This is a genomic window from Streptomyces sp. NPDC026246, from assembly GCF_055567995.1.
Genome location: NZ_JBVHPJ010000003.1, coordinates 1 through 56,856, shown reverse-complemented (window position 1 = coordinate 56,856; position 56,856 = coordinate 1). Strand labels below are relative to the sequence as shown.

General features: G+C 70.5%; 50 protein-coding genes, 4 tRNA genes and 1 pseudogene. 13 read left to right on the top strand and 42 right to left on the bottom strand.

Annotated features, from left to right (window positions below; genetic code table 11):
- Positions 1–263 precede the first annotated feature (263 nt).
- Both ACZ4M5_RS08390 and ACZ4M5_RS08385 read right to left on the bottom strand, forming a co-directional pair.
- Entirely contained in the window at positions 264–470 is a 207-nt protein-coding gene (locus ACZ4M5_RS08390) for a DUF397 domain-containing protein (protein ID WP_467734378.1), read from the bottom strand.
- Positions 467–1,345: a helix-turn-helix domain-containing protein gene (locus ACZ4M5_RS08385; protein WP_467734376.1), complete on the bottom strand. Its 879-nt coding sequence runs from the start codon at positions 1,343–1,345 to the stop codon at positions 467–469. The genes ACZ4M5_RS08390 and ACZ4M5_RS08385 overlap by 4 nt, the downstream gene beginning before the upstream one ends.
- A gap of 154 nt (positions 1,346–1,499) precedes the next feature.
- Here ACZ4M5_RS08385 and ACZ4M5_RS08380 point away from each other — a divergent pair, with 154 nt between their 5' ends.
- Together ACZ4M5_RS08380 and ACZ4M5_RS08375 are read left to right on the top strand one after the other, a co-directional pair.
- The gene (locus ACZ4M5_RS08380; protein ID WP_467734374.1) at positions 1,500–1,916 is read left to right on the top strand and encodes an ATP-binding protein; all 417 of its coding nucleotides are present in this window, start codon (positions 1,500–1,502) and stop codon (positions 1,914–1,916) included.
- 206 nt (positions 1,917–2,122) lie between these two features.
- Complete coding sequence (locus ACZ4M5_RS08375) at positions 2,123–3,397, top strand: family 16 glycosylhydrolase (protein WP_467734372.1); 1,275 nt, start codon at positions 2,123–2,125, stop codon at positions 3,395–3,397.
- A gap of 113 nt (positions 3,398–3,510) precedes the next feature.
- Here the strand turns inward: ACZ4M5_RS08375 and tuf are convergent, their stop codons facing one another.
- The 15 genes from tuf to ACZ4M5_RS08300 form a co-directional block, all read right to left on the bottom strand.
- Complete coding sequence (gene tuf, locus ACZ4M5_RS08370) at positions 3,511–4,704, bottom strand: elongation factor Tu (RefSeq protein WP_030839706.1); 1,194 nt, start codon at positions 4,702–4,704, stop codon at positions 3,511–3,513.
- A 156-nt stretch (positions 4,705–4,860) separates the two neighbouring features.
- Entirely contained in the window at positions 4,861–6,987 is a 2,127-nt protein-coding gene (gene fusA / locus ACZ4M5_RS08365; RefSeq protein ID WP_467734370.1) for an elongation factor G, read from the bottom strand.
- Positions 6,988–7,026: 39 nt separating this feature from the next.
- The gene (gene rpsG / locus ACZ4M5_RS08360; protein WP_003998848.1) at positions 7,027–7,497 is read right to left on the bottom strand and encodes a 30S ribosomal protein S7; all 471 of its coding nucleotides are present in this window, start codon (positions 7,495–7,497) and stop codon (positions 7,027–7,029) included.
- 2 nt (positions 7,498–7,499) lie between these two features.
- Positions 7,500–7,871: a 30S ribosomal protein S12 gene (gene rpsL, locus ACZ4M5_RS08355; RefSeq protein ID WP_003948652.1), complete on the bottom strand. Its 372-nt coding sequence runs from the start codon at positions 7,869–7,871 to the stop codon at positions 7,500–7,502.
- 322 nt (positions 7,872–8,193) lie between these two features.
- Entirely contained in the window at positions 8,194–8,715 is a 522-nt protein-coding gene (locus ACZ4M5_RS08350; RefSeq protein ID WP_467734368.1) for a DUF1707 and DUF4190 domain-containing protein, read from the bottom strand.
- A gap of 307 nt (positions 8,716–9,022) precedes the next feature.
- Positions 9,023–12,922, bottom strand: coding sequence for a DNA-directed RNA polymerase subunit beta' (locus ACZ4M5_RS08345; RefSeq protein ID WP_467734366.1), 3,900 nt, complete (start codon positions 12,920–12,922; stop codon positions 9,023–9,025).
- A gap of 94 nt (positions 12,923–13,016) precedes the next feature.
- On the bottom strand, positions 13,017–16,502 hold the full coding sequence (rpoB, locus tag ACZ4M5_RS08340; RefSeq protein WP_467734364.1) for a DNA-directed RNA polymerase subunit beta: 3,486 nt from the start codon (positions 16,500–16,502) through the stop codon (positions 13,017–13,019).
- 574 nt (positions 16,503–17,076) lie between these two features.
- The gene (rplL, locus tag ACZ4M5_RS08335; protein ID WP_398107050.1) at positions 17,077–17,466 is read right to left on the bottom strand and encodes a 50S ribosomal protein L7/L12; all 390 of its coding nucleotides are present in this window, start codon (positions 17,464–17,466) and stop codon (positions 17,077–17,079) included.
- A 114-nt stretch (positions 17,467–17,580) separates the two neighbouring features.
- Entirely contained in the window at positions 17,581–18,111 is a 531-nt protein-coding gene (rplJ, locus tag ACZ4M5_RS08330; protein ID WP_094054440.1) for a 50S ribosomal protein L10, read from the bottom strand.
- Positions 18,112–18,395: 284 nt separating this feature from the next.
- Positions 18,396–19,253, bottom strand: a complete 858-nt coding sequence (locus ACZ4M5_RS08325) for an SCO4651 family lipoprotein (RefSeq protein WP_467734361.1) — start codon at positions 19,251–19,253, stop codon at positions 18,396–18,398.
- Positions 19,254–19,380: 127 nt separating this feature from the next.
- Positions 19,381–20,106: a 50S ribosomal protein L1 gene (gene rplA, locus ACZ4M5_RS08320; protein ID WP_234849665.1), complete on the bottom strand. Its 726-nt coding sequence runs from the start codon at positions 20,104–20,106 to the stop codon at positions 19,381–19,383.
- 77 nt (positions 20,107–20,183) lie between these two features.
- Positions 20,184–20,618: a 50S ribosomal protein L11 gene (rplK, locus tag ACZ4M5_RS08315; protein WP_104785534.1), complete on the bottom strand. Its 435-nt coding sequence runs from the start codon at positions 20,616–20,618 to the stop codon at positions 20,184–20,186.
- Positions 20,619–20,788: 170 nt separating this feature from the next.
- Complete coding sequence (nusG, locus tag ACZ4M5_RS08310) at positions 20,789–21,640, bottom strand: transcription termination/antitermination protein NusG (RefSeq protein ID WP_467734358.1); 852 nt, start codon at positions 21,638–21,640, stop codon at positions 20,789–20,791.
- Between the two features lie 80 nt (positions 21,641–21,720).
- Positions 21,721–22,005, bottom strand: coding sequence for a preprotein translocase subunit SecE (gene secE, locus ACZ4M5_RS08305; protein ID WP_467734356.1), 285 nt, complete (start codon positions 22,003–22,005; stop codon positions 21,721–21,723).
- A 108-nt stretch (positions 22,006–22,113) separates the two neighbouring features.
- Positions 22,114–22,186: transfer RNA gene (locus ACZ4M5_RS08300), tRNA-Trp, on the bottom strand.
- Between the two features lie 306 nt (positions 22,187–22,492).
- Here ACZ4M5_RS08300 and ACZ4M5_RS08295 point away from each other — a divergent pair.
- A complete protein-coding gene (locus ACZ4M5_RS08295) occupies positions 22,493–23,719 on the top strand; it encodes a pyridoxal phosphate-dependent aminotransferase (protein WP_467734354.1) in 1,227 nt (408 codons plus the stop codon).
- Positions 23,720–23,850: 131 nt separating this feature from the next.
- Positions 23,851–24,882 carry an adenosine deaminase gene (locus ACZ4M5_RS08290; protein ID WP_467734352.1) on the top strand — a complete coding sequence of 344 codons (1,032 nt, stop codon included), beginning with the start codon at positions 23,851–23,853 and terminating at the stop codon, positions 24,880–24,882.
- Between the two features lie 303 nt (positions 24,883–25,185).
- On the opposite strand, the gene ACZ4M5_RS08285 is transcribed toward ACZ4M5_RS08290, so the two are convergent.
- The 9 genes from ACZ4M5_RS08285 to ACZ4M5_RS08245 form a co-directional block, all read right to left on the bottom strand.
- Entirely contained in the window at positions 25,186–26,241 is a 1,056-nt protein-coding gene (locus tag ACZ4M5_RS08285) for a UDP-N-acetylmuramate dehydrogenase (RefSeq protein ID WP_467734350.1), read from the bottom strand.
- A 96-nt stretch (positions 26,242–26,337) separates the two neighbouring features.
- Complete coding sequence (locus tag ACZ4M5_RS08280) at positions 26,338–26,718, bottom strand: DUF3291 domain-containing protein (protein WP_467734348.1); 381 nt, start codon at positions 26,716–26,718, stop codon at positions 26,338–26,340.
- 31 nt (positions 26,719–26,749) lie between these two features.
- The gene (locus ACZ4M5_RS08275) at positions 26,750–28,186 is read right to left on the bottom strand and encodes an MFS transporter (RefSeq protein WP_467734346.1); all 1,437 of its coding nucleotides are present in this window, start codon (positions 28,184–28,186) and stop codon (positions 26,750–26,752) included.
- A 95-nt stretch (positions 28,187–28,281) separates the two neighbouring features.
- Entirely contained in the window at positions 28,282–28,851 is a 570-nt protein-coding gene (locus ACZ4M5_RS08270) for a TetR/AcrR family transcriptional regulator (protein ID WP_467734344.1), read from the bottom strand.
- A gap of 114 nt (positions 28,852–28,965) precedes the next feature.
- The gene (locus tag ACZ4M5_RS08265; RefSeq protein ID WP_467735520.1) at positions 28,966–29,394 is read right to left on the bottom strand and encodes a MaoC family dehydratase; all 429 of its coding nucleotides are present in this window, start codon (positions 29,392–29,394) and stop codon (positions 28,966–28,968) included.
- 8 nt (positions 29,395–29,402) lie between these two features.
- Positions 29,403–29,855 carry an FAS1-like dehydratase domain-containing protein gene (locus ACZ4M5_RS08260; RefSeq protein ID WP_369195954.1) on the bottom strand — a complete coding sequence of 151 codons (453 nt, stop codon included), beginning with the start codon at positions 29,853–29,855 and terminating at the stop codon, positions 29,403–29,405.
- 100 nt (positions 29,856–29,955) lie between these two features.
- On the bottom strand, positions 29,956–30,120 hold the full coding sequence (gene rpmG / locus ACZ4M5_RS08255) for a 50S ribosomal protein L33 (protein ID WP_003948671.1): 165 nt from the start codon (positions 30,118–30,120) through the stop codon (positions 29,956–29,958).
- A 90-nt stretch (positions 30,121–30,210) separates the two neighbouring features.
- Positions 30,211–30,283: transfer RNA gene (locus tag ACZ4M5_RS08250), tRNA-Met, on the bottom strand.
- Positions 30,284–30,329: 46 nt separating this feature from the next.
- Positions 30,330–30,402, bottom strand: a tRNA-Thr gene (locus tag ACZ4M5_RS08245).
- A gap of 270 nt (positions 30,403–30,672) precedes the next feature.
- On the opposite strand from ACZ4M5_RS08245, the gene ACZ4M5_RS08240 reads away from it, so the two are divergent.
- Positions 30,673–31,935 carry an amidohydrolase family protein gene (locus tag ACZ4M5_RS08240; RefSeq protein WP_467734341.1) on the top strand — a complete coding sequence of 421 codons (1,263 nt, stop codon included), beginning with the start codon at positions 30,673–30,675 and terminating at the stop codon, positions 31,933–31,935.
- Positions 31,936–32,059: 124 nt separating this feature from the next.
- Positions 32,060–32,716, top strand: a complete 657-nt coding sequence (locus tag ACZ4M5_RS08235) for an SDR family oxidoreductase (protein WP_467734339.1) — start codon at positions 32,060–32,062, stop codon at positions 32,714–32,716.
- 88 nt (positions 32,717–32,804) lie between these two features.
- Here ACZ4M5_RS08235 and ACZ4M5_RS08230 read toward each other — a convergent pair whose 3' ends face one another.
- Positions 32,805–33,017: a hypothetical protein gene (locus ACZ4M5_RS08230; RefSeq protein ID WP_333932871.1), complete on the bottom strand. Its 213-nt coding sequence runs from the start codon at positions 33,015–33,017 to the stop codon at positions 32,805–32,807.
- Between the two features lie 180 nt (positions 33,018–33,197).
- Between ACZ4M5_RS08230 and ACZ4M5_RS08225 the strand changes: the two genes are divergently transcribed.
- On the top strand, positions 33,198–34,706 hold the full coding sequence (locus tag ACZ4M5_RS08225; protein ID WP_467734337.1) for an MFS transporter: 1,509 nt from the start codon (positions 33,198–33,200) through the stop codon (positions 34,704–34,706).
- 148 nt (positions 34,707–34,854) lie between these two features.
- On the opposite strand, the gene rox is transcribed toward ACZ4M5_RS08225, so the two are convergent.
- Positions 34,855–36,297, bottom strand: a complete 1,443-nt coding sequence (gene rox / locus ACZ4M5_RS08220; protein WP_467734335.1) for a rifampin monooxygenase — start codon at positions 36,295–36,297, stop codon at positions 34,855–34,857.
- 237 nt (positions 36,298–36,534) lie between these two features.
- Positions 36,535–36,616 (bottom strand) — tRNA-Tyr (locus ACZ4M5_RS08215).
- A gap of 221 nt (positions 36,617–36,837) precedes the next feature.
- On the opposite strand from ACZ4M5_RS08215, the gene ACZ4M5_RS08210 reads away from it, so the two are divergent.
- Positions 36,838–37,326, top strand: a complete 489-nt coding sequence (locus tag ACZ4M5_RS08210; protein ID WP_369195949.1) for a YajQ family cyclic di-GMP-binding protein — start codon at positions 36,838–36,840, stop codon at positions 37,324–37,326.
- A 132-nt stretch (positions 37,327–37,458) separates the two neighbouring features.
- Here the strand turns inward: ACZ4M5_RS08210 and ACZ4M5_RS08205 are convergent, their stop codons facing one another.
- The gene (locus ACZ4M5_RS08205; protein ID WP_467734333.1) at positions 37,459–37,725 is read right to left on the bottom strand and encodes a GlsB/YeaQ/YmgE family stress response membrane protein; all 267 of its coding nucleotides are present in this window, start codon (positions 37,723–37,725) and stop codon (positions 37,459–37,461) included.
- A 185-nt stretch (positions 37,726–37,910) separates the two neighbouring features.
- On the opposite strand from ACZ4M5_RS08205, the gene ACZ4M5_RS08200 reads away from it, so the two are divergent.
- Positions 37,911–39,191, top strand: coding sequence for an APC family permease (locus ACZ4M5_RS08200; protein ID WP_467734331.1), 1,281 nt, complete (start codon positions 37,911–37,913; stop codon positions 39,189–39,191).
- A gap of 386 nt (positions 39,192–39,577) precedes the next feature.
- Here ACZ4M5_RS08200 and ACZ4M5_RS08195 read toward each other — a convergent pair whose 3' ends face one another.
- The 12 genes and pseudogenes from ACZ4M5_RS08195 to ACZ4M5_RS08140 all read right to left on the bottom strand — a co-directional run bounded on the left by ACZ4M5_RS08195 (position 39,578) and on the right by ACZ4M5_RS08140 (position 52,010).
- Positions 39,578–39,970 (bottom strand): YccF domain-containing protein, encoded by a 393-nt coding sequence (locus ACZ4M5_RS08195; protein WP_467734329.1) that lies wholly within the window; start codon positions 39,968–39,970, stop codon positions 39,578–39,580.
- Positions 39,967–40,830: a zinc metalloprotease HtpX gene (htpX, locus tag ACZ4M5_RS08190; protein ID WP_467734327.1), complete on the bottom strand. Its 864-nt coding sequence runs from the start codon at positions 40,828–40,830 to the stop codon at positions 39,967–39,969. The genes ACZ4M5_RS08195 and htpX overlap by 4 nt, the downstream gene beginning before the upstream one ends.
- Positions 40,831–41,080: 250 nt before the next feature.
- Positions 41,081–42,604 carry an NADH-quinone oxidoreductase subunit N gene (locus ACZ4M5_RS08185; RefSeq protein ID WP_467734325.1) on the bottom strand — a complete coding sequence of 508 codons (1,524 nt, stop codon included), beginning with the start codon at positions 42,602–42,604 and terminating at the stop codon, positions 41,081–41,083.
- Positions 42,601–44,175, bottom strand: a complete 1,575-nt coding sequence (locus tag ACZ4M5_RS08180) for an NADH-quinone oxidoreductase subunit M (protein WP_467734323.1) — start codon at positions 44,173–44,175, stop codon at positions 42,601–42,603. The genes ACZ4M5_RS08185 and ACZ4M5_RS08180 overlap by 4 nt, the downstream gene beginning before the upstream one ends.
- A gap of 6 nt (positions 44,176–44,181) precedes the next feature.
- Positions 44,182–46,176, bottom strand: a complete 1,995-nt coding sequence (locus ACZ4M5_RS08175) for an NADH-quinone oxidoreductase subunit 5 family protein (RefSeq protein ID WP_467734321.1) — start codon at positions 46,174–46,176, stop codon at positions 44,182–44,184.
- Complete coding sequence (gene nuoK, locus ACZ4M5_RS08170; protein ID WP_467734319.1) at positions 46,173–46,580, bottom strand: NADH-quinone oxidoreductase subunit NuoK; 408 nt, start codon at positions 46,578–46,580, stop codon at positions 46,173–46,175. The genes ACZ4M5_RS08175 and nuoK overlap by 4 nt, the downstream gene beginning before the upstream one ends.
- Before the next feature lie 328 nt (positions 46,581–46,908).
- A pseudogene (locus ACZ4M5_RS08165) lies at positions 46,909–47,488 on the bottom strand (NADH-quinone oxidoreductase subunit J family protein); the annotation flags it as partial.
- On the bottom strand, positions 47,485–48,156 hold the full coding sequence (locus tag ACZ4M5_RS08160; protein ID WP_467734317.1) for a NuoI/complex I 23 kDa subunit family protein: 672 nt from the start codon (positions 48,154–48,156) through the stop codon (positions 47,485–47,487). The pseudogene ACZ4M5_RS08165 and the gene ACZ4M5_RS08160, both read right to left, overlap by 4 nt.
- Positions 48,157–48,158: 2 nt before the next feature.
- Positions 48,159–49,127: a complex I subunit 1/NuoH family protein gene (locus ACZ4M5_RS08155; protein WP_467734315.1), complete on the bottom strand. Its 969-nt coding sequence runs from the start codon at positions 49,125–49,127 to the stop codon at positions 48,159–48,161.
- Complete coding sequence (locus ACZ4M5_RS08150; RefSeq protein WP_467734313.1) at positions 49,124–50,875, bottom strand: NADH-quinone oxidoreductase subunit C; 1,752 nt, start codon at positions 50,873–50,875, stop codon at positions 49,124–49,126. The genes ACZ4M5_RS08155 and ACZ4M5_RS08150 overlap by 4 nt, the downstream gene beginning before the upstream one ends.
- Entirely contained in the window at positions 50,872–51,612 is a 741-nt protein-coding gene (locus ACZ4M5_RS08145) for an NADH-quinone oxidoreductase subunit B (RefSeq protein WP_467734311.1), read from the bottom strand. Before ACZ4M5_RS08145 ends, ACZ4M5_RS08150 begins: the two co-directional genes overlap by 4 nt.
- Positions 51,603–52,010, bottom strand: a complete 408-nt coding sequence (locus ACZ4M5_RS08140; RefSeq protein ID WP_376329150.1) for an NADH-quinone oxidoreductase subunit A — start codon at positions 52,008–52,010, stop codon at positions 51,603–51,605. The genes ACZ4M5_RS08145 and ACZ4M5_RS08140 overlap by 10 nt, the downstream gene beginning before the upstream one ends.
- 257 nt (positions 52,011–52,267) lie before the next feature.
- Between ACZ4M5_RS08140 and ACZ4M5_RS08135 the strand changes: the two genes are divergently transcribed.
- The 4 genes from ACZ4M5_RS08135 to ACZ4M5_RS08120 form a co-directional block, all read left to right on the top strand.
- The gene (locus ACZ4M5_RS08135; RefSeq protein ID WP_467734308.1) at positions 52,268–53,494 is read left to right on the top strand and encodes a sensor histidine kinase; all 1,227 of its coding nucleotides are present in this window, start codon (positions 52,268–52,270) and stop codon (positions 53,492–53,494) included.
- A 192-nt stretch (positions 53,495–53,686) separates the two neighbouring features.
- Positions 53,687–55,048, top strand: coding sequence for a sensor histidine kinase (locus tag ACZ4M5_RS08130; RefSeq protein WP_467734306.1), 1,362 nt, complete (start codon positions 53,687–53,689; stop codon positions 55,046–55,048).
- Positions 55,049–55,451: 403 nt separating this feature from the next.
- Positions 55,452–56,111, top strand: a complete 660-nt coding sequence (locus tag ACZ4M5_RS08125; RefSeq protein ID WP_467735518.1) for a LuxR C-terminal-related transcriptional regulator — start codon at positions 55,452–55,454, stop codon at positions 56,109–56,111.
- Positions 56,112–56,268: 157 nt separating this feature from the next.
- Positions 56,269–56,856: 2-oxoacid:acceptor oxidoreductase family protein (locus tag ACZ4M5_RS08120; RefSeq protein WP_467734304.1), on the top strand; the 588-nt coding region annotated here is incomplete at its 3' end.

Genomic DNA, 56,856 nt, shown 5'->3' with positions numbered 1-56,856 from the left:
GGGGCGAAGGCCCACCGGGTGCCTGGCCGGTGCCGCGCATACACTTCCCGGAAGATTCCCGTACGTCCGCCCCAGCGCTGCCGTGAGGCAGTTAGGGCGACGAGTACTGTGGGACTCGCTTCCGGTCCCCCCGGCGGGAGGCGCGCAGCATCAACACTCGACCGAGCAACTCGGACAGTCTGCCATATGGGGCAGGCCCGACGCTAATCGAGCCGGAGAGAGTACCCCGGGAGTGACGTAACTCAAACCGGCGGGCCGGGGCGTCAGCGCCCCGGACGCTCCAGGTGCGGGACGCCGGCCAGGAATCCGGCCCAGGCCGCGGCGGACAGGCCCAGCCGATCCCCCTGCGCGTGCTTGGAGTCCCGGACCTGGACGGTACCGGGGGCTATCGCGATCTCGACGCAGGAGTCGCCGTCGGGGCCACTGCTGTAGCTGCTCTTGAACCACGCCGGTTCAGCGGTGCCGATCATGTCTCTCCCAGCAGTTGCTCGATGAAGGCCAGCGACTCGCATGGCGGAAGGGCCTGCGCCCGGATGGTGCCATAGCGCAGCTCCAGGATGCGGACCTGCTTCGCTTCCGTGCTCGGCCGGCCGCTGAAAGCGCCGTCGGAGCGTCCGACCGCTGTGCCGTCCGCGAACTTCAGCACCTCGATCCTGCCGTTCAGACCCGGGTGCGCCTCGCTGCTCGTCGGCATCACCTGGAGCCTGACATGGCGCAACCGCCCCACCTCCAGCAGACGTTCGAGCTGCCCACGCCAGACCATTGTGCCCCCGACCGGGCGCCTCAGCGTGGCCTCCTCCTGGACGAAGCTGAGTGACGGAGCCGGCGATCGTTCGAGCACGGACTGCCGAGCCATACGGGCGGCCACCAGGCGCTCCACCTCGTCGGGAGAGTACGCCGGCTGCCACGACTCGAACAGGGCCCGCGCGTGCTCCGGGGTCTGCAACAGCCCGGCCACGCTGATGCACTCGTACACCCCGATCTCCACGGCCTGCTCCTCCAGCTTGGCCAGTTCCCGCACCCTCTTGGGGTAGCGGACCCGCTTCACGTCCTCCCAGGTCGCCGCGATGAGCCCACCGGCCCCCAGCACCTCGTCCGCCCTGGCCAGATAGTCCTGCCGGGGGATCCGCTTGCCGCCCTCGACCTTGTAGACCATGTCCTCGCCGTACCCGACCGCCGTGCCGAACTCGGCGGCCCGCATCCCCGCCCCCTCCCGGCGCAGCTTCAGCTGCCGCCCCACCGTGGCGATCACCGCGACACCCCACTCGTCGTCGGGGTCGACCTCCCACCCGGGCTCCTCCCCCTCGGTGCTCAGCCGCCCCGTGTCCGCCGCCTCGGCCGTCATCGCCCACCCTTCCGTCGTACGACCCCCGCCTCGGCGCCCTACCCGTGCGCCCGGTGCCGACAGCCCGGACACCGCCGGACAAGCTCCGGACAGTGACCGTACGCACCCGCTGAGTCACTGTTCACGGTACGTGAGGACGGCCACGCTGAGGGCCGTGAAGCACAACTCCACCGAAGCCCAACCCGGCACGCCGCTGCGGCACTTCGACCTCCGGCTCTCCCCCACTCCGCGCGGCGCCCGCCTCGCCCGCCTCCTCGCGACCGAGCAGCTGCGCACCTGGGGACTGCCGCCGGACCGGGCGGCGCAGATCGTCGCGGAGCTGGCCGCCAACGCCGCCACGCACGGCCGGGTCGCGGGTCGTGACTTCGGCCTGCTGCTCTACGTCGTCGGCCGCACCCTGCGCGTCGAGGTGACGGACACACGCGGCGACCGGCTGCCGCAGAGCCCGTCCGTGGACGGCGAGTCCGAGTCGGGCCGCGGTCTGCTCCTGGTCGACGCTCTGGCCGACCGCTGGGGCGTCACCCGCGGGCTTCCGCCCCGCAAGACGGTCTGGGCCGAACTCGACCTCTGAGCGGCCCCCGCACCCTTAACGCAGCCTTAAGCAGGCATTAAGCCAAGCGGAGGGCTATCGACCGGCGTCAACTCGGCCCAGTTCAGGCGGTGTTGCCGGACCAAACGGGCAGTTGGTTGTGCGGTGAACCGTTCGTAGCATCCCTGCACGGCCGACACCGTCGGCCCACTCCCCCCCCATCCCCCACAGACAAGGTGTGTTCAGCCATGGCTGCTCATCGCGCACGCCGTTGGACGCTCGGCGGGCTCGTCCCGCTGGTCTGCGCCTCCGTCGCCGCCGCCTTCACCCTGACCACGGTCGGCCCCTCCGCCGGCCGGGCCGATGCCGCCACCACGGCGGCGACCTGGTCGGACGAGTTCGACGGCGCCGCCGGGAGCGCTCCGGACCCGGCCAAGTGGACCGTGGAGACCGGTGGCTCGGGCAACGGCAACAACGAGCTGCAGTACTACACGAACAGCCGCGACAACGTTGCCCTGGACGGCCAGGGCAACCTGGTCATCACCGCCCGCAAGAACACCGACCCCGGACTCCCGTGCTGGTACGGCAGCTGTCAGTACACGTCGGCCCGCCTCAACACGGCCCGGACCTTCACGCAGGCGTACGGTCACTTCGAGGCCCGGATCAAGGTGCCCCGCGGCCAGGGCATGTGGCCGGCGTTCTGGATGCTGGGCAACGACCTGGGCAGCGTCGGATGGCCGAACAGCGGCGAGATCGACATCATGGAGAACGTCGGCTACGAGCCCGGCTCCGTCCACGGCACGCTGCACGGCCCGGGCTACTCCGGGGGCGACAGCATCGGCGCGGCGTACACGCTCCCCGGCGGCCGGGCCTTCGCCGACGACTTCCACGTCTTCGCCGTCGACTGGACCCCGGGGAAGATCACCTGGTCCGTCGACGGACAGACGTACCAGACCCGGACGCCGGCCGACCTGGGCGGCAAGAAGTGGGTCTACGACCACCCGTTCTTCCTGATCCTCAACCTCGCCGTCGGCGGCAACTGGCCCGGCAGCCCGGACGCGAACACCCGCTTCCCGCAGACGATGACCGTGGACTACGTCCGCGTCTCGACGTCCGACGGGGCGCAGGGCGGCTCCGACGGCGCGACCGGTGCCCTCAAGGGCATCGGCGGCATGTGCGCCGACGTCGCCGGCGCCTCGACGGCCGACGGGACGCCCGTCCAGCTGCACGACTGCACCGGGGTCGACGCCCAGAAGTGGACCCTCGGCGGCGACGGCACCGTCCGCGCCCTCGGCAAGTGCCTCGACGTGCGCGGCGGCTCCACCACCGACGGGGCGCCGGTCCAGCTCTACACCTGCAACGGCACCAAGGCCCAGCAGTGGGTCCACACCGCCGCACGGGACCTCGTCAACGTCGGCGCGGACAAGTGCCTGGACGCCAAGGGCAACTCCGCGGCCGACGGCACCCCGCTGCAGATCTGGACGTGCACCGGCGCCGCCAACCAGAAGTGGACGCGCGGCTGACCTCCTGACCCGCACCAGCACCGCCGGACACGGCAAAGGGGCCCGTACGGCCGAAGTCGTACGGGCCCCTTCGAGCCACTCAGGTCAGTGGACCCTCAAGTCAGTCCGGGGACTTACTTGTTGATCTTGGTGACCTGGCCGGCGCCCACGGTCCGGCCACCCTCACGGATGGCGAACTTCAGGCCCTCTTCCATGGCGACGGGCTGGATGAGCTCCACCTTCATCTCGGTGTTGTCACCCGGCATGACCATCTCGGTGCCCTCGGGGAGGGTCACCACGCCGGTCACGTCCGTCGTGCGGAAGTAGAACTGCGGGCGGTAGTTGTTGAAGAACGGCGTGTGGCGGCCACCCTCGTCCTTGGACAGGATGTAGGCCTGCGCCTCGAACTCGGTGTGCGGGGTGACCGAGCCCGGCTTGATGATGACCTGGCCGCGCTCGACGTCCTCGCGCTTGATGCCACGGAGGAGCAGACCGACGTTCTCACCGGCCTGGCCCTCGTCGAGGAGCTTGCGGAACATCTCGATGCCGGTGACCGTGGTGGTGGTCTTCTCCTGCTTGATGCCCACGATGTCGACGGTCTCGTTGACCTTCAGGACACCACGCTCGATACGGCCGGTGACGACCGTACCGCGACCGGTGATCGTGAAGACGTCCTCGATCGGCATGAGGAACGGCTTGTCGACGTCACGCTCGGGCTGCGGGATGTTCTCGTCCACGGCCTTCATGAGCTCGAGGACGGAGTTGCCCCACTCCTTGTCGCCCTCGAGGGCCTTGAGCGCCGAGACCTTGACGACCGGCAGGTCGTCGCCCGGGAACTCGTACTCGGAGAGGAGCTCACGGACCTCGAGCTCGACGAGCTCCAGGATCTCCTCGTCGTCCACCATGTCGGCCTTGTTCAGGGCGACGACGATGTACGGGACGCCGACCTGGCGGGCCAGGAGCACGTGCTCCTTGGTCTGCGGCATCGGGCCGTCGGTGGCGGCGACCACGAGGATGGCGCCGTCCATCTGCGCGGCACCCGTGATCATGTTCTTGATGTAGTCCGCGTGACCGGGGCAGTCGACGTGGGCGTAGTGACGCGTCTCGGTCTGGTACTCGACGTGCGCGATCGAGATGGTGATACCGCGCTGGCGCTCCTCAGGAGCCTTGTCGATCTGGTCGAAGGCCGAGGCCTCGTTCAGGTCCGGGTACGCGTCGTGCAGCACCTTGGTAATGGCGGCCGTGAGGGTCGTCTTACCGTGGTCGATGTGACCGATGGTGCCGATGTTGACGTGCGGCTTAGTCCGCTCGAACTTCGCCTTCGCCACTGGGGTCCTCCTGGGAGTGGTTCTGGTACGCCTTACTTCATCGGCGCCAGGTGATCTTTGCTGGAAAGCCCGGGCCTCGGGGCATTCTCACCACGATTGCGGCGGAATGCCCCTCAAGGCTCCGGAGTCAAGCCTACGGCGTGTAGACGCGGTGCGTTACTCGCCCTTGGCCTTCGCGATGATCTCCTCGGCGACGTTCCGGGGAACCTCGGCGTAGGAGTCGAACTGCATGGAGTAGCTCGCACGGCCGGACGTCTTGCTGCGCAGGTCGCCGACGTAACCGAACATCTCCGAGAGGGGCACGAGGCCCTTCACGACGCGGGCACCGGCCCGCTCCTCCATGGCCTGGATCTGGCCACGGCGGGAGTTGATGTCGCCGATGACCTCACCCATGTAGTCCTCGGGCGTGGTGACCTCGACGGCCATCATCGGCTCGAGCAGTACGGGGCTGGCCTTGCGCGCGGCCTCCTTGAAGGCCTGCGAACCGGCGATCTTGAACGCGAGCTCGGAGGAGTCCACCTCGTGGTAGGCGCCGTCGAGCAGCGTCACGCGGACGCCGGTCATCTCGTAGCCGGCGAGGATGCCGAACTGCATGGCCTCCTGCGCACCGGCGTCCACCGAAGGGATGTACTCCTTCGGCACACGGCCACCGGTCACCTTGTTGATGAACTCGTACGAGGCGTCGCCGCCCTCGATCGGCTCGATCGCGATGATGACGCGAGCGAACTGGCCGGTACCACCCGTCTGCTTCTTGTGGGTGAACTCGACCTTCTCGACGGCCTTGCGGATCGTCTCGCGGTACGCGACCTGCGGCTTGCCGACGTTGGCCTCGACCTTGAACTCACGGCGCATGCGGTCGACCAGCACCTCGAGGTGCAGCTCGCCCATACCGCCGATGATGGTCTGGCCGGTCTCCTCGTCCGAGTGGACCTGGAAGGACGGGTCCTCCTCGGCCAGGCGCTGGATCGCGACGCCGAGCTTCTCCTGGTCGCCCTTCGACTTGGGCTCGATGGCGACCTGGATGACCGGCGCCGGGAAGTCCATGGACTCCAGGATGACCGGGTTCTTGTCGTCGGACAGCGTCTCACCGGTGGTGGTCTGCTTCAGGCCCATGACGGCGACGATGTCGCCGGCGCCCACCGACTCGATCTCCTCACGCTTGTTGGCGTGCATGCGGTAGATCTTGCCGATGCGCTCCTTCTTGCCCTTGACGGAGTTCAGCACCGCGGTGCCGGACTCCAGGCGGCCCGAGTAGACCCGGACGAAGGTGAGCTTGCCGAGGTGCGGGTCGCTCATGATCTTGAACGCCAGCGCGGCGAGGGGCTCGTCCTCGGACGGCTTGCGGGCGATGACCTGCTCCGGGTCCTTGACGTCGTGACCCTCGATGGCCTCGACGTCGAGCGGGGTGGGCAGGTAGCGCACGACCGCGTCGAGCAGGGGCTGGACGCCCTTGTTCTTGAACGCGGTGCCGCAGAAGACGGGGGTGACGGTGACGCCGTCGCCCTTGCCGGACGCGATGGTGATGCGACGGATCGCGGCGTAGAGCTGCTCCACGGTGGGCTCGGTGCCCTCCAGGTACAGCTCCATCAGCTCTTCGTCGTTCTCGGCGACGGCCTCGAGCAGCTTGCCGCGGTACTCCTCGGCAGCCTCGGCGTGGGTGTCCGGGATGTCGACGGTGTCGTACATCTCGCCCTTGGTCGCCTCGGCCGACCAGACCAGGGCCTTCATCGTCACGAGGTCGATGACGCCCTTGAAGTCCGCCTCCGCACCGATCGGCAGCTGCATGACCAGCGGCTGCGCGCCCAGGCGGTCCGAGATCATGTCCACGCAGCGGTGGAACTCGGCGCCGGTACGGTCCAGCTTGTTGACGAAGCAGATGCGCGGCACGCCGTAACGGTCGGCCTGACGCCACACCGTCTCGGACTGCGGCTCGACACCGGCGACACCGTCGAACACCGTCACGGCACCGTCGAGCACGCGCAGGGAGCGCTCCACCTCGACGGTGAAGTCGACGTGACCCGGGGTGTCGATGATGTTGATGGTGTAGTCGTCGCCCTCGAGCGGCCAGTGACAGGTGGTGGCAGCAGAGGTGATCGTGATGCCACGCTCCTGCTCCTGCTCCATCCAGTCCATGGTGGCAGCGCCGTCGTGGACCTCACCGATCTTGTACGAAACGCCGGTGTAGAACAGGATCCGCTCGGTGGTGGTCGTCTTGCCCGCGTCGATGTGGGCCATGATCCCGATGTTGCGGACCCTGGCCAGGTCAAGCGAAGTGGTAGCCATAAGGCTTCAGTCTTCTCTCGGTCTCGATGGGGTCTGCGACTACCAGCGGTAGTGCGCGAAGGCCTTGTTGGACTCGGCCATCTTGTGCGTGTCCTCGCGCTTCTTCACAGCGGCGCCCAGGCCGTTGCTGGCGTCGAGGAGCTCGTTGAGCAGACGCTCGGTCATGGTCTTCTCGCGACGGGCGCGGGAGTAACCGACCAGCCAGCGCAGCGCCAGGGTGTTGGCACGGCCGGGCTTGACCTCGACCGGGACCTGGTAGGTGGCGCCACCGACACGGCGGGACTTGACCTCGAGGGTCGGCTTGATGTTCTCGAGAGCGCGCTTCAGCGTGATGACCGGGTCGTTGCCGGTCTTCTCGCGCAGACCCTCCATGGCGCCGTAGACGATGCGCTCGGCGGTGGAGCGCTTGCCGTTCAGCAGCACCTTGTTGATCAGGGAGGTCACCAGAGGAGAACCGTAGACCGGGTCGATGATGACCGGGCGCTTCGGGGCGGGGCCCTTACGAGGCATTCTTACTTCTCCTTCTTGGCGCCGTAGCGGCTGCGGGCCTGCTTGCGGTTCTTGACACCCTGGGTGTCGAGCGAGCCGCGGATGATCTTGTAGCGAACACCCGGCAGGTCCTTCACACGGCCGCCGCGCACGAGCACGATGGAGTGCTCCTGCAGGTTGTGTCCCTCACCCGGAATGTAAGCGGTGACCTCGATCCCGCTGGTCAGACGCACACGCGCGACCTTACGCAGGGCCGAGTTCGGCTTCTTCGGGGTGGTCGTGAACACACGCGTGCAGACGCCGCGACGCTGAGGGGAACCCTCGAGTGCGGGCGTCTTGTTCTTCTCGACCTTGTCCTGCCGGCCCTTACGGACCAGCTGCTGGATCGTAGGCACTACTTCTCCGGTTTCTGTGTGCCGATTGGTGAAGCTAACCTGGAACGTCGCCGACCCACGCGGTCGGGTGTGTCGAATCCCGCGGAATCCCGCCGCCAGGCAGAATCAAGCGCGGATTGCGGTGGCCGGTGTCAGCTCGCTGTGCGGTTGATGGCACGCACGAGAGCCAGGGCACACCCCAGGCACAAGGTCTGAGCGTACCTACCGCATTCGCTGCGGTCAAAACAAATGGGCACCGCCCGCATCGTCATGCGGAGCATGTCAAGACCCTCAGCCCTGGACGATCTTCATTTCGACGGCGGAGCCGACTCCGCGGACCCGCTCAGGACGCCAGGGCGGACACCACCGTCAGCAGTACCAGGACGAGTGCCCAGCCTGCCGTGGACAACCACCCGAGCACGATCCCGGTCAGCGCCAGACCGTCCCCCAGCTCCCCGCGGCTGCGGATCTCGGCCCGCGCCACGTGCCCCAGCACGACCGCCGGGATGCCGGTCAGGCCCATGGTGGGCACGCACAGCAGCCCGCACACACCTGCCGCGACCGCCTTCCCGTTCGTCCGCGGCCGCGGCGCGGACACGAACGTGCGCGGCACGGGCATCACACCGGCCGGCTGCGCCACAGGCCCCTGCGGCAGGTCGGCGACGAGCAGCGCCAGCTCCCCCACCGTGCGGGCCCCGTAGGCCCGTGCGACGCGCTTCTCGAACTCCTCGCGCTCCATCCGCCCCTCGCCGTACCCGGCTCTGAGCACGTCCACGGCCCGCTCCCGGTCGGCGTGCGAGGCGAGCATGGACGGTCCGCCGGCGCCCTGCCAGGGCTGCCAGGCCGGATAGTGCGGCTGCGACACGGAGCACCTCCCCGGGGCCCAAGTCCTTCCATGATGCGCCGAACACCCCGTTCCGGCACCGGTGCGTCCCCCTCCACGACGGCGTGTCGGCCAGGGGCCCCGGCGCAGCGCCGGGGGCGCACCGCCGAACACCCCGTTCCGGCACCGGTGCGTCCCCCTCCACGACGGCGTGTCGGCCAGGGGCCCCGGCGCAGCGCCGGGGGCGCACGCGGTCAGCGGGAGGCTCTCACGGGGCCGCGTGCGCCGTCCGGGAACGCCGCAGGGCGGCCACCCCGGAGGGTGACCGCCCTTGGCTCAAGCGACTCGCTTACTGGTTGTACGGACCGTAGTCGTAGTCCTCCAGCGGAACGGCCTGGCCGGAGCCCGTACCGAACGGCGAGTAGTCGATGTCGTCGTAGCCGACGGCCGAGTACATCGCGGCCTTGGCCTCCTCGGTCGGCTCGACCCGGATGTTGCGGTAGCGGGACAGACCCGTACCGGCCGGGATGAGCTTACCGATGATGACGTTCTCCTTGAGGCCGATGAGGCTGTCGGACTTGGCGTTGATCGCCGCGTCCGTCAGGACTCGGGTCGTCTCCTGGAAGGAGGCGGCCGACAGCCAGGATTCCGTCGCCAGCGAGGCCTTGGTGATACCCATCAGCTGCGGACGACCGGAGGCCGGGTGACCGCCCTCCTGGACCACACGACGGTTCTCGTGCTCGAACTTCGAGCGCTCGACCAGCTCGCCGGGCAGCAGCTCGGCGTCGCCGGACTCGATGATCGTCACGCGGCGGAGCATCTGCCGGATGATGATCTCGATGTGCTTGTCGTGGATCGACACACCCTGCGAGTTGTAGACCTTCTGGACCTCGCCGACCAGGTGGACCTGGACGGCACGCTGGCCCAGGATGCGCAGCACGTCGTGCGGGTTGGTGGCACCCACGGTGAGCTTCTGGCCCACCTCGACGTGCTCGCCCTCGCTGACCAGGAGACGGGCGCGCTTCGAGATCGGGTAGGCCGTCTCGTCGCTGCCGTCGTCCGGCGTGATGACGATCTTCTTGGTCTTCTCGGTCTCCTCGATCCGCACGCGGCCGGAGGCCTCGGAGATCGGGGCGACACCCTTCGGGGTACGGGCCTCGAAGAGCTCGACGACACGCGGCAGACCCTGGGTGATGTCGTCACCGGCCACACCACCGGTGTGGAAGGTACGCATCGTCAGCTGGGTGCCGGGCTCACCGATGGACTGGGCGGCGATGATGCCGACCGCCTCACCGATGTCGACCAGCTTGCCGGTGGCCAGCGAACGGCCGTAGCACATCGCGCAGGTGCCGACGGCGGACTCGCAGGTCAGGACCGAGCGGGTCTTGACCTCCTCGACGCCGCGCTGCACAAGCTCCTCGATGAGGACGTCGCCCAGGTCGGTGCCGGCCGGGGCCAGGACCTGACCGTCGACCACGATGTCCTCGGCGAGGCAGCGCGCGTACACGGAGGTCTCGACGTCCTCCGTCTTGACCAGCGCGCCCTCGGCGTTCCGGTCGGCGATCTTCAGACGCAGACCGCGCTCGGTGCCGCAGTCCTCCTCGCGGATGATGACGTCCTGGGAGACGTCGACCAGACGACGCGTGAGGTAACCCGAGTCGGCGGTACGCAGAGCGGTGTCCGCCAGACCCTTACGGGCACCGTGCGTGGAGATGAAGTACTCCAGCACGGACAGGCCCTCACGGAACGACGCCTTGATCGGACGCGGGATCGTCTCGTTCTTCGCGTTCGACACCAGACCACGCATACCGGCGATCTGACGCATCTGCATCATGTTGCCTCGTGCACCCGAGTTCACCATCATGAAGATCGGGTTGGTCTTCGGGAAGTTGTCGTTCATCGCCTCGGCGACCTCGTTGGTCGCCTTGGTCCAGATCGCGATGAGTTCCTGCGTGCGCTCGTCCTTGGTGATCAGACCACGCTCGTACTGCTTCTGGACCTTCTCGTCCTGCGCCTCGTAGCCCTTGACGATCTCCTTCTTCGCCTCGGGAACGACGACGTCGGAGATGGCCACGGTGACGCCGGAGCGGGTCGCCCAGAAGAAGCCGGCCGCCTTCAGGTTGTCGAGCGTCGCCGCCACGATGACCTTCGGGTAGCGCTCGGCGAGGTCGTTGACGATCTCGGAGAGCTGCTTCTTGCCGACCTCGTAGTCGACGAACGGGTAGTCCTCGGGCAGCAGCTCGTTGAAGAGCGCGCGGCCCAGGGTGGTGTTCAGCCGGAAGCTGTCACCCTGCTGCCACTCGGGCTCGCCCTCCTCGCGCGCCGGCGGGGTCCAGCCGCGCGGCGGGATGGTGCCGACCGGGAAGCGGACGTCGATCTTCGACTGGAGCGAGAGCTCGCCCGCGTCGAAGGCCATGATCGCCTCGGCGACCGAGGCGAAGGAACGGCCCTCGCCCTTGAGGTCGCGCATCTCGCCGTCGGTGGTGAGGAAGAACAGACCGAGGACCATGTCCTGGGTCGGCATCGTCACCGGGCGGCCGTCGGCCGGCTTGAGGATGTTGTTCGAGGACAGCATCAGGATGCGGGCCTCGGCCTGCGCCTCCGCGGACAGCGGCAGGTGCACGGCCATCTGGTCACCGTCGAAGTCCGCGTTGAACGCGGTGCAGACGAGCGGGTGGATCTGGATGGCCTTGCCCTCGACCAGCTGCGGCTCGAAGGCCTGGATGCCGAGGCGGTGCAGCGTGGGCGCACGGTTCAGCAGAACCGGGTGCTCCGCGATGACCTCTTCCAGCACGTCGTACACGACCGTGCGGCCGCGCTCGACCATGCGCTTGGCGCTCTTGATGTTCTGCGCGTGGTTCAGGTCGACCAGGCGCTTCATCACGAACGGCTTGAACAGCTCCAGCGCCATCGCCTTCGGCAGACCGCACTGGTGCAGCTTCAGCTGCGGACCGACGACGATCACGGAACGCGCGGAGTAGTCCACACGCTTGCCGAGCAGGTTCTGACGGAAGCGGCCCTGCTTGCCCTTCAGCATGTCGCTGAGGGACTTCAGCGGGCGGTTGCCGGGACCGGTGACCGGGCGGCCACGACGGCCGTTGTCGAACAGCGCGTCCACGGCCTCCTGGAGCATGCGCTTCTCGTTGTTCACGATGATCTCGGGCGCACCGAGGTCGAGAAGGCGCTTCAGGCGGTTGTTCCGGTTGATCACACGGCGGTACAGGTCGTTCAGGTCGGAGGTCGCGAAGCGGCCACCGTCCAGCTGCACCATCGGGCGGAGGTCCGGCGGGATGACCGGCACGCAGTCGAGCACCATGCCCTTGGGGCTGTTGCTGGTCTGCAGGAACGCGGAGACGACCTTCAGGCGCTTGAGCGCACGGGTCTTCTTCTGGCCCTTGCCGGTGCGGATGATCTCGCGGAGCTTCTCGGCCTCCTCGTCGAGGTCGAAGGACTCCAGGCGCTTCTGCAGCGCCGCGGCACCCATCGAGCCGTCGAAGTACGTGCCGAAGCGGTCACGCAGCTCGCGGTAGAGCAGCTCGTCGCCCTCGAGGTCCTGGACCTTGAGGTTCTTGAACCGGTTCCACACCTCGTCGAGGCGGTCGATCTCGCGCTGCGCGCGGTCGCGCAGCTGCTTCATCTCGCGCTCGGCACCCTCGCGCACCTTGCGGCGCACGTCGGCCTTGGCGCCCTCGGCCTCCAGCTCGGCCAGGTCGGTCTCGAGCTTCTTGGCGCGGGCCTCGAGGTCGGCGTCGCGGCGCTGCTCGATCTGCTGGCGCTCGACGGAGACGTGGGCCTCCAGCGAGGGCAGGTCGCGCGTGCGGCGCTCCTCGTCGACGTACGTGATCATGTACGCCGCGAAGTAGATGACCTTCTCGAGGTCCTTGGGAGCCAGGTCGAGCAGGTAGCCCAGCCGGCTCGGGACACCCTTGAAGTACCAGATGTGCGTGACGGGGGCGGCGAGCTCGATGTGGCCCATCCGCTCACGGCGCACCTTGGCGCGGGTGACCTCTACGCCACAGCGCTCACAGATGATGCCCTTGAAGCGGACGCGCTTGTACTTGCCGCAGTAGCACTCCCAGTCCCGGGTCGGACCGAAGATCTTCTCGCAGAAGAGTCCGTCCTTTTCGGGCTTGAGCGTGCGGTAGTTGATCGTCTCGGGCTTCTTGACCTCGCCGTGGCTCCACTGACGGATGTCGTCAGCGGTGGCCAGACCGATCCGGAGCTCGTCGAAGAAGTTGACGTCGAGCACTATGCGTCAATCCCTCTCAGGGTTGTAAGTCATGGGGTCTGATACGGGGGTCCTGGGGCCGGCGGCCTTCGTGACGAAGGCCGCCGGACTCCCGTCAGACCTCTTCGACGCTGCTCGGCTCGCGCCGGGACAGGTCGATGCCAAGCTCCTCCGCAGCGCGGAAGACGTCCTCGTCGGTGTCGCGCATCTCGATGGACATGCCGTCCGAGGACAGCACCTCCACGTTGAGGCACAGGGACTGCATCTCCTTGATGAGCACCTTGAAGGACTCGGGGATGCCGGGCTCGGGGATGTTCTCGCCCTTGACGATGGCCTCGTAGACCTTCACGCGGCCGGTGACGTCGTCGGACTTGATGGTCAGCAGCTCCTGGAGGGCGTACGCGGCGCCGTAGGCCTCGAGGGCCCACACCTCCATCTCACCGAAGCGCTGGCCACCGAACTGGGCCTTACCACCCAGCGGCTGCTGGGTGATCATCGAGTACGGACCGGTCGAACGGGCATGCAGCTTGTCGTCGACCAGGTGGTGCAGCTTGAGGATGTACATGTACCCGACGGAGATCGGGTCCGGGAACGGCTCGCCGGAGCGGCCGTCGAACAGCCGGGCCTTGCCGGTCGGGAGCACCATGCGCTCGCCGTCCCGGTTCGGGATGGTGTGGTTGAGCAGACCGGCCAGCTCGTCCTCGCGGGCACCGTCGAAGACCGGGGTCGCGACGTTGGTGCCGGGGGCGACCTGGTCGGCGCCGATGGCCTGCAGGCGCTGGGCCCACTCCTCCGCGAGACCGGAGACGTCCCAGCCGCGGCTGGCGAGCCAGCCGAGGTGGATCTCCAGCACCTGTCCCGGGTTCATTCGGGACGGCACACCCAGCGGGTTGAGGATGATGTCGACCGGGGTGCCGTCCTCCAGGAACGGCATGTCCTCGATCGGCAGGATCTTCGAGATGACGCCCTTGTTGCCGTGACGGCCGGCGAGCTTGTCACCGTCGGTGATCTTGCGCTTCTGCGCGACGTAGACGCGCACCAGCTGGTTCACACCGGGGGGAAGCTCGTCGCCCTCCTCGCGGTCGAAGACGCGGACGCCGATGACCTTGCCGATCTCGCCGTGCGGCACCTTCAGCGAGGTGTCACGGACCTCACGGGCCTTCTCACCGAAGATGGCGCGCAGCAGGCGCTCCTCCGGCGTCAGCTCGGTCTCGCCCTTGGGGGTCACCTTGCCGACGAGGATGTCGCCGGCGACGACCTCGGCACCGATGCGGATGATGCCGCGCTCGTCGAGGTCGGCGAGGACCTCCTCGGAGACGTTCGGGATGTCCCGGGTGATCTCCTCGGGGCCGAGCTTGGTGTCACGGGCGTCGACCTCGTGCTCCTCGATGTGGATCGAGGAGAGGACGTCGTCCTGCACGAGGCGCTGCGACAGGATGATCGCGTCCTCGTAGTTGTGACCCTCCCACGGCATGAACGCCACGAGCAGGTTCTTGCCCAGCGCCATCTCGCCGTTCTCGGTGGCCGGACCATCGGCGAGGACCTGGCCCTCGATGATGTGGTCGCCCTCGTTGACGATGACCTTCTGGTTGACCGAGGTGCCCTGGTTGGAGCGGGCGAACTTGGCCAGGCGGTACGTGATGTACGTGCCGTCGTCGTTGGCGGTGGTGATGTAGTCCGCGGAGACCTCCTGGACCACACCGGGCTTCTCGGCCTTGACCACGTCGCCGGCGTCGACCGCGGAGCGGTACTCCATGCCGGTGCCGACGAGCGGGGACTCGGACTTAATCAGCGGCACGGCCTGACGCATCATGTTCGCGCCCATGAGGGCACGGTTGGCGTCGTCGTGCTCGAGGAAGGGGATCATGGCGGTCGCGACCGACACCATCTGGCGCGGCGAGACGTCCATGTAGTCCACGTCCTCGCCGGTGACGTAGTCGACCTCGCCGCCCTTACGGCGGACGAGCACCCGGGCCTCGGCGAAGCGGAGGTCGTCCGTCAGCTGCGCGTTGGCCTGCGCGATGACGAAGCGGTCCTCCTCGTCGGCGGTCAGGTAGTCGACGTCGTCGGTGACCTGGCCGTCGATGACCTTGCGGTACGGGGTCTCGACGAAACCGAACGCGTTGACCCGGCCGTAGGAGGCGAGCGAGCCGATCAGACCGATGTTCGGGCCTTCGGGCGTCTCGATCGGGCACATGCGGCCGTAGTGCGAGGGGTGCACGTCACGGACCTCGAAGCCGGCCCGCTCACGGGAGAGACCACCCGGGCCAAGAGCCGACAGGCGGCGCTTGTGGGTGAGACCCGACAGCGGGTTGTTCTGGTCCATGAACTGCGACAGCTGGCTGGTGCCGAAGAACTCCTTGATGGAGGCGACGACCGGCCGGATGTTGATCAGGGTCTGCGGCGTGATCGCCTCGACGTCCTGGGTCGTCATCCGCTCGCGGACGACACGCTCCATACGCGCCAGGCCCGTGCGGACCTGGTTCTGGATGAGCTCGCCGACGCTGCGCAGGCGGCGGTTGCCGAAGTGGTCGATGTCGTCGGTCTCGACGACGATGTTCGTACCGCTGTCGCCGACCGTCTCGGTCTCGCCCGCGTGCAGCTTCACCAGGTACTTGATCGTCGAGATGATGTCCTCGACGGTCAGGATGCCCGCGTCCAGCGGGGCGTCCGCACCCAGCTTCTTGTTGACCTTGTAGCGGCCGACCTTGGCCAGGTCGTAGCGCTTGGGGTTGAAGTAGAGGTTCTCGAGCAGCGTCTGCGCGGCCTCACGCGTGGGGGGCTCGCCCGGACGCAGCTTGCGGTAGATGTCGAGCAGCGCGTCGTCCTGGCCCTGGGTGTGGTCCTTCTCCAGGGTGGCGCGCATGGACTCGTACTCGCCGAACTCCTCGAGGATCTGCTCGGTGGTCCAGCCGAGCGCCTTGAGCAGGACGGTGACGGACTGCTTGCGCTTGCGGTCGATGCGCACACCGACCATGTCGCGCTTGTCGATCTCCATCTCCAGCCAGGCACCCCGGGACGGGATGATCTTGGCGGAGAAGATGTCCTTGTCGGACGTCTTGTCGATGGAGGAGTCGAAGTAGACACCGGGCGAACGGACGAGCTGCGACACCACGACACGCTCGGTGCCGTTGATGACGAAGGTGCCCTTGTTCGTCATGAGCGGGAAGTCGCCCATGAAGACCGTCTGGGACTTGATCTCGCCGGTCTCGTTGTTGGTGAACTCAGCGGTGACGAAGAGCGGGGCCGCGTACGTGAAGTCGCGCTCCTTGCACTCGTCGATGGAGTTCTTCGGCGGCTCGAAGCGGTGGTCGCGGAAGGTCAGCGACATCGACCCGCTGAAGTCCTCGATCGGGGAGATCTCCTCGAAGATCTCCTCGAGCCCGGACTTGGTGGGGACGTCCTGACCGTTCTCGAGAGCCTCCTCGACCCGACTCTGCCAGGCGGTGTTGCCGAGCAGCCAGTCGAAGCTCTCGGTCTGCAGCGCGAGCAGGTTCGGAACCTCGAGAGGCTCCTTGATCTTTGCAAAAGAGATGCGCAGCGGGGCAGTGCTGGCGGCGTTGTTCGTATTCGCGGTCGAGGCGTTGCGCGAGGCGGCCAAGAGGGGGTCCTTCCGAGGGCTCGGACTCACTACGCGCGTACCGGCCCCTCTCCCGTACACGGAGACAAGCTGTGCCCACAGGGCCGAAAGGCCAGGTCAGGCATGTCTTGTCATCGATGCTCGGGCGAGGGCAGACCCCTGGTGACGGGCAGGGGGCAGCTAACAGGCAGCGCAAAGGGTCAGTGTAGCCACTTGGCACACTGATGTCCAGTCCGGGTTGTCAGACCCGTGTTCACCCTCGTTGTTCCACTCCTGCGACAAGGTCCTGCTCTCAACGCACGTTGATACTGCCCTCTTCGTCGTCGATCCATGCCTCGGATTCGGATCCTTGTGACGACGCGTCCTGAGAATTGCGCGCTGCGTGCGGTTCGTCAAGGCCCCCTGGCCCCCGACCGGGGCCGCCCGGAGACACGACGAAGATCACCATACCCCCCGCCACAGAGGCTGCAAGGCAACCGTGGCCGCACCCCTGGAACGCCGAAGAGCGACCACCCGGATGGATGATCGCTCTTCCGCGCTTGCGCGTTACACGCCCAGCGGGACGTGTCGGGGATCCTGGCGGATCCGGAAGGTCTTACTTGACCTCGACGGAGGCGCCGGCGCCCTTGAGGGACTCGGCGGCCTTCTCGGCGGCGTCCTTGGCGACCTTCTCGAGAACGGGCTTCGGGGCGCCGTCCACGAGGTCCTTGGCCTCCTTCAGACCCAGGGAGGTCAGCTCACGCACGACCTTGATGACCTGGATCTTCTTGTCGCCGGCGCCGGTGAGGATGACGTCGAACTCGTCCTTCTCCTCGGCGGTCTCGGCGGCGGCGCCACCAGCGGCACCACCGGCGACGACGACCGGGGCGGCCGCGGCGGCGGTGACGTCGAACTTCTCCTCGAACGCCTTCACGAACTCGGAGAGCTCGATGAGGGTCATCTCCTCGAACTGCGCGAGCAGGTCTTCCTGAGACAGCTTCGCCATGATGGCGGTCCTTCCACTAATTCGGCTGGTGCCGGATGTACATGTGAGGCGGGCGTACTACTGGCCCGCGACGGCCTCCGCGTTCAGGCAGCGGGGGCCGGGATGCGAGCCGAGTTACTCGGCACCGCCCTGCTCGTCCTGCTTGGCACGGAGCGCGTCCACGGTGCGGACGAGCTTCGACGGCAGCGCCTGGAAGACAGAGGCAGCCTGCGACTGCTTGCCCTTCATGGCACCGGCCAGCTTGGAGAGCAGAACCTCGCGGGACTCGAGGTCCGCAAGCTTCTTGATCTCATCGGCGGACAGCGCCTTGCCGTCAAGGACACCGCCCTTGATGATGAGATTCGGGTTGTCCTTGGCGAAGTCACGAAGACCCTTCGCCGACTCCACCGGGTCACCGGTGACGAAGGCGACGGCCGTCGGGCCAGCGAAGAGCTGGTCCTCGAGCGTGATCCCGGCCTCGTTGGCCGCAATCTTGGTCAGCGTGTTCTTCACCACGGCGTACTGGGCGTTCTCACCGAGCGAACGACGCAGCGTCTTGAGCTGCGCCACGGTGAGACCGCGGTACTCGGTCAGCACGGCGGCGTTGGAGCTGCGGAACTTGTCCGTCAGCTCGGCAACCGCGGCAGCCTTGTCGGGCCTCGCCATAGAGCCTCGGCCTCCTTCCGGGTGATTCGGACCGCGCGGACCCGAAGGAGGACTGGGGAAAACGAAACGCCCCGGCGCAAGCGCACGGGGCGTAGCTCGACCGGATCTCCACACGCACGGGGCGGCGGACTCTGGGAGCTTCTCCAGTGTCACCTGCGCGGGTCGTCCGCCGTTCAGCGGATCCTTCGGCCACCACGCCCTCGTGCGAGCGCGCGGTAACGACCAGCGGTCTTTGGCTTCTGTAGGAGCGTACGGGAACGGGTCGCTGTCAAGCAAATCCGCCCTCACGGGGCCGAGGGAGGCCGCTCGCTCAGCAGGTCCTCGAAGTCACCGGTGTCGGCACGCGGGGGGCGCTGGGCCCGGACCGGCACGCCGTAGTCGGTGTAGTACGCGGTCTGGGTCGTCACGCCCGTGGCCGTCCGTGCCTTCTCCACCTTCTTGACCAGCAGGTCCCGCTCGTCGACCCAGACGTCCAGGGTCTCACTGGTGACCCCCGCTGCGGTGAGCTGCTCGCGCAGGCGGGCGTCGGTGACGTCGGCGGCGCCGACGGTGCCCGACCAGTGGGTGGCGGCCCGGCCCCGGACGGTCTCCCGGCCGACCTTCCTGACGTCCCCGGAGGTCAGCAGGAGCTTCACCGACTGGTTGGGGGTCGTGCTGCGCATCTGGTCGCCGAAGTGCGCCCCGGAGCCGCCGGTGAGGGCTTCGAGGTCCTCGTAGGCGTACCGGATCCAGCGTTTGCCGCCGGTCCTCTCGGCGAACTTCTCGCTCATGCGCGCGTAGTAGGCGTCGGGCAGGTAGCGGGCCTGGATCGAGGTGCTGCCGAGCCGGCGCATGGTGTCGGCGGCGATGCCGCCGGTGTAGGTGATGGTGAGGGTGCCGGTCATGCCGCCGTCCCAGCCGAGGGCGCCGTCGGCCCGCATGGACATCAGCGAGCCCATGGCCGTGGTGGACTCCACCCGGGCGGACCCGGCGCGCTCGGTGGCGCGCTCGGCGGAGCGCAGGGCCGTCAGGGACCTGCCCCGGGCGGGTCCCTCCTCACCGGGTCCGTCGGAGGGCGCCGGGGACGTGCAGGCGGCCAGCCCCGTCAGCGCGGTCGCCACCGCGAGCCCCAGTCCCGTACGGCGCGCGGTCGTGCCCTGCATACGTTCCCCCGTTCGCATCCGGTTCCCGCACGTTAACCCAGGCCACCGGCGTACGTACCGGAAAAGGGAACGGGCCCCGCACCTGTGAGAGGTGCGGGGCCCGTGACCGGTTGGGTGAGCCTCAGGCTCAGACCGCGGCCGGGTCCTCCTCGACGAGGAGGTTGCGGGTGCGGTTGGAGTCGACCGGAATGCCGGGGCCCATCGTGGTGCTGATGGCGGCCTTCTTGATGTAGCGACCCTTGGCGGCGGACGGCTTCAGACGGAGGATCTCCTCCAGCGCCGCGCCGTAGTTCTCCACCAGCTTGGTGTCGTCGAACGACGTCTTGCCGATGATGAAGTGCAGGTTCGCGTGCTTGTCGACACGGAACTCGATCTTGCCGCCCTTGATCTCGGTGACGGCCTTGGCGACGTCGGGGGTGACGGTGCCGGTCTTCGGGTTCGGCATCAGACCACGCGGACCGAGCACGCGGCCGAGGCGGCCGACCTTGCCCATGAGGTCCGGGGTGGCGACGACGGCGTCGAAGTCCAGACGGCCCTTCGACACCTCGTCGATGAGCTCGTCGGCGCCGACGATGTCGGCGCCCGCGGCACGCGCGGCCTCGGCACGGTCACCGGTCGCGAAGACCAGGACCCGGGCGGTCTTGCCGGTGCCGTGCGGGAGGTTCACGGTGCCACGGACCATCTGGTCGGCCTTGCGCGGGTCGACACCCAGACGGAAGGCGACCTCGACGGTGCCGTCGAACTTGGTCGTGGAGGTCTCCTTGGCGAGACGGACGGCCTCGAGCGGGGCGTAGAGCTTCTCCCGGTCGACCTTGGCGTCCGCAGCGCGAAGGGACTTGCTGCGCTTGCTCACTACTGCTCCTGTGGATGCTGAGGAGTCGTGGTCCGGGCCGAGCAGGCCCTGCCACTTCTGCTGATGGAGGTGGGGGCTCAGCCCTCGACCGTGACGCCCATGGAACGGGCGGTGCCGGCGATGATCTTCTCGGCGGCGTCCAGGTCGTTGGCGTTGAGGTCGGGCATCTTGGTCGTGGCGATCTCGCGGACCTGGTCACGCGTGATCTTCGCGACCTTGGTCTTGTGCGGCTCGCCGGAGCCCTTGTCGATGCCCGCGGCCTTCAGGATCATCTTGGCGGCCGGCGGGGTCTTGGTGATGAAGGTGAAGGAACGGTCCTCGTAGACCGTGATCTCCACCGGGATGACCCAGCCACGCTGCGACTCGGTCGCGGCGTTGTAGGCCTTGCAGAACTCCATGATGTTGACGCCGTGCTGACCCAGCGCGGGGCCGACCGGCGGGGCCGGGTTGGCGGCACCGGCCTGGATCTGGAGCTTGATGAGCCCCGTGACCTTCTTCTTCTTGGGAGGCATAGCTCTCCGGGTCCTTTCGATTCGGGTCCTGCCCGCACTCGGGGACCACCCGGATGCAGGCATACCGCACAACGATAGCGGGTATAGATGCGCGGCCAAAAACCGAGCAGGTCAGGCAAGCGCCGGAGCGTTCGCCTGACCTGCGCGGAAGCGGTGGTGTCCGGAAGAAACTAGTTCTTCTGGATCTGGTCGAAGGAGAGCTCGACCGGCGTCTCGCGGCCGAAGATCTCGACGAGGCCCTTGACCTTCTTCGAGTCCGGGTTGATCTCGTTGATGGTCGCCTGCAGCGTGGCGAACGGGCCGTCGGTGACGGTGACCGAGTCGCCGACCTCGAAGTCCAGCACCTGGACCTCGACCTTGCGCTGCGGGGCCGGCTTGCCCTCGGCCTCGGCGGCCTCGCGGGCGGCCTTCTCCTCGGCCTCGGGGGCGAGCATCTTGACGATCTCGTCCAGGGTCAGCGGGTACGGGTCGTAGGCGTTGCCCACGAAGCCGGTGACGCCGGGGGTGTTGCGGACGACGCCCCAGGACTCGTTCGTCAGGTCCATGCGGACCAGGACGTAGCCCGGGAGCTTGTTCTGCTTGATCGTCTTGCGGTCGCCGTTCTTGATCTGGACGACCTCTTCCTGCGGCACCTCGGCCTGGAAGATGTAGTCCTCGACGTTCAGCGAGACGGCGCGCTGCTCGAGGTTGGTCTTCACGCGGTTCTCGTAGCCGGCGTAGGTGTGGATGACGTACCACTCGCCGGGCAGGACGCGCAGTTCCTCGCGGAGCTTCTCGATCGGGTCGCGGTCGTCCTCGGGCTCTTCCTCGGCCTCGGCCGCGGCCTCCTCCTCGGTCTCGGCCTCGACCTCTTCACCGGTCTCGGTCTCCGCCTCGGCGGCGTCGTCGTCCGCGACGGCGTCGGCAGCCTCGACCTCGGCAGAGGCCTCGGTGTCCTCGCTGTCCGCGCCCTCGACGGTGTCGAGCTCGTCCTCGACGGACTCGACAGGCTCGATGGCGTCGTTCACGTTCGGGTCAGACACGGTGGCTGCTTCTTCCTGGATACATAGGGGTGGAACATGCGAAAGGAGCGCCGGGTACCTCGGCGCTCTTCGCTGGCTGCTCAGCCGAACACGTACTTGGCGGCGTTGCTGAGCCCGTAGTCGATCACGGTGACCAGCCCGATCATGATGACGACGAAGATGATCACCACGGTCGTGTACGTCGTCAGCTGGTTGCGCGTCGGCCAGACGACCTTGCGCAGCTCTGCGACGATCTGGCGGTAGAAGAGGGCCAGGCGCTTCAGCGGGCCCTTCTTGCCGCGCTTGCCGCCCTTGCGGGTCCTCTTGGACTCCGGCGCCTCGTCCTGGGCATCAGGCATGTCGATGGAGCCCACGGCGTCCGTCACTCGTCCTCACCTGATTCCGGGTCGTGGCCGTGCCGCGCCCGGTCTGAGCCGCACGGCGGTGCATTGCTGTACGTACATGCGCACACATCCTGGCGATGGAGTGTGTAGCAGGGCCGGAGGGACTTGAACCCCCAACCGCTGGTTTTGGAGACCAGTGCTCTACCAATTGAGCTACGACCCTTTGTGTGTCCCCCAACGTACCGCATCCGTCCGGATGCCTGGTGTGCACCGGACGAGCGCAGCCTGCGGGAGGCCAACGAGGTGAGAGTGTACGTGGTCCGCGGCCGGGCGTCGAACAGAAAGGACGCGGGGCAGGGGTCGTTGGCGGAAGATCGCCCGGGAAACGGGGGTCCGGACCGGGGACGTCGGCCGAAGATCGCCCCTGGCGGCGCGGCCGATCCGGACTGGTGTTCAGGCGTGTCCCCGGGTTGTTCAGTCTGTGAAACCCCTGTGCCGCGCGCGTTTCCTGTCTGAAACGATGGGGCGCATGAGCGCTGCAACCCCTCCCACCGAGCGCCGGGTCTCCGCCCGAGTCGGCGCGATCTCCGAGTCCGCCACCCTCGCCGTGGACGCCAAGGCCAAGGCCCTCAAGGCCGCCGGGCGGCCGGTGATCGGCTTCGGCGCCGGTGAGCCCGACTTCCCGACCCCGGACTACATCGTCGAGGCCGCGATCGAGGCCTGCAAGAACCCGAAGTTCCACCGCTACACGCCGGCCGGTGGCCTGCCCGAGCTGAAGGCCGCGATCGCCGCGAAGACGCTGCGCGACTCGGGCTACGAGGTCGACCCGTCGCAGATCCTCGTCACCAACGGCGGCAAGCAGGCCATCTACGAGGCCTTCGCCGCGATCCTCGACCCGGGCGACGAGGTCATCGTGCCCGCGCCGTACTGGACGACCTATCCGGAGTCGATCCGGCTGGCCGGGGGCGTCCCGGTGGAGGTCGTCGCCGACGAGACGACCGGCTACCGGGTGACCGTGGAGCAGCTGGAGGCGGCCCGTACGGAGAAGACGAAGGTCGTGCTCTTCGTCTCGCCGTCGAACCCGACCGGCGCGGTCTACAGCGAGCACGAGACAGAGGCCATCGGCCGCTGGGCCGTGGAGCACGGCCTGTGGGTGCTGACCGACGAGATCTACGAGCACCTCGTCTACGGCGACGCCTCCGCCGTGTCGCTGCCGGCGGTCCTGCCCGAGCTGCGCGACAAGTGCATCGTGGTCAACGGTGTCGCCAAGACGTACGCGATGACCGGCTGGCGCGTGGGGTGGATCATCGGCCCGAAGGACGTCGTCAAGGCCGCGACCAACCTGCAGTCGCACGCCACGTCCAACGTGTCCAACGTGGCCCAGGCCGCCGCGCTCGCCGCCGTCTCCGGTGACCTGGTCGCCGTGGCGAAGATGCGGGAGGCGTTCGACCGCCGCCGCAAGACCATCGTGCGGATGCTCAACGAGATCGACGGCGTGCTGTGCCCGGAGCCGGAGGGCGCGTTCTACGCCTACCCCTCGGTGAAGGCCCTGGTCGGCAAGGAGATCCGCGGCAAGCGCCCGAAGGACACGGTCGAGCTGGCCGCGCTGATCCTGGAGGAGGCCGAGGTCGCGGTCGTCCCGGGTGAGGCGTTCGGCACGCCGGGGTATCTGCGGCTGTCGTACGCGCTGGGTGACGAGGATCTCGTCGAGGGCGTCAGCCGGATCCAGAAGCTGCTGGCCGAGGCGCGGGACTGACGTTCCGCCCGCCGCGCCCGGCTCACGGGGCACACACCGGTTCCGGTGTGTGCCCCGTTTGTTTGTGCGAGCAAGACCACGAAAGGGGAAACGGCTACCGGGACGGCTGAGGTGTACGGCAGGATCTTTGGATGGAGCGTGTACGTGATGTCTCTGAGCTGCCGAAAGCCCACCTGCACCTGCACTTCACCGGGTCCATGCGCCCCTCGACCGTGCTGGAACTGGCCGACAAGTACGGGGTGCGGCTGCCCGACGCGCTGAGCGAGGCGCTGACCAGCGGGGAACCGCCGAGCCTGCGGGCGACGGACGAGCGGGGCTGGTTCCGCTTCCAGCGGCTGTACGACGCGGCGCGCTCGTGCCTGCGGGAGCCGGAGGACATCCGGCGGCTGGTGCGCGAGGCCGCGGAGGAGGACCTGCGGGACGGATCGGGGTGGCTGGAGATCCAGGTCGACCCGACGTCCTACGCGCCGCGGCTGGGCGGGCTGATCCCGGCGCTGGAGATCATCCTGGACGCGGTGGAGACGACCTCGCGGGAGACCGGGCTGGGGATGCGGGTACTGGTCGCCGCGAACCGGATGAAGCACCCGCTGGACGCGCGCACGCTGGCCCGGCTGGCGGTGCGCTACGCGGACCAGGGCGTCGTCGGGTTCGGGCTCTCCAACGACGAGCGGCGCGGGATGGCCCGGGACTTCGACCGGGCCTTCGCGATCGCGCGGGAGGCCGGGCTGCTGTCCGCCCCGCACGGCGGCGAGCTGGCCGGTCCGTCGTCCGTACGGGACTGCCTGGACGACCTGGGGGCGAGCCGGGTCGGGCACGGGGTCCGGGCTGCGGAGGATCCCCGGCTGCTGAAGCGGCTGGCCGACCGGGGGGTGACGTGCGAGGTGTGCCCGGCGTCGAACGTGGCGCTGGGGGTGTACGAGAAGCCGGAGGACGTGCCGCTGCGGACGCTCTTCGAGGCGGGCGTGCCGTTGGCGCTGGGCGCGGACGATCCGCTGCTGTTCGGTTCGCGCCTGGCGGCGCAGTACGAGATCGCGCGGCAGCACCACGGGTTCTCCGACGCGGAGCTGGCGGAGGTGGCCCGGCAGTCGGTGCGGGGGTCGGCGGCGCCGGAGGATGTGAAGACGAAACTGCTGGCGGGTGTGGACGACTGGCTGACCGGCTGACGGTGGCTTCCCGGCTGACGGTGGCTTCCCGGCTGACTGTGGCGTCGCCTTGCGGCGGGGGTGGGTCGGGGCCGCGCCGGGGGGTGTCCGTCCTCGGAACGGCGCGATGGGGTGTCGTACCGACTCACTGTCCGTCGACGCGCCAACCAGCTGCGGGCGGACACCCCCCGACACGGCCCCTTGCGTACGACGGCGGCCCTAGCTGCGGGCATGCGTGCCGCTAGGGGCGGCACGGGTGGGCGCAGCGGCACCACGCTACGCCGGGCTGCGGACCCACCCGGCCCCAGCCGCAGCACCGGGTGTCTACAGGCTGACCCCGATCGTCACCGGCTCGTTGACCAGGGTGATTCCGAAGGCCTCGCGGACTCCGGCCACGACCTCGCGGGCCAGGGCGAGGAGGTCCTCGGTGGTCGCGTCGCCCCGGTTGGTGAGGGCCAGGGTGTGCTTCGTGGAGATGCGGGCCGGGCCCTCGCCGTAGCCCTTCGTGAAGCCGGCCTTGTCGATCAGCCAGGCGGCGGAGGTCTTCGTACGGCCCTCGCCGGCCGGGTAGGCGGGCGGCTCCACCCCGTCGCCGAGCCGGTCGCGCACCCGGGCGCGGAACGTCTCGAAGTCGGCGTCCGTGAGGATCGGGTTGGTGAAGAAGGATCCGGCCGACCAGGTGTCGTGGTCCTCGGGGTCGAGGACCATGCCCTTGCCGGCGCGCAGCTTGAGCACCGTCTCACGGGCCTGCGCGAGGGGCACGCGGTCGCCCGGTTCCACACCGAGGGCGCGGGCCGTCTCGGCGTAGCGGAGGGGGGCGGAGAGGCCGTCGGCGTCCTCCAGGGCGAAGCGGACGCGCAGGACGACGTAGCGCTCGGGGTCGGACTTGAAGCGGCTGTGGCGGTAGGAGAAGGCGCACTCCTCGTTGGGGAGAGTGACGGTCTCGCCGGTGCGGCGGTCGTAGGCGACGACCTCGGTGATCGTGGCGGAGACCTCCTGGCCGTACGCCCCCACGTTCTGGATGGGCGTCGCGCCGGCCGAGCCGGGGATGCCGGCCAGGCACTCGATGCCGGCCAGGCCCGCCTCGACCGTGCGGGCGACCGCGTCGGTCCATACCTCGCCGGCGGCCAGTTCCAGGGTGGTGCCGTCGAGGGAGAAGCCCTTGGTGGCGATGACCAGGGCGGTGCCGTCGAAGCCCTTGTCGCCGATGACCAGGTTCGAGCCGCCGCCGATGAGCAGCAGCGGGGTGCCCGTCTCGTCGGCTTCGCGGACGGCGGCGATCACCTCGTCGTCCGTCGTGGCGGTGATCAGCCGGGCCGCGGGGCCGCCCAGACGGAAGGTGGTCAGGGGGGCGAGGGGGGCTTCGTGGAGTTCCTGCACGGGCCCAAGACTACGAGACGGCGCCGAGGGGGTCGGGCACGCGTGCGTGCGGCCCCGTTCCGCGGGGAACGGGGCCGCACGCACGCGTGGTGGCCGTCAGGGCAGCCGGCGGAGCGCCTCGGGCCAGGTGACGGGGAGGTCGTCGCTGTTCGCCTGCCAGGCAGTGAAGGCGGAGTCCTTCATCTGCGGGGCCAGGCCCCGGGCGGCCGGGCCGTGTGTGCCCGCACGGGCGAAGGTGTGCAGGGCGTCCTTGGACTCCCAGGCCGACAGGGTCCAGAAGGTCCGCTTCAGCGGCCTCGCCCGCAGGGTCGCCCCGTAGGCGCCGGGGCTGCGGCGGATCTGCCGCCAGACGCCGGGTGTTCCGGCGAGGAACCTGAGCGCTCCCCACAGGGTGCGGGTCTCGAAGCGGGAGGCGAAGACGTACACCTCGGTGCCGGGCGGCGGGCTGTTCGGAACGGTCCAGGGAAGGGTCGGCATGGCCGCATCTCCTTGTCGGGTCCGTGTGGGGTCAGGGGGAGGCCGTCTCGAGCACCGGTTCCGGTTCGGCCGGTGCGGCCTGCCGTTCGGTCTGACGGCGGGTCGGGATCAGCAGGGCGGCGACACCCGCCAGGGCGACCACCGCGGAGCCGGTGACCAGGGCGGGGCGCAGGCCGTCGACGAAGGTCTGGCCGGTCTCGTAGCCGCCCTGGGCCGCGAAGATCGAGGCCATCACGGCGACGCCGAGCGCTCCGCCCACCTCCCGCATCGCGTTGTTGGCGCCGGAGGCGATGCCCTGCTCCGAGGGGCGGACGCTGGACATCACCAGGTGCGAGGCGGGGGCGAAGAACAGGGCCATGCCGATGCCGCTGATGATCAGGGCGGGCAGCTGTGCGGCGTAGGAGGCGTCCGTGGTGGCCACGACCGACATGTAGCCCAGGCCCAGGGCCTGCAGGAACAGGCCGGTGGCGACGACCGGGCGGCCGCCGATGCGGTCGGCCATGAGGCCGGCGAACGGGGCGACCAGCATCGGCATACCGGTCCAGGGCAGCATCCTGAGTCCGGCCTCGGTGGGCGAGTAGCCGAGGACGCCCTGCATGTACTGGCTGAGCAGGAAGATCGAGCCGAACATGCCGAGGAACATCAGCAGGCTCGCCGCGTTGATGCCGGAGAACGCCCGCGAGCGGAACAGCCGCATCGGGAGCATCGGGTTCTTGGCTCGTGTGCTGTAGAGGACGAAGGCGACGAGCAGGGCCCCGCCCGCGACCAGCCCGGTCAGGACCAGCGACGAGGTCCAGCCGTCGGCGGGGCCCCGCACCAGGCCGTAGACGATGCCGAACAGGCCGCCGCTGGCGAGCAGGGTGCCGGGGACGTCGAGCGGCGCTCCGGTGCCGTGGGACTCGGCGAGGCGGAGGCGGGCGAGCGGCAGCAGGGCCAGGCCGAGCGGGACGTTCAGCCAGAAGATCCACTGCCAGGAGATGTGCTCGGTGAGGCTGCCGCCGACCAGTGGCCCGGAGGCGACGGCGAGGCCGTTGACGGCGCCCCATATGCCGTAGGCCATGCCGCGCTTGGCGGCGGGCACGGCGGCGGTCAGCAGGGTGAGCGTCAGCGGCATCATCACCGCCGCGCCGGCGCCCTGGACGGCGCGGGCGGCGATCAGGGAGTCGATGCCCGGTGCCATCGCGGCGGCGGCCGACGCGCCGGTGAAGACGGTGAGGCCGGCGATGAAGAGCCGCCTGCGGCCGAAGCGGTCGCCGAGGGCCGCGCCGAACATCAGCAGGACGGCGAAGGTGAGCGTGTAGGCGCTCACGGTCCATTCCAGGTCGTGCAGTCCGCCGCCGAGGTCCTCGCGGATGGAGGGCAGGGCGGTGGTGACGACGAGGTTGTCCAGGGCCGCCATGAATCCGGCGACGCTGGTGATGACGAGGGCCCAGCCGGCTCCCCCGCGACGTGCGGTCTGCTGTGACATCGCTCCCCCAAGAACGAATCGCGCGTGTGATCAATTAGTTATTGATTACTAACTTTCGCGGTCACAGGGAGGCGCCGACCTCTCGCCCTTCCCGGTCAGTGCTCCGGCCGGCCCGTGGCGCGCACGGAGGGGTACATGCCCTCCCAGACGCGGTGCCCGGCCGGAAACCCCATGGCCACCAGGCAGTTGATGAGCATTCCGTACGCCATGAAGACGGTCGTCTCGCCGGCGTCGGCGCCGAGCGGCACGTGCACGGTGTCCCACAGCCGCATCCAGCCGTCGCGCACCGACTCACCGAACTCGTGGTCGCCCTCCACCTCGGCGGCCTTCACGGCGACGTACATCTGCATCTGCATCATGAGCCGCTCGGGGCGTTCCTCGATGACCTTGGTGTACGCGTTGCCCATGGCGTGCAGGGCCTCTTCTCCGTGAAGACCCCGCGAGGCCTCCTCGAAGGTGCGGATGGTGTCCTCGATGCAGCGTTCGACCGCCGCGAGGAAGATCGCCTTCTTGCCCGGGAAAAGCCGGAAGAGATAGGGCTGCGAGACGCCGACCCGCCGGGCGATCGCCTCGGTGGAGGTGCCGTGATAGCCACCCCGGGCGAACTCGGTCGTCGCCGCCCGGATGACGCTCTCGCGCCGTTCTTCCGCACTCATCCTGGCCATGCGTACGAAGTTAGTGCTCAATCACTAACTAAGTCAAGAGGAGGGTGGAGGCCGGGAGACGGCCGAGGGGCGCCTCCCTGGTGGGAAGCGCCCCTCGCCTGCACTCTTGTGCGCTCAGGCCAGCCGTACGACGGCCCGGGACATGCCCAGGACCTTCTGTCCGGCGCTGGTCGCCGTCAGGTCGACGCGGACCGTGTTGTCGTCGAGCTTTGCCGCGACCTTGCCGCTGACCTCGATCTCGGCGCCGCGGTCGTCGTTCGGCACGACGACCGGCTTGGTGAAGCGCACGCCGTACTCGACGACCGCGCCCGGGTCGCCGACCCAGTCCGTGACCACGCGGATCGCCTCGGCCATGGTGAACATGCCGTGCGCGATGACGTCCGGCAGGCCGACCTCCTTGGCGAACTTCTCGTTCCAGTGGATCGGGTTGAAGTCGCCGGAGGCACCCGCGTACTGCACGAGGGCGGCACGGGTCACGGGGAAGGTCCGCGCGGGCAGTTCGGTGCCGACCTCGACGTCGGACCAGGAGATCTTCGCCGTCATGGGATCGCTCACGCCTCCTCGGCCGCGCGGGCCACGAGCTTGGTCCAGGCGGTCACGACGTGCTCGCCGGCCTCGTCGTGGACCTCGCCGCGGATGTCCAGGATGTCGTTGCCCGCGAGGGACTTGATCGCCTCGATGGTCGAGGTGACCGTGAGCCGGTCCCCGGCGCGGACCGGGCGGCGGTAGGCGAACTTCTGGTCGCCGTGCACCACCCGGCTGTAGTCCAGGCCGAGCTGCGGGTCCTGCACGACCTCGCCCGCGGCCTTGAAGGTGATCGCGAAGACGAACGTCGGCGGGGCGATCACGTCCGGGTGGCCGAGCGCCTTGGCGGCCTCCGCGTCCGTGTACGCCGGGTTGGCGTCCCCGACCGCCTCGGCGAACTCGCGGATCTTCTCGCGGCCCACCTCGTAGGGCGCTGTGGGCGGGTACGTCCGCCCCACGAAGGACTGGTCGAGCGCCATGGCCCGGTACCTCCTGGTTGCTCTACTGACCGGTACGGGTCGTACAACGACGCGAGGCCGCCCCCGATCACTCGGGAACGGCCTCGTGTACGAGCCTGTTTTATCGCGTTTCGCGGTGCGCGGTGTGCGCGTTGCAACGCGGGCAGTGCTTCTTCATCTCAAGACGGTCCGGGTTGTTACGCCGGTTCTTCTTGGTGATGTAGTTCCGCTCCTTGCACTCCACGCAGGCCAGCGTGATCTTCGGGCGGACGTCGGTGGCAGCCACGTGAGTGCACTCCTTGACGAACGGATGATGGTATTAACGCAGGAAAGAGTAGCCGATTGAAGGACCGACCCCGCAATCGGCTACTGTCAGTAGCGGTGACCGGACTTGAACCGGTGACACAGCGATTATGAGCCGCTTGCTCTACCGACTGAGCTACACCGCTGTGATGCGATCGGGCCCCGCCTCGCGACGGGAACCTCTCACACCAGAGCCCCAAAACGGAATCGAACCGTTGACCTTCTCCTTACCATGGAGACGCTCTGCCGACTGAGCTATTGGGGCGAGCGATGAAGACATTACACGGTCGCCCGCCGTTCGCCCAAATCCGTTTCGAGGCTTCCGCCCGCTGCGCCCCGACCGCCCTCCCGGCGACCCCGTGCGTGCCCGGATCCAGGGCGGCGGACCACACAGGCAGGCCTGCCGAGCGCCCGGCGGACCACACCGGTACGACTATTGCGCTCCTCCCCGACACGGGCGGGAGGCCGTCCTAGGCTCGTCTCACTCTGCGTGATCACGCGTCCTCCCGCACGCAGCCCGAGCCCCTGGAGTGCGATGCCCGACAGCAGGCCGCAGCCGCCCCCTCCCCCGTCCTCCTCGCCCGGCCCGGCCGGTCCCGCTCCACTGCTGCTGTGCGGGGCACGGCTCACCGACGGCCGGACCGTGGACGTGCGGCTGGTCGGCGGGCGCATCGAGGCGGTCGGCACGGCGGGCAGCCTGAGGACGGGCGGCGGCACACGCGCGTGCGGCGCCCGGGTGGACCTCAGCGGCTATCTCCTCCTGCCGGCCCCGGCCGAACCGCACGCCCACGCCGACACGGCCCTGTCGGCCGACGGCGAGGGCCCGGTCTCGTACGAGCCCGAGGACGTCCAGCGCCGGGCGACCGAGGCCGCGCTGCTCCAGCTCGGGCACGGGGCGACGGCGGTGCGGGCGCACGTCCGCGTGGGGGACGTCCAGGGGCTGGGCTCGCTCGCGGCCGTGCTCCAGGTCCGCCGGGCACTGCGGGGACTCGCCGAGCTGTCGACCGTGGCGGTGCCTCGCGTGCTGACCGGCGTGGCCGGGGCCGACGGGCTGGCGATACTGCGGGACGCGGTGAAGATGGGCGCCTCGGTGGTGGGCGGCCGGCCGGACCTCGACCCCGATCCGACGGGGTACGTGGAGGCGGTCCTGGAGGTCGCCTCCGAACATGGCTGCCCGGTCGACCTGCACACGGACGCGGGCGACCCGGCCCGGCTGGCCCGGCTCGCCGCCATGGCGGGCGGGCTGCGCCCCGGCGTGACGCTCAGCCCGTGCGGCGACCTGGGGCGGCTGCCGTCCGAGGTGGCCTCGCGGACCGCCGACCAGCTGGCGGCGGCCGGCGTGACCGTGGTGTGCCTGCCGCAGGGCGGCTGCGGTGGCGTGGACCGCCGGGGCGCCGCTCCGGTGCGGCTGCTGCGGGCGGCCGGGGTGCGGGTGGCCGCCGGGAGCGGCGCCCTGCGGGACGTCTCGAACCCCGTGGGCCGCGGCGACCCGCTGGAGGCGGCCTACCTGCTGGCCTCGCGCTACGGGCTGTCCCCGGAGGAGGCGTACGACGCGGTGAGTTCCTCGGCGCGGGCGGTGCTGGGGCTTCCGGAGGTGCGGGTGGAGGCGGGTTTCCCGGCCGAGTTGCTGGCGGTGCGCGGGGACCGGCTGGCCGGGGCGCTCTCGCTCGCGTACAGCCGTGTGGTCGTGCACCGGGGGCGCGTGGTGGCGCGCACCAGCGCGGTGCGGGAGTACTGCAGTTCTTCGGGCTCCACGGAACTGGGACTGCCGCGTCAGGGGCGGGGGGACGTGTCCTAGGGGGCCGGGACGCGGGCATGGGGACCGCCGCGGCGGGGGCGGGGAGTTGCCGTGGGGACCCGGGGGGCGGGGGTGCGGTCAAGTCGTGCGGCGGACGGGGCCGTCCGGGCGTACGGTCGGAGACATGCGCATTGTCATCGCTGGTGGTCATGGTCAGATCGCGCTGCGGCTGGAGCGGTTGCTCGCCGCGCGTGGGGACGAGGTGGCGGGCATCATCCGCAAGGCCGAGCAGGCCGACGATCTGCGGCAGGCAGGTGCCGAACCGGTCGTGCTCGACCTGGAGTCGGCGTCCGTGGACGAGGTCGCCGAGCGGCTGCGGGGCGCCGACGCCGCGGTCTTCGCCGCCGGCGCGGGCCCCGGCAGCGGGGCGGACCGCAAGGGCACGGTCGACAAGGACGCGGCCGTCCTCTTCGCGGACGCGGCCGTGCGGGCGGGCGTACGCCGGTTCGTCATCGTGTCGTCCATGGGGGCCGACGCGGATCACGCGGGCGACGAGATCTTCGACGTCTACCTGCGCGCCAAGGGCGAGGCGGACGCCCATGTACGCGGCCTGGACGCCCTGGACTGGACGATCCTGCGTCCCGGCCAGCTCACGGACGACGCCGGAAACGGGCTGGTGCGGCTGGAGGCCCGCACGGGGCGGGGGCCGATCCCGCGCGACGACGTGGCCGCGGTGCTCGCGGAGCTGGTCGACACCCCGGCGACCGCCGGGCTGACCCTGGAGCTGATCAGCGGGTCCGCGCCGATCTCGGTGGCGGTCAAGTCGGTGGCGGGGAACTGACGGTTCGGCGGGCGCGACTGCTGCGGCGGGTGCCGGCGCGGCAGTCGCGCCAGTCGCGGCAGTCGCGGCTGCTGCGCCGGGGGCGCCTTCAGAACAGGGGCAGTTGACCGGGGAAGTCCGGGACCACGTAACCGTCCAGGGACGGTTGTTCCGGGCCCGGGAGGGCCGGGCGGCGGGAGCCGGGGCACGAGGTGAGCTCGCCGTGCTCGCGCGCTCCGGGCGGGTCGTGGCGCGCGTACCGCCCGGCGACGACGGCGATCTCGCGGCGGCACTCGGGGCAGATCCTGCGGCGTGAGGACATGGGGCCAGTGTGCCGCGTGCCGGGGGACGGTTCGGGCGGGTACCCCGACCCGGCGCGGTGTGCCGTTCAGCAGAGGCAGGCATCCAGTTGCTCAAGTCAATCCAGTTGCTTAAGTCAATCAATAGGCTTAGCTTGTGCGGGTCACCGCTGTCCCCCCGCGCGCCCTACGGAGGCCCGGCCATGCCCTCAGCCCTGTCCCGCCCCGCCGAGGACGGGAGGTCCGCCGCGCCGCGGCCCGACGCGGTCGTCGCGGCCCTGGCCTTCGGCGGGATCGTGGTCTCGCTGATGCAGACCCTGGTCATCCCGATCGTCCCCGAGCTGCCCCGGCTGCTCAACGCCCCGGCCTCCGACACCGCGTGGGCCGTCACCGCCACGCTGCTCGCCGCCGCCGTCGCCACACCGGTGATCGGCCGGCTCGGCGACATGTACGGCAAGCGCCGGATGCTCCTGGTCAGCCTCGTCATGCTGGTGGCCGGATCGGTGACGGCCGCGCTCAGCGACTCGCTCGCGCCGATGGTCGTCGGCCGGGCACTGCAGGGTCTGGCGTCCGGCGTGATCCCGCTCGGCATCAGCATCATGCGGGACGAACTGCCCGCCGAACGGCTGGGGTCCGCGACGGCCCTGATGAGCGCCTCCCTCGGTGTCGGCGGCGCTCTCGGGCTGCCCGCCGCCGCGCTGATCGCGGACAACTTCGACTGGCACGCGTTGTTCTGGGCCTCGGCCGCACTGGGCACGGTCGCCCTGGTACTGGTGCCGGTCGTCGTGCCCGAGTCCCGGGTGCGCACCGGCGGCCGTTTCGACCTGGTCGGCGGCGTGGGCATGGCGGCCGGGCTGGTGTCCCTGCTGCTGGCCGTCTCCAAGGGCGCGGACTGGGGGTGGGGCAGCGGCACCACGCTCGGACTGTTCGCGACGGCCGTGGTCGTCCTGCCGGCCTGGGGCTGGTGGGAGCTGCGGGTCGAGGAGCCGCTGGTCGACCTGCGGACCACCGCACGCCGCCAGGTGCTGGTCACCAACCTCGCCTCCATCGCCGTCGGGTTCGCCATGTTCGCGATGTCCCTCGTGATTCCGCAGCTCCTGCAGTTGCCTGAGGCGACCGGCTACGGTCTGGGCAGGTCACTGCTGGTGGCGGGGCTGACGATGGCACCGTCGGGGCTGGTCATGATGGCCACGGCTCCGGTGTCGGCCGCGCTGTCCAAGGCCAAGGGCCCCAAGAGCACGCTGATGGTGGGCGCCCTGATCGTGGCCGCGGGCTACGGGCTGAACATCGTGCTGATGTCCGAGCTGTGGCACTTCGTGCTCGTCACGTGCGTCATCGGAGCCGGTATCGGCTTCACGTACGGTGCCATGCCCGCGCTCATCATGGGCGCCGTGCCGGCCTCGGAGACGGGCGCCGCCAACAGCCTCAACACGCTGATGAGGTCCATCGGCACGTCGACCGCGAGCGCGGTGGCCGGAGTGATCCTCGCGCAGCTCACGACCCCCTTCGGGCCGGCCGTCCTGCCCTCCGAGAACGGCTTCAAGGTCGTCCTCGCCATCGGAGCGGGGGCCGCGCTGCTGGCGTTCGCGGTGGCTTCGTTCATTCCCCGCCAGCGGGTGGGGAGTTCGGGGGCGGCCGGTGCTCAGCCGGCGGGCGGGGCGCGGGCCGTACCGGAGGAGCCGGCCCGGGAAAGCGGGCGGGTCGGCAGGTGAGCCTCGGCCGGGGCAGGCGAGGAGCCGCTCGCCCCGACCGGCTCCTCCGCCCCGACCGGCTTCTCCGCCCCGACCCGCCTCTCCGCCCAGCCCGCGGCCGCGCTGCCGTTCAACAGCCGGTCGTCGTGTGTCCCGCGTGGTGGCCGGCTCAGGGTCGTGCCGGACCGAACCACCGCAGCAACTGCTCGTTCAGGCCGAGTTGATCCTCACCGACCCAGGCCACATGGCCGTCCGGGCGCAACAGCACGGCGGGGACGTCGAGTTCCGTGCCGCCGTCGGCCACGTGGCCGACCCGGTCCGTCCAGCCCGCCGGGGACAGCCTGCCGCCGGTCCGGTCCAGCAGCAGACCTCGGCCGTCGTGCATCCGCTCGTAGAGGCGGCCGTTGGCCAGCCGCACGTCCCGCAGCCGTCGGCCGAGCAGGTCGTGGCCCGCACCGACGTCGTAGCGGACGGAGATCGCCGTGACCTTCTCGATCAGGTGCCGGTTCACCGCCTCGATGTCCATCAGTTCGGCCAGCAGCCGGCGCACGGCCTGCGCGCCCGGCTCGGGTGCCAGCAACTGCATCTGCGCACGGGTGTTGTCCAGTACGGCGGCGGCCACGGGGTGGCGCTCCTGGTGGTAGCTGTCGAGCAGTCCCTCCGGCGCCCATCCGCGCACCTGCGCGGCGAGTTTCCAGCCGAGGTTGAAGGCGTCCTGCAGGCCGAGGTTGAGGCCCTGGCCGCCGGTCGGCGGATGGATGTGCGCGGCGTCGCCGGCCAGCAGGACGCGGCCGGTGCGGTAGTGCTCGGCCAGCCTCGTCGCGTCGCCGAAGCGGGAGAGCCAACGCGGTGAGTGCGCGCCGAAGTCGGTGCCGCCGTACGCCCGCAGCTGCTGCCTGAGCTCCTCCAGGGTCGGCGGAGCCGTACGGTCCTCGGCCACGCCCTCCGCCGGCACGATGACCCGGTACGTCCCCGTCCCGAGCGGCATGGCGCCGAACCGGAACTGTGTCTTTCGGACCTCGGCCGTCACCGCCGCCACCTCCTGCGGGGACGCGGTCAGCTCCATCTCGCCCAGCAGTGTCTCGGTGCGGCTGGGCTCACCGGGGAAGCGGACGCCCAGCAGCTTGCGCACCGTGCTGCGGCCGCCGTCGCAGCCCACGAGCCAGCGCGAGCGCAGCCGTGCGCCGTCGGCCAGTTCGGCGGTCACACCGTCCTCGTCCTGGCTCAGCCCGACCAGCTCGCAGGCGCGGCGTATCTCAGCACCGGCCCCGGCGGCGTGTTCGGTCAGCAGCCGCTCGGTGACCGTCTGCGGGATGCCGAGCATGTAGCCGTGCGCGGTGTCCAGCCGCTCCGGCCACGGCTGGGTCAGACCGGCGAAGACGCCGCCGTTCTCGATCTTCCTGCCGTGCGACAGGAAACGCTCCAGCAGTCCGCGCTGGTCCAGGATCTCGATGCTGCGGACGTGCAGGCCGAGCGCGCGGGCCTGACCGGTCGGCGCGGCCAGCTTCTCCAGCACCACGACGCCCAGCCCGTGCAGCCGCAGCTCCCCGGCCAGCAGCATGCCGGTCGGACCGCCACCGACGATGATCACGTCGTACACGCGAACCCCCATTTTCCGCCCATTGCCGCTTCAGGCCGAGGATTCTGCGACAACATGGGGGGCTTGCCGCAAGAGCCCCCTCGCGCTATACGTTGAGAGTGGCGAGGAGGGGTGCTCCTCGCCTTTTCTTGTGCCTGCCGCTGCAGAGGAACGCCGGCAACGAGTGACGTGGGCCACCTGGCCCTGCTGGGAGCGCGCACAACACGAAGAAGCCCCTCTGGACTGAGTCCAGAGGGGCTTCCTCATGTGTGGCGGCGCCAGGATTCGAACCTGGGAAGGCTGAGCCGGCAGATTTACAGTCTGCTCCCTTTGGCCGCTCGGGCACACCGCCAGGGTTTGCTGCCCGGCGAGCCGCTTTCCGCGGCGCTCCGTGGCAACGACGTAAACAATACCCGATGCGGAGGGGTGCTTCGCCACCCGATTGATCTGCGCTCGGGGGGCGACGGGTGGCTAGGCTTGTCCGGATGCGGCCCGGGCCCGGAAGGGTCCCTGCCGCGCCCCTCACACACGCCGTACGCACCACACGCACCCCGATACAAGGAGCCACAGGACATGGCCGACTCCAGTTTCGACATCGTCTCGAAGGTCGAGCGGCAGGAGGTCGACAACGCACTCAACCAGGCCGCCAAGGAGATCTCGCAGCGCTACGACTTCAAGGGCGTGGGTGCCTCGATCTCGTGGTCCGGCGAGAAGATCCTCATGGAGGCGAACTCCGAGGACCGGGTGAAGGCCATCCTCGACGTCTTCCAGTCCAAGCTGATCAAGCGGGGCATCTCGCTGAAGGCCCTGGACGCGGACGAGCCCCAGCTCTCCGGCAAGGAGTACAAGATCTTCGCGTCGATCAAGGAGGGCATCTCCCAGGAGAACGCGAAGAAGGTCGCGAAGACCATCCGTGACGAGGGCCCCAAGGGCGTGAAGGCACAGGTCCAGGGCGAGGAGCTGCGGGTCAGCTCCAAGAGCCGCGACGACCTGCAGGCCGTCATCAACCTGCTGAAGGGCAAGGACTACGACTTCGCGATGCAGTTCGTGAACTACCGGTAGGTCCGGCTCGCGGGCCTTTCCTTCGGCCCGGATGCGGATGAGCAAGGGTGGGCAGCCGTTCCGGCGCCCACCCTTCTTGCTCCGGCGCACCGGGCCATCCCGGTCGTCGGGCGCGGTGGGGGCCTGCCCGGGTCAGTCCCGTGAGTGGCCGAACAGGAGGCGGTAGGCGATGAGCAGCACCAGCGATCCGCCGATCGCCGCGGCCCAGGTCGTGCCGTCGTAGAAGTCCTTGGTGACCGGGTGGTCCATCCAGCGGGCCGATATCCAGCCGCCGATGAACGCGCCCGCTATGCCGATCAGGGTGGTGCCGATGAGACCGCCCGGGTCGCGGCCCGGCAGCAGGAACTTCGCGATGGCTCCGGCCAACAGTCCCAGGATGATCCAGCTGATGATGGTCATGCCGTGAACCTGCCCTTTCACGCTGTGCCCGCACGGCCCCGGCCCTGTGAGCTTGCTCCCGGGGGGCCGGCTGTCGCGGGTGGTGCCACGGCGTGCCCGCGTGCGTCGTCCTTGCCGCGCGCGTTCATGCCGTCTTGGTGGGGAGGACGTCCGCGGGACATCCACCGGTTGCGGTGATCAGTAGGGTGCGACGCGTGACAGCCTCCGGTTCAGAACTGCGCCGCACCCTGGGTGTGGGCGACGCCGTGGTGGTCGGACTCGGTTCGATGGTGGGGGCAGGGATCTTCGCCGCCCTCGCGCCGGCGGCCCGCGCGGCCGGGTCGGGGCTGCTCCTCGGGCTCGCCGTAGCCGCGGTGGTCGCCTACTGCAACGCCATGTCGTCGGCTCGCCTGGCCGCCCTGTACCCCGCGTCGGGTGGCACGTATGTGTACGGGCGCGAGCGGCTCGGGGAGTTCTGGGGGCATCTCGCGGGCTGGGCCTTCGTGGTCGGGAAGACGGCCTCCTGTGCGGCCATGGCGCTCACCGTGGGTGCGTACGTCTGGCCGGGACAGGCGCACGCGGTGGCCGTCGCGGCCGTGGTGGCGCTGACCGCGGTGAACTACGGAGGTGTGCAGAAGTCCGCGTGGCTCACGCGGGTGATCGTGGCGGTGGTCCTGGCCGTCCTCGCTTCCGTGGTGGTCGTGTGTCTGGTGTCGGGCGAGTCCGATGCCGGGCGGCTGCACATCGGGGCGTCGAGTGGCGCGCACGGGGTACTGCAGGCGGCCGGCCTGCTGTTCTTCGCGTTCGCGGGGTACGCCCGGATCGCGACCCTGGGTGAGGAGGTCCGTGACCCGGCACGGACCGTCCCCCGGGCGATTCCGCTGGCCCTGGGCATCGCGCTGGTCGTGTACGCGTGTGTGGCGGTGGCTGTCCTCTCGGTCCTGGGGGTCGGTGGGCTGGGGAGCGCGACGGCGCCTCTGGCGGACGCGGTGCGGGCCGCCGGCGTGCCGGGGCTCGCGCCGGTGGTGCGGGTCGGGGCCGCCGTCGCCGCGCTGGGTTCGCTGCTCGCGCTGATCCTGGGGGTGTCCAGGACCACGTTGGCCATGGCCAGGGACCGGCATCTGCCGGGTGCGCTGGCCGCGGTCCATCCTCGGTTCCGGGTGCCGCACCGGGCGGAGTTGGCCGTGGGCGCGGTGGTCGCCGTACTGGCCGCCACGGTGGACGTCAGGGGCGCGATCGGGTTCTCCTCCTTCGGTGTGCTGGCGTACTACGCCGTGGCCAACGCGTCGGCGTGGACGCTCGATTCGTCACCGGTGGCGCGGGTGGTGCCGGCGGTGGGGCTGGTCGGGTGTGTGGTGCTGGCGTTCGCGCTGCCGGGCGGGTCCGTGGCCGTGGGTGCGGGGGCGCTGGCGGTGGGGGCCGTCGCCTACGGGGTGCGGCGGCGGTGGGGCGGGAACGGATCCGCGTCCGGGGCCGGCGGCACGTGAAACTCGGGGAGCTTCGCGTCGGCGAGTCGTCCGTCCATCCATGGGGTGAGCGGGGTCGTCAACGGTGAGCGGGCCCGTGTGGCTTTATGAGGCGGGGCTCTGTGAGTTGGGGCGCGCGACTGTCCGCCGGTCTCTTCGGGTTGCGGGTCGGGGCGGCCGGTCTTGTGCGCCGTAAGCGTGTGGCACCGCACGAAGTGGTGGTTCGCAGGCGTACGTCAGGGGGTGTGGTGGTCCTCGGGCTCGGCAACTGCTCGATCGCGGTCATGGGTTCATCTTGCGGGCCGTGGGCGGAAGGCGTGCGGGGCTGTGGACAACCCCTCGCCTGTGGACAACCTGCGCCCGTGGAGGCCTACCGCCTGTGGAGGAACCCGGCCTTCGCCTCGGCGTCAGCGGGCTGCGAACGGCTCGTGCGTCCGCACGATGTCGCGGCCCAGCGGCAGCAGCGAGACCGGGATGAGCTTGAAGTTGGCCACGCCGAGGGGAATGCCGATGATCGTGACGCACAGCGCGATGCCGGTGACGATGTGGCCGAGGGCGAGCCACCAGCCCGCGAGCACCAGCCACAGCACGTTGCCCACGCAGGACGGTGCACCGGCGTCATGGCGCTCGACGGTCGTGTACCCGAAGGGCCACAGGGCGTAGACGCCGATGCGGAAGGCGGCCACGCCGAACGGGATGCCGATGATGGTGATGCACAGGAGCAGGCCCGCTGCTATGTAGGCCAGGAACAGCCAGAAGCCGCTCAGGACGAGCCATATGACGTTGAGTATGGTCCTCACTGGTTCCCACCTGCCATCTTCTCGAGCCGGGCGATGCGTTCCGCCATCGGCGGGTGTGTGGAGAACATCCTGGAAAGGCCCTGGCCGGGACGGAACGGGTTCGCGATCATCATGTGACTGGCCGTCTCGATGCGGGGCTCGGGCGGCAGCGGGAGTTGCTTCGTGCCCACTTCGAGCTTGCGCAGGGCGCTGGCCAGGGCGAGCGGGTCGCCGGTGAGCTGGGCGCCCGAGGCGTCCGCCTGGTACTCCCGGGAGCGGCTGATGGCCAGTTGGATGACGGAGGCGGCGAGCGGGCCCAGCAGCATGATCAGCAGCATGCCGAGCAGCCCGGGGCCGTCGTCGTCGTCGGAGCGGCCGATCGGGATCAGCCAGGCGAAGTTGACCAGGAACATGATCACGGAGGCGAGGGCGCCGGCGACCGACGAGATGAGGATGTCGCGGTTGTAGACGTGACTCAGTTCGTGGCCGATGACGCCGCGCAGCTCGCGCTCGTCCAGCAGGCGCAGGATGCCGTCGGTGCAGCACACGGCGGCGTTGCGCGGGTTGCGGCCCGTGGCGAAGGCGTTGGGCGCCTCCGTCGGCGAGATGTACAGGCGCGGCATCGGCTGGCGGGCCTGGGTGGACAGCTCACGGACCATGCGGTAGAGCTGCGGGGCCTCGAACTCGCTGACGGGGCGGGCGCGCATCGCGCGCAGGGCCAGCTTGTCGCTGTTCCAGTACGCGTACGCGTTGGTGGCCAGTGCTACCAGGACGGCGATGACGAGCCCCATGCGGCCGAAGAAGCTGCCGATGACGATGATGAGTGCGGACAGTCCCCCCAGGAGGACTGCTGTCCTGAGCCCGTTGTGCCGGCGGTGCACGGTACGCCCTCCAAGTCGTGCGGCAGGGGAACCCTTGCTTGCGTCTCTGCGGTGCCACCGGTGCTGTGGTGTCACGTCCAGTGGACCCTCCCGTACTGGTCAACGCCAGGCGGGAGGCACTAGTTCCCTTGTGCGCGCGTGACCGGCCGTGAGCCGTACGGGTGACAGCCGTGGGTCCCGCCCCGCACGCGTGCGGGGGCGAGTGCCCCGCACGCGTGGGGTGAAAGCGGGACCCGGGCGGCGGTCCCGCTCAGAAGAGGCCGGTGTCGGTGAAGCGAAGGACGAGCTGCGGGGCGCCGGACAGGGCGACGCCGAGGACTCCGGTGACGGCGATCGCCGCCGTGAGGGGGGCGGGCACGCGCTGCTTCTCGGTTTCGCCCTCGGGGGTACGGAACAGCAGGGCGGTCCACTGCAGGTAGTAGAACAGCGCGATGACGACGTTGACGGCCATGATCACGGCCAGCCAGCCGAGGCCGGCGTCGACGGCCGCGGAGAAGACGGTGACCTTGGCGAAGAGGCCGATGATGCCCGGGGGCAGCCCGGCCAGGCAGAGCAGGAAGAACGCCAGGAGCAGAGCGGACAGCGGGCTGGCCGCGTACAGGCCGCGGTAGTCGGCGACCCGGTTGAGCGTCCTGGTCCGGCCGACGAGTGCGGCGACCGCGAAGGCGCCCAGGTTCACGGCGCCGTACATCAGGGCGTAGGCGACGGTGGAGCCGATCGACTTCTCCGGGTCCTCGGAGTACGCGGCGGCCGCGATCGGCACCAGGAGGTAGCCGGCCTGGCCCACGGAGGACCAGGCGAGCAGGCGTACCGCGCTGTACGCGCGCGTGGTCTGCTGACGCAGCGCCCCGACGTTGCCCACGGTCATGGTGAGCGCGGCCAGGACCGCCAGGGCCGGGCCCCAGACGTCGGCGTACGACGGGAGGGCGACGACCGTGACGAGGATCAGGCCGGTGAAGCCGACCGCCTTGCCGATGACCGACAGGTAGGCGGCGATCGGCAGGGGGGCGCCGACGTAGGTGTCGGGGACCCAGAAGTGGAAGGGCACGGCGGCCGTCTTGAAGGCGAAGCCGATCAGGGTGAGGACGACGCCGGTCTGGGCGAGCGTGTCGAGCCGGCCGTCCACCTCCTGGATGCGCTCGGCGATCCGGGTGAGGTGGAGGGTGCCCGTCGAGGCGTACAGGAAGCTCACGCCCATGAGGCTGACCGCGGTGGCGGTCACCGAGGACAGGAAGAACTTCAGGGCCGCCTCGGAGGACCTGCGGTCGCCGTACCTCAGTCCGACCAGCGCGAAAGCGGGCAGGGAGGCGACTTCGAGGGCGACGATCAGGGTGGCGAGGTCGCGGGAGGCGGGCAGGAGCGCGGCGCCGGCGGCGGAGGACAGCAGCAGGAACCAGTACTCCCCCTCGGGCAGGTCCTTGCGGGCGTCCTTCAGCGCGGTCACCGACAGCAGGGCGGCGAGGAGGGCGCCGCCGAGGACGAGGAACTGGATGACCAGGGTGAAGCGGTCGGCGGTGTAGCTGCAGACGGTGGCGTCGCCGTTCAGGCAGAAGGTGCTGCGGTCGCCGTCGAGGAGGGGCAGCAGCAGCGCGGTGGCGGCGGCGAGCCCGGCGACGGACGTCCAGCCGAGGATCGCCTTGCGGTGCTCGGGGACGAACAGGTCGGCGACCAGCACGACGAGTCCGACGACCGCCACCAGGGTGGGCGGTGCGATGGCGAGCCAGTCGACGGACTGGACCAGGGAGGCGGCCAGGGGCTGGGCCGTGGAGCTCATCGGGTGCCTCCTGCGAGGAGCTGCTGGACGGCCGGGTCGCTCAGGCCGAGCAGGGCCTTGGGCCACAGGCCCGCGACGACGGTGAGGACGACGAGCGGGGTCCAGGCCGCGAATTCGTACGAGCGGACGTCGGTGAGGCGGGGCGCGTCCTGGGGCTGGGCGCCCATGCACACGCGCCGGACCACGGTCAGCAGATACGCGGCCGTCAGCAGCGTGCCGAAGGCGCCGATCGCCATGAAGGTGAGGAAGGCGGGGCGGCTGAGGCCCTCGGCAGGCTGGAACGCGCCGAACAGGGCCAGCATCTCGCCCCAGAACCCGGCCAGGCCCGGCAGGCCGAGGGAGGCGACCGCCGCGAAGGCGAGCAGGCCGCCGAGGCGCGGGGCCTTGCCGTAGAGGGCGGCGCCGGTCTCCTCGGCAAGGGTGTCGAGGTCGGTGGTGCCGGTGCGGTCCTTCAGGGCGCCGACCAGGAAGAACAGCAGGCCGGTGATGAGGCCGTGGGCGATGTTGGCGAAGAGTGCGCCGTTCACGCCGGTCGGCGTCATGGTGGCGATGCCGAGCAGGACGAACCCCATGTGGCCGACGGAGGAGTAGGCGATGAGGCGCTTCAGGTCGCCCTTCGCGCCCCGCTTGGCCAGGGCGAGGCAGGCCAGGGATCCGTAGATGATGCCGACGACCGCCAGGGCGGCGAGGTAGGGCGCGAAGACGCGGAAACCGTCGGGCGCGACGGGCAGCAGGATCCGGACGAATCCGTACGTGCCCATCTTGAGCAGGACACCGGCCAGCAGGACCGAGCCGACGGTCGGGGCGGCGGTGTGGGCGTCGGGCAGCCAGCTGTGCAGGGGCCACATCGGCGTCTTCACCGCGAGCCCGATCCCGATCGCCAGAACGGCGATGACCTGCACGGATGTGGTCAGTGACCGGCCGTTGTCAGTGGCGAGTGCCACCATGTCGAACGTGCCCGCCTCGATTCCGATCAGGAGCAGGCCGAGCAGCATGACCACGGAACCGAGCAGCGTGTAGAGGATGAACCGCCACGCGGCCCGGCTCCGGTCCTCACCGCCCCAGCGGGCGATGAGGAAGTACATCGGGATGAGGACCATCTCGAAGGCCAGGAAGAACAGCAGCAGGTCGAGGGCGGCGAAGGTCGCGAGTGTGCCGGACTCGAGGACGAGCAGCAGGGCGACGAAGGCCTTCGGGGCCGGACCCGCCGGCAGGTTGAAGTACGAGTAGAGCGCGCAGAGGAAGGTCAGCAGCGCGGTCAGGACCAGGAGGGGGAGGGAAATGCCGTCGACGCCGAGGTGGATGCGCACGTCGAGCGCGGGGATCCAGCTGATGTCCGTGCTGGCCTGCATCCTCGACGGCTGGTCGTGGTCGAAGCCGAGCGTGAGGACGATCGCCGCGAGGAGTACGGCGCCGGTGACGGTCACCCCGTGGCGGAGCACCGCCTGCTCGGGTGACTTCCCCTTCAGCCCGGGCGGGGCGGGCAGGAGAGCCGCGACGGCCCCGAGGAGCGGGCCGACGACGACGAACGCCAGAAGGAACTGCATCACGGACTCGCTGATATCGATCACGCCTGCTCACGCTCCCGTGGCGACGAGGACGGCGGCGACCGCGAGGACGACGGTGCCGGCGAGCAGCGCGCTCACATAGGTCTGGACGTTGCCGGTCTGGGCGCGCCGTACGGCGGCGCCGAGCCAGCGGGGCAGCGCACCCGCACCGCGCACGTAGGTCTCGACGACCTCGCGGTCGAGGAACCGCACGAGGCTCGCTCCGGCCTGGACCGGGCGGACGAAGAGGGCCGCGTACAGGGCGTCCATGTGGAAGCCGGCGGCCGCGTGCCGGTGCAGGGGGCCGAGCAGGAGCCGTCCCGGGTCGGCGGGGTCGGGTGCCTGGGCGATGTCACCGTAGGCGGGCTCGTGGCTGGCGATGGCCTCGGCCTCGACCCGGGCGGCGTCGCCCTCGGGGTGGGCCGCGACGGCGCCCAGCGGGACGCGGGCCGCGCGTGCGGTGGTGTGCCGCCAGGCGGCGTAGGTGACGATGCCGCCGGCCAGGGCGACACCCGTGCCGAGCACGGAGGTCGTCAGGGTGGGGCCGAGGTCGCGGCCGTCGAACCAGTCGGGCAGCAGGCGGAACGCGAACCCGCCCAGGGCCAGGGACGGCACCGCGAGGACCCACAGCACGACGGTCATCGTGAGCGGCTGCCTGCCGTGGTCGGGGGCCTCGACGCCCCGGCCGCGGAAGGTGAGCAGCCACAGGCGGGTGGCGTAGGCGGCGGTGAGCACGGCCGTGAGCAGACCGGCGACGAGGACGATCCACCCGGCCGCGGCGGGGGCGTGCTCGGTGTGTCCGGTGACGACGTGCTCGGCGACGCCGAGGACGGCCTCCTTGGAGAAGAAGCCGCTGAACGGCGGGATCGCGGCGAGGGCGAGGAGCGCCACGGTCATCGTCCAGTAGGCGTCGGGGACGCGGTCGCGCAGCTTGCCCATGCGGGACATGGCGGCCAGCGAGTTGGTACCGGCGGCGTGGATGATCACGCCGGCCGCGAGGAACAGCAGCGCCTTGAAGGCGCCGTGGGACAGGAGGTGGAAGACGGCGGCACCGCGGTCGCCGACGGCGAGGGCGCCGGTCATGTAGCCGAGCTGCCCGATCGTCGAGTAGGCGAGGACGCGCTTGATGTCGTCCTGGGCGAGCGCGGCGAGCGCCGAGCCGGCCATCGTGACGGCGGCCATGACGGCCATGACCACCATCGCGGCCTGCGAGGCCTCGAAGACCGGGAGGAGACGGGCGATGAAGTAGACACCGGCGGCGACCATCGTCGCGGCGTGGATCAGCGCGGAGACGGGGGTGGGGCCCGCCATCGCGTCGGGGAGCCAGGTGTGCAGCGGGAACTGCGCCGACTTGCCCGCCACGCCCGCCAGGAGCAGCAGGGCGATCACGGTCGGGTGGTCCAGTCCGCCGCTCGCGACGGTGCCGAGGACGCGGGTGATGCGGAAGGACCCGGCGTCGGTGGCCAGGGCGAACAGACCGATCAGGAAGGGGACGTCGCCGAGCTTGGTGACCAGGAAGGCCTTGAGGGAGGCGGCGCGGGCTTCCGGGGTCTCCCAGTAGTGGCCGACCAGGAAGTAGGAGCAGATGCCCATGACCTCCCAGCCGACCAGCAGGACCATCAGGTCGCCGGAGTAGACGACCAGCAGCATCGCGGAGGTGAACAGGGAGACCAGGGCGGCGTAGGAGGGGTAGCGCGGGTCGTCGCGAAGGTAGCCCGTCGAGTAGATCTGCACGCAGGAGGCGACCAGGCCGACCAGGACGGCGACGAGGGCGGCGAAGCCGTCGATGTGGAGGGCCAGTTCGATCGGCACCGACCCGGTGGGGGTCAGTTCGGTGGCCGAGTCGACGGCGGCGCCACCGCCCTGGCGGGCGGCGACCAGCGCGGCGAGCACCAGGGAGGCGAGGGTCGGCAGGACGGCGAGCGGGCGGGTGAAGCCGGGGGCCGTGCGGCCCAGCAGCAGGCCGGCGACGGCCCCGAGGAAGGGCAGCAGGGGGACGAGGACGGCGAGGGTGGTCGTGGTCACGCGGTGGCCTCAGCCTTCCGGGCCTCGTCGGCCGGGCCGGCCGTGCGGGTGTCGTGGCCGGGTCCGTCCGGGCCGTCGGGGTCGTGCCGCTCGGCGGTGTCGCGGAGCTTGTCGATGTCCGCGGTGCCGCGGTTGCGGTGGACGGCGAGGACGATCGCCAGTCCGATGCCGATCTCGGCGGCGGCGATGGCGATGGTGAACAGGGTCAGGGCCTGGCCGGAGTGCAGGGTCTCCTCGGCGGTCCTGCTGAGCCAGACGTCGAAGGCGACCAGGTTCAGGTTGACGGCGTTGAGCATCAGCTCGACCGACATCAGGACGAGGATCGCGTTGCGGCGGGCCAGGACGCCGTACAGGCCGGTGCAGAAGAGGAGGGCGGAGAGCACGGCGGGATAGGCGAGGTGCATCAGCGGGTCCCTTCCGTGCCGCGTCGGGGGGTGTGGCCGGTGTCGGACGAGTCCGCGTCGGCCCGGGGCGCGGTGTGGGGCCCGGACGCTGCCGCGGCGCTGGTGGCCGGGCCGGCCTGGGCAGGTTCGCCGGACGCGGGAGTCCGGTCGGCCTGGGCGGGTTCGCCGGTCGCGGGGGCCGGGTCGGCCTGGGCGGGTTCGCCGGACGCGGGAGCCGGGCCGGCCTGGGCAGGTGCGCCGGTTGTGGGAGCCGGGTGGGCCTGGGCGGGTGTGTCGGACCGGGGGGCCGGGTCGGCCTTGGTGACTGCCTCGGCCGGGGTCGCCGCGTCGGGCTTGGCCTTGCGGGAGAGGACGATCGCGCCGACGAGGGCGGCGAGGAGGAGGACGGAGAGGGCCTCGAAGGGGAGGACCCAGTTCTGGAAGAGGCCGGCGCCGGTGGCCTCGGTGGACCCGGCGGTAGGGCCGTCCAGGTCGATCCAGGTCGTGCGGAAGGCGTCCACCACGACCCAGACCAGGGCGGCGGCCGCGGCGACGGCCACGGTGAGGGCGACCCAGCGATTGCCGGAGTCGGCGTCCGGTGAGCGGCCGATGGGGGCCCTGGTGAGCATCAGGCCGAACAGGAGGAGGACGACGACGGAGCCGACGTAGATGAGGACCTGCACCCAGGCGATGAACTCGGCGGTGAGCAGGAGGTACTCGACGGCGAGGCCGCCGAGGGCGACCACGAGCCACAGGGCGGCGTGCACGAGTTGCCGGGTGGTGACGGTGACGAGGGCGGCGCCGAAGGTGACCAGGCCGACGAGGAGGAAGGCGATCTCGACCCCGGTCGGAGACAGGAAGCCGCGGGTCTCGGCAGCGGCGGTCGCGGAGTGCGCCAGGAGCTGGGCGGCGCTGGCGGAGACGGTCACGCGGTGCCCCCCTGCTCCGGTCCGCGGCGGTCGGAGTCCGGCCCGGGCTGGTCCACCTGCTGCTTGGAGTCGCCGTGGGCGCGGGTGGGCTGCTCGGCGGCGCGGGCCTGCTCGTCGGCGTGCGGTTCGGTGACGGGCGGGGCCTGCTGGGCGGCGAGCTTGTCGGCGGCCTTGCGGGCGGCGGCGAGTTCCTTCGGTTCCTCCGCGCCGGGATCGAGCGCGGGCGGGGCGGGGACGGTCCACATCCACTCGCGAAGCTTGTCGCGCTCGTGGGTGAGGTCGCGGATGTCGGTCTCGGCGTACTCGAACTCCGGGGACCAGAACAGGGCGTCGAAAGGACACACCTCGATGCAGATACCGCAGTACATGCACAGGGCGAAGTCGATGGCGAAGCGGTCGAGGACGTTGCGGCTGCGTTCGCGGCCACCGGGTGCGGCGGGCGGGACCGTCTCCTTGTGGGAGTCGATGTAGATGCACCAGTCGGGGCACTCGCGGGCGCACAGCATGCAGACCGTGCAGTTCTCCTCGAACAGGCCGATCACACCGCGGGAGCGGGGCGGGAGTTCGGGCTGGACGTCCGGGTACTGCGCGGTGACGGACTTCTTCGTCATCGTGCGGAGGGTGACGGCCAGGCCCTTGGCCAGGCCACTTCCTGGAATGGGGGCCATGGTTACTGGATCACCACCTTGACGACGCCGGTGAGGGCGATCTGGGCGAGGGCGAGGGGGACGAGGAGGGTCCAGGAGAGCTTCTGGAGCTGGTCCTCGCGCAGGCGCGGGTAGGTGACGCGCAGCCAGATGACAAGGAAGGCCAGGACGGCGGTCTTGAGCAGGGTCCACACCCAGCCGAGACCGTCGCCGCCCCACGGGCCGTGCCAGCCCCCCAGGAACAGGACGGTGGTCAGACCGCACAGGACGACGATCCCCGCGTACTCGGCGAGGAGGAAGAGGGCGAAGCGGAGGCCGGTGTACTCGGTGTAGGCACCGAAGATGATCTCCGAGTCGGCGACGGGCATGTCGAAGGGCGGGCGCTGGAGTTCGGCGAGTCCGGCCACGAAGAAGACGATCGCGCCGACGATCTGCCAGGGCAGCCACCACCACTCGAAGGCGTCGAGGATGCCGGGCAGGGAGACGGTGCCGGCGGCCATCGCCACGGAGGCGGCGGTCAGCAGCATCGGCAGTTCGTAGGCGAGGAGCTGGGCGGCGGTGCGCAGGCCGCCGAGGAGGGAGAACTTGTTCGCGGACGCCCAGCCGGCCATGAGCGAACCGAGGACGCCGACGCCCATGACGGCCAGCACGAAGAAGACGCCCGCGTCGACGACCTGCCCGACGGCACCCTCGCCCGGGCCGACCGGGATGGCGAGCAGGACGAGGAGGTAGGGCAGGAGGGCGACTGCGGGGGCCAGCTGGAAGATGCGGCGGTCGGCGCCCGCGGGGACGACGTCCTCCTTCTGCGCGAACTTCACGCCGTCGGCGATCAGCTGGGCCCAGCCGTGGAAGCCGCCGGCGTACATGGGGCCGACGCGGCCCTGCATGTGGGCCATCACCTTGTGTTCGGTCTGGCCGATGATCAGGGGGAAGGTGAGGAAGACGACGAAGACGATCAGGAGTCGCAGGATGACGTCGAGCACGTCGTTCACCGCGGGCCTCCTGGGGAATCGGGACGGGGATCGGAATCGGAGTCCGACTCGGAATCGGGCTCGGGCTGGGATCCGGGCTCGGGCTGGGATCCGGGCTCGGGCTGGGATTCGAGCTCGGGCTGGGATCCGGACTCGGGCTGGGATTCGAGCTCGGGCTGGGATCCGGACTCGGGCTCGGACTCGGTTCCGCTGAGGCTGGCCGGGTCGCCGGGGTTACCGGGGGTGCCGGAGTTGCCGGGCTCGTCGGCTGGCCGCTCGCCGTCACGCGGCTGCGCCTCGTCGGCGTCCTTCGCCGGCTCGCGCGGCTCGCTGGGCTGCGGCTCGTCCGTCGGGTGCGGGGCCTCCCCCGCCCTGTCCGACCGCTCGGGTGCGGGTGCGGGTTCGGGTTCGTCGAAGGCCGGGCGGGCGTGGTGCCACGGAGCGTCCGTGCTGCGCGGAGTGCGGGCCGGGCTGCCGGGCGGGGTGGTCGTGCCGTTGGCCGCCTCGGGCTCGGCCGGTGGGACGGAGCGCTGGCTCGCACTGCCCTCCGACGCGCTGCGCGCGCGGCGGGGTCCGGTGGAGGAGCCCGGCCGTGTGCGCTGCGACGCCGAGCCCTCGCTCGCGCTGCGGGCGCGGCGCGGGCCCGTCGCCGCGGCGGTGCCGCCTTCCGCGGCCTCAGCGGAGGGGCTTTCACCTGTGGAAGCCGCCGCTTCGGCTGCGCCCACCGCCTCGGCAGCGCCCGCGGCTGCGGCCGTCTCGGCCGCGCCGGCAGCCCGAGCTGCGGCCTCAGCCGCGGAGGCGGCCTCGGCCGAGGGAGCGGCATCAGTCGGGGGCGCGGCCTCGGTCGTGGCGGCCGAATCGGTCACGGCGTCGGAACCGGTCGTCGCGGCTGCGGCCTCACCGGCGCCCGGCACCGCGGATGTGGCCGCACCGGAACCGGCCACAGCCGCAGAGCCCGGCGCAGCCCCGGCACCCTCCGCAGCCGCCGGGCTTCCCGCAGCCGCAGCGCTCTCCGAAGCCGCCGCCTGACTTGCCGTCGCCTGACTCGCCGTCTCCTGACTCGCCGTCGCCTGGCTCGCCGAGCCCTCCGATGCCGAGCGCGTGCGCCGCACCGGGCGTTCACCCGCGGCGCGCGGCGTGCGGGCCGGGCGTTCGCCTGCCGCGCGGGCGCCCCGGGCCGGGCGGGCGGGGGCCGGCGGGAGCTGGCCCTTCAGGGGGCCCCATTCGTTCGGGTCGGGCACGCCGGGCGGGAGCATCTGGCGGCGCTTGGGGCCGCCGTGCTCGGACTCGCCGGGTTCCTTCGCGCCGGGCCAGGCCTTGGCGACGCGCGCGGCGAGGACGAAGTCCTTGCGCAGGGGGTGGCCCTCGAAGTTGTCGGGCAGCAGGAGGTGGTCCAGCGCCGGGTGGCCCTCGAAGGCGACGCCGAACATCTCGTGCGTCTCGCGCTCGTGCCAGGCTGCGCCGGCGTAGACACCGATCGCCGAGGGCAGGGTGGGGGCCTCGTGCGGGACCGTCGTCCGGAGCAGCAGGCGGCGGACCGGGGCCAGCGCGGCGACGTGGGCCGTGACGCGGAAGCCGGTGCCCGGTTCGTCCACGGCGCTCAGCCAGTCGAAGTATGTGCAGCCCAGCCGGTCGCGGGCGGTCTCCAGGGCGGAGATCCAGGCGGCCGGGGGCACGTCGACCGTGAGGACCTCGTAGGACTCCTCGGCGGTGGCGTCCGGGCCGAAGAGTTCGCCGGCGTCGGCGGGCAGCCAGCCGACCGCGGTCATCGGCCCTCCCCGGACGTCGCGTCGCCCTCGGCACCCCGGGCAGCGGCCGGGTCGGCGGCGTCCGATGCCTCACCGGCGTCCGACGCCGCACCGGCCGCCGACACCGCACCGGCCGCCGACACCGCACCGGCCGCCGGCGTCGCCGCCGGATCGTGGGCCGCACCCGGCGGCCGCACCAGGCCGCTCTGCAGTGCCGCCGCCGACGGGCGGGGCGGGCCGTCGCCGTACCGGTCCCCCAGCGACTCCCGGGCGATCTTCTCCTGGAGCTTGAGGATGCCCTGGAGGAGCGCCTCGGGCCGGGGCGGGCAGCCGGGGACGTAGACGTCGACGGGGATGATCTGGTCGACGCCCTTGGTGACGGCGTACGAATCCCAGTACGGGCCGCCGCAGTTGCTGCACGCGCCGAAGGAGATGACGTACTTCGGCTCGGGCATCTGCTCGTAGAGGCGCTTCACGGCCGGGGCCATCTTGTCCGTGACCGTGCCGGAGACGACCATCAGGTCGGCCTGGCGCGGGCCCGGCGCGAAGGGGATGACGCCGAGGCGGATGAAGTCGTGGCGGGCCATCGACGCGGCGATGAACTCGATCGCGCAGCAGGCGAGGCCGAAGTTGAAGACCCAGAGCGAGTAGCGGCGGCCCCAGTTGAGGATCACCTTCATCGGCTCGGGTGCGAGACGCGCGAGGGTGCCCAGCCGCCGCGGCTCCGGCAGCGGTACGGGCTCGGGGGTCACGTCCATGCCAGGACGCCCTTCTTGTATGCGTAGAGCAGGCCCACGGCCAGGAAGCCGAGGAAGACGAACATCTCGACCAGGGTCGCGGCGCCGTAGCCGGGGGCGGCGAAGACGGTCGCCCAGGGGAACAGGAAGATCGAGTCGACGGCGAAGATGACGTAGAGGAACGCGTAGACGTAGTAGCGGACCTGGGTGTGGGCCCAGCCCTCGCCGACGGGGTCGACGCCGCACTCGTAGGTCAGGAGCTTCTCGGGGGTGGGGACCACGGGCCGCAGCAGGCGGCCGGCCCCGAAGGCGACGGCGACGAACAGCACGCCGACGACGGCGAGCAGGCCGACGACCGAGTAGGCCCGGAAGTAGTCCGCCGCGACGACGGTCGTGGTGACGACGGTCGGTTCCGGCACGTCCGTCCCTCGCTCCCTGAAACTCGCACTGGTTCCTGTGACGACCCTGGCGTTTGTGACGATCCCGCGGTACCCCGGCGGGGGCCGGAGACACGGACGCCGTCGTTCGGCGATCTGTACGCACGGGAGTCTAGGCCCTGATAAGGGCAGGGTAAGCAGCCCGTCACCGCCGGGATCAAGGGGGTGGGGTTTTCCTCAGTGGATCCTGGCGGCCCACCTCATGGCGCGGCCGTCCGCCGCCGGGCACGCTTACGCACATGACCGAACGCTTCCCGTCCCCCGGCGCGAAGGCGGCCGCGGGGGCAGCCGGACAGGACGGCCACCCGCCGCCGCCCCGCTTCGCCTACGACCGGCACACCTGGAAGGAGATCGCGCACCTCCTGGCGAACCTCCCGGTGTCGCTGCTGGGCTTCACCTACGTCGTGACCGTGCTGTTCACCGGGTTCGGGCTGACCGTCACGGTGGTCGGTTTCCCGCTGCTGGCGGCGGGACTGATCGGGGCGCGGCAGCTGGGCCGGCTGGAGCGGGCGAGGGCGCGGGCGCTGCTCGGGGTGCGGGTGGAGGAGCCGAGCCGGCTGCGGCTGCGCGGCGGGGGCGGCTTCTTCCAGCGGCTGTGGATGCAGCTGAAGGACCCGGTGGGCTGGCGGACGGTGCTGTACGAGTTCATCCGGCTGCCGTGGGGGGTGCTGACCTTCGCGGTGACGACGGTCTCGCTGTTCGTGCTGTGGCCGGTGCTGCCGTTCATCGCGCGCGGGCTGGCCAACGCCGACCGGGCGATGGTGCGGGCGCTGCTGTCGCCCTCCGACGAGCTGGAGCGGCGGATCGCCGAACTGGAGTCGGACCGGGGGGTCGTGGTCGACACCGCGGCGGCCGACCTGCGGCGCATCGAGCGGGACCTGCACGACGGGGCGCAGGCCCGCCTGGTCAATCTGGCCATGGGCCTGGGCCTGGCGAAGGAGAAGGTGCTGGAGGACCCCGACGCCGCGGCGGCGATGGTCGAGGAGGCGCACGGCGAGGTGAAGCTGGCGCTGCAGGAGTTGCGGGACCTGGCCCGGGGCATCCACCCGGCGGTCCTCACCGACCGCGGTCTGGACGCGGCCCTGTCGTCGGTCGCCTCGCGCTGCACGGTTCCCGTGAAGGTCACGGTCGACCTGCCCGAGCGCCCGGCGGCGGCCATCGAGGGCATCGCCTACTTCACCGTCTCGGAGCTGCTGCAGAACGTCAGCAAGCACAGCCGGGCGAGGTCGGCCTCGGTCGAGGTGTGGCGCACGGACGACCGGCTGCTCATCCAGGTGTGGGACGACGGCCGCGGCGGCGCGAGCGTCGACGGCGGTACGGGGATGAAGGGCCTGGCGGACCGGCTGAACGCGGTCGACGGCCTGTTCGTCCTGGAGTCGCCCGAGGGCGGCCCGACGACGGTCACGGCGGAACTCCCCTGGCGCGAGCGGGACGCCGCGGCCGCCGGAACCGGCCCCTCCCACTAGCCGCCCCCGTCTCCGTGTGGCCCCGCCGGCTCCTGGCCGGCGGGGCCTGGCGCATGCCCCGCCCCGTGGCGCCCCGGGGTGGGGAAAACCCCCCGCCCAAGACGCCGACGGCCTTCATGGTCCGCGAGGGCGGTGAGGAGGAGGGTGGAGATACGAGGGAACAGCCGCAGGACGAGGAGAAGGACGGCGCCGATGGCCACGGGATACGGACAGGGGTACGGGCTCGACGGTGAGCCCGGGTTCCGCGGGAGCACCGAACGGCGGCACCGGCTGCCCGCCGCGCTGCGCGCGCCGGTCGAGGGCCGCACCTGGCGCGAGCTGGGCTACGTGCTGCTGAGCCTGCCGATCAGCGTGCTGCTGTTCACCTACGCGGTCACGATGGTCTCGCTGGGGGCGGGCCTGCTGGTGACGTTCCTGGGCATCCCGGTGCTGGCGGCGGCGCTCGCCGGGTGCCGGGGCATCGGCGCGGTGGAACGGGCCCGGGCACGGGCGCTGCTGGGCCTGGACGTGGCCGAGCCGGAGCCGCTGCGGGTGCGCAAGCAGGGCGCCATGGCCTGGATGGGGGCCGTCCTGAAGAGCGGCACCTCGTGGCGGGCGCTGCTGTACTCGGTGCTGCAAATGCCCTGGGCGATCTTCTCCTTCGTCGTCGCCGTGAACGTCTGGGTGCTGGGCTGGGGGCTGCTGACGTACCCGCTGTGGTTCTGGGTGTTCCCCATGTACGCCGGGCAGGACGGGATCCAGCTGTACGGCGACGAGACGCATCGGGTGTACCTCGACAACCCGTTCGAGATCACCGTGACGGCGCTGGTGGGGCTGCTGTTCACGATCGCCACGCCGTGGATCGTGCGGGCGCTGACGATGGTGGACCGGCTGATGGTGCACGGGCTGCTCGGCCCGTCGCGCCTGGTCACGCGGGTGGTGGAGCTGGAGTCGGACCGCGGGGTCGTGGTCGACACGGCGGCGGCCGACCTGCGGCGCATCGAGCGGGACCTGCATGACGGGGCCCAGGCCCGGCTGGTGGCGCTGGCGATGGACCTGGGGCTGGCGAAGGAGAAGCTGCAGGAGGATCCGGACGCGGCCGCGCGGATGGTGGACGAGGCGCACGGCGAGGTGAAGACCGCGCTGCAGGAGCTGCGGGACCTGGCCCGGGGCATCCACCCGGCGGTGCTGACGGACCGGGGCCTGGACGCGGCGCTGTCGGCGGTGGCGTCCCGCTGCACGGTGCCCGTGCAGGTCGAGGTGGACCTGGCGGAGCGGCCGGCACCGGCGATCGAGGGCATCGCCTACTTCACGGCGTCGGAGCTGCTGCAGAACGTCAGCAAGCACGCGCGGGCGACGTGGGCGGGTGTGGAGGTCTGGCGCACGGAGAACCGGCTGATGCTGCAGGTCGTGGACAACGGCGTGGGCGGCGCGGACGTGTCCGCCGGATCCGGACTGGCGGGTCTGGCCGAACGGCTGGACGCGGTGGACGGCATCCTCGTCGTGGACTCCCCGGCCGGCGGCCCGACCCGGGTGACGGCGGAGCTGCCGTGGCGGGGCGCACGGATCCGGTGACGCCCCAGGTGCGGGCGCGTTGGCAACAACGCCGGGCACGCCGGGCACGCCGAGCACGCCGACCCCGACGAGCGGGCCCCGGCAGCGCGCCCGCACCCGACGAGCGGACCCCGGCAACCCGCCCGCACCCGACGAGCGGACCCGGCAGCGCCCGCCCCCTCCGGCACGGTGAGGGGCGGGCGCCCCGGCGTCCGGTGAGCAGCGAGCCTCCGCAGGATCCCCTCCCCCGGTCCGGCGGGACGTCGGCCCTCCGCAGTGATCCGCCGGGCGGGATGCCCGTGCCGTGTGCCCTTCGGGCGCCGGTCCTGAAATGCTGGACCCGTCGCACGGGTGGGCGCGGGGCCGTCGGGGTCCGCGCACGGGCGGCGCCGGGCCAGGGGGGCCGAACATCGTGGAGGACAGGGTGCGGGTGGTCATCGCCGAGGATTCAGTGCTGCTGCGGGAGGGCCTGACCCGGCTGCTGACCGACCGCGGGCACGAGGTCGTCGCGGGCGTCGGGGACGGTGACGCGCTGGTCAAGACGATCACCGAGCTGGACGCGCAGGGCGAACTGCCGGACGTGGTCGTGGCGGACGTGCGGATGCCGCCGACGCACACCGACGAGGGAGTGCGGGCGGCGGTGCAGCTGCGCAAGGCCCACCCCGGGCTGGGTGTGCTCGTGCTGTCGCAGTACGTGGAGGAGCGGTACGCCACGGAGCTGCTCGCCGGGTCCAGCCGGGGCGTCGGCTATCTGCTGAAGGACCGGGTGGCGGAGGTACGGGAGTTCGTCGACGCCGTGGTGCGGGTGGCCGGGGGCGGTACGGCCCTGGACCCCGAGGTGGTGGCCCAGCTGCTGGGCCGCAGCCGCAAGCAGGACGTCCTGGCGGGGCTCACCCCGCGGGAGCGGGAGGTGCTGGGCCTGATGGCCGAGGGGCGCACGAACTCGGCGATCGCCCGGCAGCTCGTGGTCAGCGACGGGGCGGTGGAGAAGCACGTCAGCAACATCTTCCTCAAGCTGGGGCTGTCCCCGAGCGACGGCGACCACCGCAGGGTGCTGGCCGTGTTGACGTACCTCAATTCGTGAAACTCCGGACATGAGAGTCGGAGTGCCCGATCGTCGCGAAGTCGCGTCCAACATGCGAATCACCCCAAGAAGGCGACCCTTGCGGTCGTAGGGTTGATCCGGGGAGGCCTGCGGGAAGGCCTGTCCGGGACAGCCGCCTCGAGGGAGGTCCAGTTCAGTGACCAGCCAGGTCAGTAGCCCAGCGGAGCAGGCCGACGAAGCAGTCGCAGGAGAGCAGCGCGGAGCGGTGGGGGCGAAGGACGTCCGTCGCCTGGAACGTGTGGTCATCAGGTTCGCGGGTGACTCGGGTGACGGTATGCAGCTCACCGGTGACCGTTTCACTTCGGAGACGGCGTCGTTCGGCAACGATCTGTCGACGTTGCCGAACTTCCCGGCCGAGATCCGGGCGCCCGCCGGGACGCTGCCGGGTGTGTCGTCGTTCCAGCTGCATTTCGCCGATCACGACATCCTGACCCCGGGTGATGCGCCGAACGTGCTGGTGGCGATGAACCCGGCCGCGTTGAAAGCGAACCTCGGCGATCTGCCGCGCGGGGCGGAGATCATCGTCAACACCGACGAGTTCACCAAGCGGGCGCTGCAGAAGGTCGGCTATGCGGTGTCGCCGCTGGAGGACGGTTCGCTGGACGGCTACAGCGTGCATCCGGTGCCGTTGACCACGCTGACGGTGGAGGCGCTGCGGGAGTTCGATCTGAGCCGCAAGGAGGCCGAGCGCAGCAAGAACATGTTCGCGCTGGGTCTGCTGAGC

What these genes read in the sequence shown, in the direction of transcription:
- ACZ4M5_RS08390 (WP_467734378.1), bottom strand. Translation starts at nt 470, where the DNA reads ATGATCGGCACCGCTGAACCGGCGTGGTTCAAGAGCAGCTACAGCAGT.
- ACZ4M5_RS08385 (WP_467734376.1), bottom strand. Translation starts at nt 1,345, where the DNA reads ATGACGGCCGAGGCGGCGGACACGGGGCGGCTGAGCACCGAGGGGGAG.
- ACZ4M5_RS08375 (WP_467734372.1), top strand. Translation starts at nt 2,123, where the DNA reads ATGGCTGCTCATCGCGCACGCCGTTGGACGCTCGGCGGGCTCGTCCCG.
- fusA (WP_467734370.1), bottom strand. Translation starts at nt 6,987, where the DNA reads ATGGCTACCACTTCGCTTGACCTGGCCAGGGTCCGCAACATCGGGATC.
- rpsG (WP_003998848.1), bottom strand. Translation starts at nt 7,497, where the DNA reads ATGCCTCGTAAGGGCCCCGCCCCGAAGCGCCCGGTCATCATCGACCCG.
- rplL (WP_398107050.1), bottom strand. Translation starts at nt 17,466, where the DNA reads ATGGCGAAGCTGTCTCAGGAAGACCTGCTCGCGCAGTTCGAGGAGATG.
- rplJ (WP_094054440.1), bottom strand. Translation starts at nt 18,111, where the DNA reads ATGGCGAGGCCCGACAAGGCTGCCGCGGTTGCCGAGCTGACGGACAAG.
- ACZ4M5_RS08325 (WP_467734361.1), bottom strand. Translation starts at nt 19,253, where the DNA reads ATGCAGGGCACGACCGCGCGCCGTACGGGACTGGGGCTCGCGGTGGCG.
- rplK (WP_104785534.1), bottom strand. Translation starts at nt 20,618, where the DNA reads ATGCCTCCCAAGAAGAAGAAGGTCACGGGGCTCATCAAGCTCCAGATC.
- ACZ4M5_RS08295 (WP_467734354.1), top strand. Translation starts at nt 22,493, where the DNA reads ATGAGCGCTGCAACCCCTCCCACCGAGCGCCGGGTCTCCGCCCGAGTC.
- ACZ4M5_RS08290 (WP_467734352.1), top strand. Translation starts at nt 23,851, where the DNA reads ATGGAGCGTGTACGTGATGTCTCTGAGCTGCCGAAAGCCCACCTGCAC.
- ACZ4M5_RS08280 (WP_467734348.1), bottom strand. Translation starts at nt 26,718, where the DNA reads ATGCCGACCCTTCCCTGGACCGTTCCGAACAGCCCGCCGCCCGGCACC.
- ACZ4M5_RS08275 (WP_467734346.1), bottom strand. Translation starts at nt 28,186, where the DNA reads ATGTCACAGCAGACCGCACGTCGCGGGGGAGCCGGCTGGGCCCTCGTC.
- ACZ4M5_RS08270 (WP_467734344.1), bottom strand. Translation starts at nt 28,851, where the DNA reads ATGGCCAGGATGAGTGCGGAAGAACGGCGCGAGAGCGTCATCCGGGCG.
- ACZ4M5_RS08265 (WP_467735520.1), bottom strand. Translation starts at nt 29,394, where the DNA reads ATGACGGCGAAGATCTCCTGGTCCGACGTCGAGGTCGGCACCGAACTG.
- ACZ4M5_RS08260 (WP_369195954.1), bottom strand. Translation starts at nt 29,855, where the DNA reads ATGGCGCTCGACCAGTCCTTCGTGGGGCGGACGTACCCGCCCACAGCG.
- ACZ4M5_RS08240 (WP_467734341.1), top strand. Translation starts at nt 30,673, where the DNA reads ATGCCCGACAGCAGGCCGCAGCCGCCCCCTCCCCCGTCCTCCTCGCCC.
- ACZ4M5_RS08235 (WP_467734339.1), top strand. Translation starts at nt 32,060, where the DNA reads ATGCGCATTGTCATCGCTGGTGGTCATGGTCAGATCGCGCTGCGGCTG.
- ACZ4M5_RS08230 (WP_333932871.1), bottom strand. Translation starts at nt 33,017, where the DNA reads ATGTCCTCACGCCGCAGGATCTGCCCCGAGTGCCGCCGCGAGATCGCC.
- ACZ4M5_RS08225 (WP_467734337.1), top strand. Translation starts at nt 33,198, where the DNA reads ATGCCCTCAGCCCTGTCCCGCCCCGCCGAGGACGGGAGGTCCGCCGCG.
- rox (WP_467734335.1), bottom strand. Translation starts at nt 36,297, where the DNA reads ATGGGGGTTCGCGTGTACGACGTGATCATCGTCGGTGGCGGTCCGACC.
- ACZ4M5_RS08210 (WP_369195949.1), top strand. Translation starts at nt 36,838, where the DNA reads ATGGCCGACTCCAGTTTCGACATCGTCTCGAAGGTCGAGCGGCAGGAG.
- ACZ4M5_RS08205 (WP_467734333.1), bottom strand. Translation starts at nt 37,725, where the DNA reads ATGACCATCATCAGCTGGATCATCCTGGGACTGTTGGCCGGAGCCATC.
- ACZ4M5_RS08185 (WP_467734325.1), bottom strand. Translation starts at nt 42,604, where the DNA reads ATGAGCTCCACGGCCCAGCCCCTGGCCGCCTCCCTGGTCCAGTCCGTC.
- nuoK (WP_467734319.1), bottom strand. Translation starts at nt 46,580, where the DNA reads ATGCACCTCGCCTATCCCGCCGTGCTCTCCGCCCTCCTCTTCTGCACC.
- ACZ4M5_RS08160 (WP_467734317.1), bottom strand. Translation starts at nt 48,156, where the DNA reads ATGGCCCCCATTCCAGGAAGTGGCCTGGCCAAGGGCCTGGCCGTCACC.
- ACZ4M5_RS08150 (WP_467734313.1), bottom strand. Translation starts at nt 50,875, where the DNA reads ATGACCGCGGTCGGCTGGCTGCCCGCCGACGCCGGCGAACTCTTCGGC.
- ACZ4M5_RS08145 (WP_467734311.1), bottom strand. Translation starts at nt 51,612, where the DNA reads ATGGACGTGACCCCCGAGCCCGTACCGCTGCCGGAGCCGCGGCGGCTG.
- ACZ4M5_RS08135 (WP_467734308.1), top strand. Translation starts at nt 52,268, where the DNA reads ATGACCGAACGCTTCCCGTCCCCCGGCGCGAAGGCGGCCGCGGGGGCA.
- ACZ4M5_RS08130 (WP_467734306.1), top strand. Translation starts at nt 53,687, where the DNA reads ATGGCCACGGGATACGGACAGGGGTACGGGCTCGACGGTGAGCCCGGG.